Source organism: Hirschia maritima DSM 19733 (assembly GCF_000378345.1).
Taxonomy (GTDB): Bacteria; Pseudomonadota; Alphaproteobacteria; order Caulobacterales; family Hyphomonadaceae; genus Hirschia; species Hirschia maritima.
In genome coordinates this window covers 1-57,005 of sequence record NZ_KB899547.1, presented here as the reverse complement: position 1 = coordinate 57,005, position 57,005 = coordinate 1, and the positions used below count along the sequence as shown (strand labels likewise).

At 44.9% G+C, this 57,005-nt stretch carries 61 protein-coding genes and 1 tRNA gene; 27 read left to right on the top strand and 35 right to left on the bottom strand.

What is annotated here, in order from left to right:
• Positions 1-114: 114 nt before the first annotated feature.
• Both F551_RS0111625 and bfr read left to right on the top strand, forming a co-directional pair.
• Positions 115-309: a (2Fe-2S)-binding protein gene (locus F551_RS0111625; RefSeq protein WP_033405064.1), complete on the top strand. Its 195-nt coding sequence runs from the start codon at positions 115-117 to the stop codon at positions 307-309.
• A 155-nt stretch (positions 310-464) separates the two neighbouring features.
• A complete protein-coding gene (bfr, locus tag F551_RS0111620; protein ID WP_018997680.1) occupies positions 465-944 on the top strand; it encodes a bacterioferritin in 480 nt (159 codons plus the stop codon).
• Positions 945-960: 16 nt separating this feature from the next.
• Here bfr and F551_RS0111615 read toward each other — a convergent pair whose 3' ends face one another.
• Entirely contained in the window at positions 961-1,878 is a 918-nt protein-coding gene (locus F551_RS0111615; protein ID WP_018997679.1) for a lipoprotein N-acyltransferase Lnb domain-containing protein, read from the bottom strand.
• Between the two features lie 17 nt (positions 1,879-1,895).
• Positions 1,896-3,476 (bottom strand): FMN-binding glutamate synthase family protein, encoded by a 1,581-nt coding sequence (locus F551_RS0111610; protein WP_018997678.1) that lies wholly within the window; start codon positions 3,474-3,476, stop codon positions 1,896-1,898.
• 221 nt (positions 3,477-3,697) lie between these two features.
• On the opposite strand from F551_RS0111610, the gene F551_RS16670 reads away from it, so the two are divergent.
• Positions 3,698-4,207 carry a SixA phosphatase family protein gene (locus F551_RS16670; protein ID WP_018997677.1) on the top strand — a complete coding sequence of 170 codons (510 nt, stop codon included), beginning with the start codon at positions 3,698-3,700 and terminating at the stop codon, positions 4,205-4,207.
• Positions 4,208-4,209: 2 nt separating this feature from the next.
• Here the strand turns inward: F551_RS16670 and F551_RS0111600 are convergent, their stop codons facing one another.
• The 5 genes from F551_RS0111600 to F551_RS0111580 form a co-directional block, all read right to left on the bottom strand.
• A complete protein-coding gene (locus F551_RS0111600; protein WP_018997676.1) occupies positions 4,210-4,587 on the bottom strand; it encodes a dihydroneopterin aldolase in 378 nt (125 codons plus the stop codon).
• Between the two features lie 2 nt (positions 4,588-4,589).
• Positions 4,590-5,351 carry an SDR family oxidoreductase gene (locus F551_RS0111595; protein WP_018997675.1) on the bottom strand — a complete coding sequence of 254 codons (762 nt, stop codon included), beginning with the start codon at positions 5,349-5,351 and terminating at the stop codon, positions 4,590-4,592.
• The gene (locus tag F551_RS0111590; RefSeq protein WP_018997674.1) at positions 5,348-6,373 is read right to left on the bottom strand and encodes a calcium/sodium antiporter; all 1,026 of its coding nucleotides are present in this window, start codon (positions 6,371-6,373) and stop codon (positions 5,348-5,350) included. Before F551_RS0111590 ends, F551_RS0111595 begins: the two co-directional genes overlap by 4 nt.
• 274 nt (positions 6,374-6,647) lie before the next feature.
• A complete protein-coding gene (locus F551_RS0111585; RefSeq protein WP_155825969.1) occupies positions 6,648-7,088 on the bottom strand; it encodes a hypothetical protein in 441 nt (146 codons plus the stop codon).
• A 67-nt stretch (positions 7,089-7,155) separates the two neighbouring features.
• Positions 7,156-8,034, bottom strand: a complete 879-nt coding sequence (locus F551_RS0111580; protein WP_018997672.1) for a branched-chain amino acid aminotransferase — start codon at positions 8,032-8,034, stop codon at positions 7,156-7,158.
• Between the two features lie 101 nt (positions 8,035-8,135).
• Here F551_RS0111580 and F551_RS0111575 point away from each other — a divergent pair, with 101 nt between their 5' ends.
• From F551_RS0111575 to F551_RS0111565, 3 genes are read left to right on the top strand one after another with little or no spacing between them, the layout of a single operon-like run.
• On the top strand, positions 8,136-8,636 hold the full coding sequence (locus F551_RS0111575) for a MarR family winged helix-turn-helix transcriptional regulator (protein ID WP_233355249.1): 501 nt from the start codon (positions 8,136-8,138) through the stop codon (positions 8,634-8,636).
• Entirely contained in the window at positions 8,633-9,307 is a 675-nt protein-coding gene (locus F551_RS0111570) for a response regulator (protein WP_018997670.1), read from the top strand. Before F551_RS0111575 ends, F551_RS0111570 begins: the two co-directional genes overlap by 4 nt.
• A gap of 20 nt (positions 9,308-9,327) precedes the next feature.
• Positions 9,328-10,656 carry an ATP-binding protein gene (locus F551_RS0111565; protein ID WP_051089168.1) on the top strand — a complete coding sequence of 443 codons (1,329 nt, stop codon included), beginning with the start codon at positions 9,328-9,330 and terminating at the stop codon, positions 10,654-10,656.
• 1 nt (position 10,657) lies between these two features.
• Here the strand turns inward: F551_RS0111565 and proC are convergent, their stop codons facing one another.
• From proC to F551_RS0111550, 3 genes are all read right to left on the bottom strand, one after another.
• On the bottom strand, positions 10,658-11,488 hold the full coding sequence (proC, locus tag F551_RS0111560) for a pyrroline-5-carboxylate reductase (protein ID WP_018997668.1): 831 nt from the start codon (positions 11,486-11,488) through the stop codon (positions 10,658-10,660).
• A 34-nt stretch (positions 11,489-11,522) separates the two neighbouring features.
• Positions 11,523-12,026 carry a type III secretion system chaperone family protein gene (locus F551_RS0111555; protein WP_018997667.1) on the bottom strand — a complete coding sequence of 168 codons (504 nt, stop codon included), beginning with the start codon at positions 12,024-12,026 and terminating at the stop codon, positions 11,523-11,525.
• 118 nt (positions 12,027-12,144) lie between these two features.
• A complete protein-coding gene (locus F551_RS0111550) occupies positions 12,145-12,396 on the bottom strand; it encodes an accessory factor UbiK family protein (protein WP_018997666.1) in 252 nt (83 codons plus the stop codon).
• A 127-nt stretch (positions 12,397-12,523) separates the two neighbouring features.
• Here F551_RS0111550 and lgt point away from each other — a divergent pair, with 127 nt between their 5' ends.
• Both lgt and F551_RS0111540 read left to right on the top strand, forming a co-directional pair.
• The gene (gene lgt, locus F551_RS0111545) at positions 12,524-13,474 is read left to right on the top strand and encodes a prolipoprotein diacylglyceryl transferase (RefSeq protein WP_026296804.1); all 951 of its coding nucleotides are present in this window, start codon (positions 12,524-12,526) and stop codon (positions 13,472-13,474) included.
• Between the two features lie 2 nt (positions 13,475-13,476).
• Positions 13,477-14,562 (top strand): class I SAM-dependent methyltransferase, encoded by a 1,086-nt coding sequence (locus F551_RS0111540; RefSeq protein WP_018997664.1) that lies wholly within the window; start codon positions 13,477-13,479, stop codon positions 14,560-14,562.
• A 54-nt stretch (positions 14,563-14,616) separates the two neighbouring features.
• Here the strand turns inward: F551_RS0111540 and F551_RS0111535 are convergent, their stop codons facing one another.
• The 6 genes from F551_RS0111535 to sdhC form a co-directional block, all read right to left on the bottom strand.
• Positions 14,617-15,294 carry a DUF937 domain-containing protein gene (locus tag F551_RS0111535; RefSeq protein ID WP_018997663.1) on the bottom strand — a complete coding sequence of 226 codons (678 nt, stop codon included), beginning with the start codon at positions 15,292-15,294 and terminating at the stop codon, positions 14,617-14,619.
• 155 nt (positions 15,295-15,449) lie between these two features.
• Positions 15,450-16,235 (bottom strand): succinate dehydrogenase iron-sulfur subunit, encoded by a 786-nt coding sequence (locus F551_RS0111530; RefSeq protein WP_018997662.1) that lies wholly within the window; start codon positions 16,233-16,235, stop codon positions 15,450-15,452.
• A 165-nt stretch (positions 16,236-16,400) separates the two neighbouring features.
• Positions 16,401-17,174 carry a suppressor of fused domain protein gene (locus F551_RS0111525; protein ID WP_018997661.1) on the bottom strand — a complete coding sequence of 258 codons (774 nt, stop codon included), beginning with the start codon at positions 17,172-17,174 and terminating at the stop codon, positions 16,401-16,403.
• A 163-nt stretch (positions 17,175-17,337) separates the two neighbouring features.
• A complete protein-coding gene (sdhA, locus tag F551_RS0111520; protein ID WP_018997660.1) occupies positions 17,338-19,131 on the bottom strand; it encodes a succinate dehydrogenase flavoprotein subunit in 1,794 nt (597 codons plus the stop codon).
• Between the two features lie 55 nt (positions 19,132-19,186).
• On the bottom strand, positions 19,187-19,585 hold the full coding sequence (gene sdhD / locus F551_RS0111515; RefSeq protein WP_018997659.1) for a succinate dehydrogenase, hydrophobic membrane anchor protein: 399 nt from the start codon (positions 19,583-19,585) through the stop codon (positions 19,187-19,189).
• Positions 19,586-19,597: 12 nt separating this feature from the next.
• Positions 19,598-20,008, bottom strand: a complete 411-nt coding sequence (gene sdhC / locus F551_RS0111510; RefSeq protein WP_018997658.1) for a succinate dehydrogenase, cytochrome b556 subunit — start codon at positions 20,006-20,008, stop codon at positions 19,598-19,600.
• Between the two features lie 245 nt (positions 20,009-20,253).
• Here sdhC and F551_RS0111505 point away from each other — a divergent pair, with 245 nt between their 5' ends.
• The gene (locus F551_RS0111505; protein ID WP_018997657.1) at positions 20,254-20,994 is read left to right on the top strand and encodes a glutamine amidotransferase-related protein; all 741 of its coding nucleotides are present in this window, start codon (positions 20,254-20,256) and stop codon (positions 20,992-20,994) included.
• Between the two features lie 280 nt (positions 20,995-21,274).
• Here the strand turns inward: F551_RS0111505 and F551_RS0111495 are convergent, their stop codons facing one another.
• Together F551_RS0111495 and F551_RS0111490 are read right to left on the bottom strand one after the other, a co-directional pair.
• Positions 21,275-22,180, bottom strand: coding sequence for a haloalkane dehalogenase (locus tag F551_RS0111495; protein ID WP_018997656.1), 906 nt, complete (start codon positions 22,178-22,180; stop codon positions 21,275-21,277).
• Between the two features lie 111 nt (positions 22,181-22,291).
• A tRNA-Leu gene (locus F551_RS0111490) sits at positions 22,292-22,376 on the bottom strand.
• A 195-nt stretch (positions 22,377-22,571) separates the two neighbouring features.
• Between F551_RS0111490 and F551_RS0111485 the strand changes: the two genes are divergently transcribed.
• The 3 genes from F551_RS0111485 to F551_RS0111475 are packed head-to-tail and all read left to right on the top strand — an operon-like array spanning position 22,572 to position 24,395.
• Positions 22,572-23,258 (top strand): exopolysaccharide biosynthesis protein, encoded by a 687-nt coding sequence (locus F551_RS0111485; protein ID WP_018997655.1) that lies wholly within the window; start codon positions 22,572-22,574, stop codon positions 23,256-23,258.
• Between the two features lie 57 nt (positions 23,259-23,315).
• Positions 23,316-23,807: a disulfide bond formation protein B gene (locus F551_RS0111480; protein WP_018997654.1), complete on the top strand. Its 492-nt coding sequence runs from the start codon at positions 23,316-23,318 to the stop codon at positions 23,805-23,807.
• Between the two features lie 45 nt (positions 23,808-23,852).
• Entirely contained in the window at positions 23,853-24,395 is a 543-nt protein-coding gene (locus F551_RS0111475; protein ID WP_018997653.1) for a demethoxyubiquinone hydroxylase family protein, read from the top strand.
• A gap of 58 nt (positions 24,396-24,453) precedes the next feature.
• Here the strand turns inward: F551_RS0111475 and katG are convergent, their stop codons facing one another.
• Entirely contained in the window at positions 24,454-26,622 is a 2,169-nt protein-coding gene (katG, locus tag F551_RS0111470; RefSeq protein WP_026296803.1) for a catalase/peroxidase HPI, read from the bottom strand.
• Between the two features lie 253 nt (positions 26,623-26,875).
• Here katG and F551_RS0111465 point away from each other — a divergent pair, with 253 nt between their 5' ends.
• From F551_RS0111465 to F551_RS0111455, 3 genes are all read left to right on the top strand, one after another.
• Positions 26,876-27,355 (top strand): cupin domain-containing protein, encoded by a 480-nt coding sequence (locus F551_RS0111465; protein WP_018997651.1) that lies wholly within the window; start codon positions 26,876-26,878, stop codon positions 27,353-27,355.
• A 206-nt stretch (positions 27,356-27,561) separates the two neighbouring features.
• On the top strand, positions 27,562-28,047 hold the full coding sequence (locus tag F551_RS0111460) for a MarR family winged helix-turn-helix transcriptional regulator (RefSeq protein WP_018997650.1): 486 nt from the start codon (positions 27,562-27,564) through the stop codon (positions 28,045-28,047).
• 4 nt (positions 28,048-28,051) lie between these two features.
• A complete protein-coding gene (locus tag F551_RS0111455) occupies positions 28,052-29,137 on the top strand; it encodes a S41 family peptidase (RefSeq protein WP_018997649.1) in 1,086 nt (361 codons plus the stop codon).
• A 114-nt stretch (positions 29,138-29,251) separates the two neighbouring features.
• Here the strand turns inward: F551_RS0111455 and F551_RS16665 are convergent, their stop codons facing one another.
• Together F551_RS16665 and F551_RS0111445 are read right to left on the bottom strand one after the other, a co-directional pair.
• Positions 29,252-30,646: a methyl-accepting chemotaxis protein gene (locus tag F551_RS16665; protein ID WP_018997648.1), complete on the bottom strand. Its 1,395-nt coding sequence runs from the start codon at positions 30,644-30,646 to the stop codon at positions 29,252-29,254.
• 119 nt (positions 30,647-30,765) lie between these two features.
• Entirely contained in the window at positions 30,766-31,365 is a 600-nt protein-coding gene (locus F551_RS0111445; protein ID WP_018997647.1) for an HNH endonuclease, read from the bottom strand.
• A gap of 324 nt (positions 31,366-31,689) precedes the next feature.
• Here F551_RS0111445 and F551_RS0111435 point away from each other — a divergent pair, with 324 nt between their 5' ends.
• Positions 31,690-32,586, top strand: a complete 897-nt coding sequence (locus tag F551_RS0111435) for a DMT family transporter (RefSeq protein WP_018997645.1) — start codon at positions 31,690-31,692, stop codon at positions 32,584-32,586.
• Positions 32,587-32,591: 5 nt separating this feature from the next.
• On the opposite strand, the gene F551_RS0111430 is transcribed toward F551_RS0111435, so the two are convergent.
• Complete coding sequence (locus F551_RS0111430) at positions 32,592-34,577, bottom strand: protein meaA (protein WP_018997644.1); 1,986 nt, start codon at positions 34,575-34,577, stop codon at positions 32,592-32,594.
• A 219-nt stretch (positions 34,578-34,796) separates the two neighbouring features.
• Between F551_RS0111430 and F551_RS0111425 the strand changes: the two genes are divergently transcribed.
• Positions 34,797-35,072, top strand: coding sequence for a SemiSWEET transporter (locus tag F551_RS0111425; RefSeq protein ID WP_018997643.1), 276 nt, complete (start codon positions 34,797-34,799; stop codon positions 35,070-35,072).
• 28 nt (positions 35,073-35,100) lie between these two features.
• On the opposite strand, the gene F551_RS0111420 is transcribed toward F551_RS0111425, so the two are convergent.
• Positions 35,101-35,706, bottom strand: a complete 606-nt coding sequence (locus tag F551_RS0111420) for a hypothetical protein (protein ID WP_018997642.1) — start codon at positions 35,704-35,706, stop codon at positions 35,101-35,103.
• 222 nt (positions 35,707-35,928) lie between these two features.
• Between F551_RS0111420 and ccrA the strand changes: the two genes are divergently transcribed.
• From ccrA to F551_RS0111405, 3 genes are all read left to right on the top strand, one after another.
• Positions 35,929-37,170 carry a crotonyl-CoA carboxylase/reductase gene (ccrA, locus tag F551_RS0111415; RefSeq protein ID WP_018997641.1) on the top strand — a complete coding sequence of 414 codons (1,242 nt, stop codon included), beginning with the start codon at positions 35,929-35,931 and terminating at the stop codon, positions 37,168-37,170.
• An 83-nt stretch (positions 37,171-37,253) separates the two neighbouring features.
• On the top strand, positions 37,254-38,072 hold the full coding sequence (locus F551_RS0111410; protein ID WP_018997640.1) for an isocitrate lyase/PEP mutase family protein: 819 nt from the start codon (positions 37,254-37,256) through the stop codon (positions 38,070-38,072).
• Between the two features lie 91 nt (positions 38,073-38,163).
• Complete coding sequence (locus tag F551_RS0111405) at positions 38,164-39,282, top strand: aromatic ring-hydroxylating oxygenase subunit alpha (protein ID WP_018997639.1); 1,119 nt, start codon at positions 38,164-38,166, stop codon at positions 39,280-39,282.
• Between the two features lie 25 nt (positions 39,283-39,307).
• Here F551_RS0111405 and F551_RS0111400 read toward each other — a convergent pair whose 3' ends face one another.
• The 7 genes from F551_RS0111400 to F551_RS0111370 all read right to left on the bottom strand — a co-directional run bounded on the left by F551_RS0111400 (position 39,308) and on the right by F551_RS0111370 (position 46,378).
• On the bottom strand, positions 39,308-40,048 hold the full coding sequence (locus F551_RS0111400; RefSeq protein ID WP_155825963.1) for a hypothetical protein: 741 nt from the start codon (positions 40,046-40,048) through the stop codon (positions 39,308-39,310).
• On the bottom strand, positions 40,045-40,764 hold the full coding sequence (locus F551_RS0111395) for a type 1 glutamine amidotransferase (RefSeq protein WP_018997637.1): 720 nt from the start codon (positions 40,762-40,764) through the stop codon (positions 40,045-40,047). The genes F551_RS0111400 and F551_RS0111395 overlap by 4 nt, the downstream gene beginning before the upstream one ends.
• Entirely contained in the window at positions 40,757-41,020 is a 264-nt protein-coding gene (locus F551_RS0111390; RefSeq protein WP_018997636.1) for a CBU_0592 family membrane protein, read from the bottom strand. Before F551_RS0111390 ends, F551_RS0111395 begins: the two co-directional genes overlap by 8 nt.
• 123 nt (positions 41,021-41,143) lie before the next feature.
• Complete coding sequence (locus F551_RS0111385) at positions 41,144-41,506, bottom strand: DUF962 domain-containing protein (protein ID WP_018997635.1); 363 nt, start codon at positions 41,504-41,506, stop codon at positions 41,144-41,146.
• Between the two features lie 91 nt (positions 41,507-41,597).
• A complete protein-coding gene (locus F551_RS0111380; RefSeq protein WP_018997634.1) occupies positions 41,598-44,510 on the bottom strand; it encodes a patatin-like phospholipase family protein in 2,913 nt (970 codons plus the stop codon).
• Entirely contained in the window at positions 44,510-45,847 is a 1,338-nt protein-coding gene (locus F551_RS0111375) for a macro domain-containing protein (protein WP_018997633.1), read from the bottom strand. The genes F551_RS0111380 and F551_RS0111375 overlap by 1 nt, the downstream gene beginning before the upstream one ends.
• Before the next feature lie 99 nt (positions 45,848-45,946).
• A complete protein-coding gene (locus F551_RS0111370; RefSeq protein WP_018997632.1) occupies positions 45,947-46,378 on the bottom strand; it encodes a VanZ family protein in 432 nt (143 codons plus the stop codon).
• Between the two features lie 183 nt (positions 46,379-46,561).
• Here F551_RS0111370 and F551_RS0111365 point away from each other — a divergent pair, with 183 nt between their 5' ends.
• Together F551_RS0111365 and F551_RS0111360 are read left to right on the top strand one after the other, a co-directional pair.
• A complete protein-coding gene (locus F551_RS0111365; RefSeq protein WP_018997631.1) occupies positions 46,562-47,476 on the top strand; it encodes a hypothetical protein in 915 nt (304 codons plus the stop codon).
• A gap of 13 nt (positions 47,477-47,489) precedes the next feature.
• A complete protein-coding gene (locus tag F551_RS0111360; protein ID WP_018997630.1) occupies positions 47,490-48,152 on the top strand; it encodes a hypothetical protein in 663 nt (220 codons plus the stop codon).
• Here F551_RS0111360 and F551_RS0111355 read toward each other — a convergent pair.
• The gene (locus F551_RS0111355; RefSeq protein ID WP_018997629.1) at positions 48,147-48,728 is read right to left on the bottom strand and encodes a thymidine kinase; all 582 of its coding nucleotides are present in this window, start codon (positions 48,726-48,728) and stop codon (positions 48,147-48,149) included. The two genes, F551_RS0111360 and F551_RS0111355, sit on opposite strands and share 6 nt — an antisense overlap.
• A 153-nt stretch (positions 48,729-48,881) precedes the next feature.
• On the opposite strand from F551_RS0111355, the gene F551_RS0111350 reads away from it, so the two are divergent.
• A complete protein-coding gene (locus F551_RS0111350) occupies positions 48,882-49,880 on the top strand; it encodes a hypothetical protein (RefSeq protein ID WP_018997628.1) in 999 nt (332 codons plus the stop codon).
• Here F551_RS0111350 and F551_RS0111345 read toward each other — a convergent pair.
• From F551_RS0111345 to F551_RS0111330, 4 genes are all read right to left on the bottom strand, one after another.
• Positions 49,877-50,296, bottom strand: coding sequence for a hypothetical protein (locus F551_RS0111345; RefSeq protein ID WP_018997627.1), 420 nt, complete (start codon positions 50,294-50,296; stop codon positions 49,877-49,879). The two genes, F551_RS0111350 and F551_RS0111345, sit on opposite strands and share 4 nt — an antisense overlap.
• 94 nt (positions 50,297-50,390) lie before the next feature.
• Positions 50,391-51,488 (bottom strand): MaoC family dehydratase, encoded by a 1,098-nt coding sequence (locus tag F551_RS0111340; protein WP_051089170.1) that lies wholly within the window; start codon positions 51,486-51,488, stop codon positions 50,391-50,393.
• A gap of 66 nt (positions 51,489-51,554) precedes the next feature.
• The gene (locus F551_RS0111335; protein ID WP_018997625.1) at positions 51,555-51,902 is read right to left on the bottom strand and encodes an ArsC/Spx/MgsR family protein; all 348 of its coding nucleotides are present in this window, start codon (positions 51,900-51,902) and stop codon (positions 51,555-51,557) included.
• A 74-nt stretch (positions 51,903-51,976) separates the two neighbouring features.
• Positions 51,977-52,870, bottom strand: coding sequence for an HpcH/HpaI aldolase/citrate lyase family protein (locus tag F551_RS0111330; RefSeq protein ID WP_018997624.1), 894 nt, complete (start codon positions 52,868-52,870; stop codon positions 51,977-51,979).
• A 160-nt stretch (positions 52,871-53,030) separates the two neighbouring features.
• On the opposite strand from F551_RS0111330, the gene F551_RS0111325 reads away from it, so the two are divergent.
• The 4 genes from F551_RS0111325 to F551_RS0111310 all read left to right on the top strand — a co-directional run.
• Positions 53,031-53,507: a GNAT family N-acetyltransferase gene (locus F551_RS0111325; protein ID WP_018997623.1), complete on the top strand. Its 477-nt coding sequence runs from the start codon at positions 53,031-53,033 to the stop codon at positions 53,505-53,507.
• Positions 53,504-54,379, top strand: a complete 876-nt coding sequence (locus tag F551_RS0111320) for a bifunctional hydroxymethylpyrimidine kinase/phosphomethylpyrimidine kinase (protein WP_018997622.1) — start codon at positions 53,504-53,506, stop codon at positions 54,377-54,379. Before F551_RS0111325 ends, F551_RS0111320 begins: the two co-directional genes overlap by 4 nt.
• 69 nt (positions 54,380-54,448) lie before the next feature.
• The gene (locus F551_RS0111315) at positions 54,449-55,624 is read left to right on the top strand and encodes a serine hydrolase domain-containing protein (protein ID WP_018997621.1); all 1,176 of its coding nucleotides are present in this window, start codon (positions 54,449-54,451) and stop codon (positions 55,622-55,624) included.
• 212 nt (positions 55,625-55,836) lie between these two features.
• A partial coding sequence (locus tag F551_RS0111310) for a nucleoside hydrolase (protein ID WP_018997620.1) occupies positions 55,837-57,005 on the top strand: 1,169 nt, incomplete at its 3' end.

Here is a 57,005-nt window from a genome sequence, read left to right as displayed (position 1 = left end):
GAAATCATTTTCGGGGACAGATGTTAAAAAAGAACAACTTTGAAGCATTCTAAAATGCTTTTTAACCATAGTTTGCTGTTGACAATCATTCGCACTTGTGTGCAAATCATTCTCATGATCGTTTGTATTTGCCGCCGCCTTAACGAAAAGAAAATCACCGAAGCCATTGAGGCCGGTGCTGATTCTGCACCTGCAGTTATGAAACACCACAAAACACGCTTTAATTGTGGTCAATGTCGCCATGACATCGCAGATATGGTCGCTGAAAGCCAAACTTCTGAAAATACGAATAATATTGCTGCTGAATGATTTTCATTCGCATTTCGTACTAAGACACATTCTCAGAACTAATTGAAAAAATTAGCTTTTTTTAGCATTTTCGTTGAAAACAACATCAAACACGCTTAGAGTTTGTCCCGATCAGAAATACCTCTATCGAGGCGATAAATTATAAGGACAGGTTCATGAAGGGCGATACAAAAGTCATCGAATTCCTCAACAAAGCATTGAAGAATGAATTGACAGCAATCAACCAATACTTCCTTCACTCTCGTATGCTCAAAGATTGGGGCATCTCTGTATTGGCTGAGAAAGAGTACAAGGAATCCATTGAAGAAATGGAGCATGCTGATTGGTTGATCGATCGCATTCTGTTTCTTGAAGGCCTACCCAACCTGCAAGACCTTGGAAAACTTCGCATCGGAGAAAATGTTGAAGAAATTCTTGAGGCGGATTTAAAACTTGAAAATCAGGCCATCCCTCTTCTACGTGATGCAATCGAATACTCGGAAAGCATTCGTGATTATGTATCACGCGATCTATTCAACAAAATCCTAGATAATGAAGAAGAACACGTTGATTGGATTGAAACTCAGCAATCCATGATCGAAAAAATGGGTATCCAGAACTATATCCAGCTACAAAGCAAATCGGCTGCAGGCTGACCTTTGATAATATATTCTAGCTCTCTTCTTTCGAAAGAGAGCTAGACCAAGTTTGACGCAAATGAGACAATAATTCTCTGTCAAATTGTTCAGCAGGCAAAGCTGGATTATTCTTTTCCAAGTTCCGCAGATATTCAGTAATTGTCGCTGTTTGACGAACTTCAGAATATGCGCGCGTATCTTTTATCAAACCTTTGGAATGCAGATGCTCGGCAGCAAAGCCGATTGTTATGAATGAATAATGCCATCCAATACCTGCATTTTTCCCAAACTCATTCGTACAGTTTGAAAACAATGTATTGTAAAGCCTAGGTTTATTTTCAATACGAACTGTACCCCGTAGCATTCGTCTTAAAAACTCTACAGCATTTTCACGCTCTATTTCTATTGGATAAATCTCAACTTGCTTTTGTAAATGAATAGCCCGCCTTTGAACCAGATCGCGGGCATTCGCCCATACATAAAGCAATTCAAATTTGCCCCAATTCCCCCAAAATGCCGAATATCCTTCATCGATTTCTCGGCGCGCTTCAATCGTCAACCCTAACAGTTTATCGTCGCCGAACTCAAACAATAAAAGCGTGTGCGCCATCGCCTCCATTCCAGGATGAGGCTCAACCAAAAACCAAATTTTCTTTAAATCACCAAATTCATAAAGTGTCGGACTTTCGGTCCAAGATTTATTGAGAGGCCCTTCTACTTCATAACTCCAATTGCGCAAAGGAGAGACCTGAAATCCTTCTTCATTCACTTCTACATGCGGTAACCGAGATAGATGTTCAACAAAGTCACGGTCATGGCTCACAGGACGAGACACGCCATACAAGGTAAAGGAAAGCAGCAACAGAAATACAAGAACAACACCACTGGAGGCTGGAAAGCGCTTCACTTTATTAGCTAACCTATCAAGCATCCCAAGCAATTTATCCCGCATATTCTCCCCCCAATTATTCACCTAAAACTATTAGGATTAGCTCTTTCCCAATCGCGATCTAGATAAGTTCCAGCCGCGTCTTCGATCAATGCATTTGTTTCCAACAAATCATAATATTGCGTTGCGGGAATGGACTTCTTATTGGCCTGCTTGATCATTAGCCGTTCTGCTTCAAGCTCATAAGGATGGCTCACACCAGCAGATGCGATCACTTCGGCTAGAGCGTGCAATGTGTTGTGATGGAAATGATAAACGCGGTCTGCTTTTTCTGGTACAACCAATCCCCGTTCACGGCTTGGGTCTTGTGTCGCAATTCCGGTTGGACAGGTATTTTTATGACAATGCAAAGACTGCACACACCCTAGCGCAAACATGAATCCGCGCGCTGAATTAATCCAGTCTGCTCCCAGAGCCATTGCCGCAGCCATTCCATACCCAGATACAATTTTTCCCGATGCCGCGAGTTTTATCTCATCCTTTAAACCGGCACCAACAAGCGCATTGCGCGCGAGAATTAACCCATCTCTCAATGGTGCCCCAATATGATCTTGGAATTCCATTGGCGCAGCGCCTGTTCCACCTTCAGCACCATCCACGACGATGAAATCTGGTTTAATGCCAGTTTCAAGCATCGCTTTTACCATAGCTAGAAATTCATGAGCAGGCCCCATACATAGTTTGAACCCTACAGGCTTCCCGCCAGATAAATCCCTCAATTGCTTGATAAACTGCATCAATTCAACTGGGTTCGAAAACGCTTTGTGATATGGAGGAGACACGACTGTTTCACCAACAGGGACACCGCGTGCTTCAGCAATTGCCTCTGTAACCTTTGAACCTGGTAATAGTCCGCCATGGCCGGGTTTTGCCCCTTGAGACAATTTAATCTCAATCATTTTTACATTGTCGAGCTTGGCTGTTTCTTCAAATTGAACCGGATCAAAATTTCCATCAGGTGCGCGGCACCCAAAATAACCAGAGCCTAATTCCCAAACGAGGTCTCCATTGCCCGCTTTGTGAAATCGCGACACGCCGCCCTCGCCTGTGTCGTGATAGAAATTTCCTTTGGCTGCACCTTTATTAAGCGCCTCAATGGCGCGCCCACTTAGCGAACCATAACTCATAGCTGAAATGTTCAAGACACTTGCAGAATATGGCTGTTTACAATCAGATCCGCCAATATCGACACGCAAGCTTTCCAAAGGGGCCGGCTCCTTGGCACCTGCAGAATGCGCGATCCATTCAAATCCAGTCGTATTGTTATCTACATGAGATCCAAAAGGCTCAACACTGCTGACATTCTTTGCACGTTTATAAACGAGAGAACGTTGCTCATGATTGAAGGGACGCCCTTCTGTTTCGCTTTCAACTATATACTGGCGTAAAAACGGACGTAACCAATAAAAGAACCACCGAAACCTACCAGTGACTGGGTAATTGCGGCGCACAGCGTGTTCGGTTTGAAAGAAATCTAGAAACCCAAATCCAGTGAGTAATGCCATAGGCACAATCGCAATCCACGCCCATTCCGTGTAAAGGCTTGCGCCTACAGAAATGAGTAAAGCCAAACAACTCAATACAAACGGAAAAAATCTCATTTCAGGCCCTATGAAGTCAGCTTATCATCCCAAGAAGGCATACTGCATATCATAATAATTTCACCCTCTTCACATGCAATTTTATTTATTCTCATACCCTCAATTGAAATTTCTCAAGCTTTTGGAGCAAGATAGTCTCCTATTTGAAGAATAGGCTAGCCAGCATCCATAAACACGGATTATACCTAACCTAAATTTCATCTGGTTTAGCAGGACTACTCATGCTCGAGTTTATATTGTTTCGTCACGCCAAGACACATCCTGCTAAAGATGGCCAATTCGATCATGATAGACGTCTAACTGAACGCGGTCATGAAGATGCGAAACTCGTCGCTAAAAAACTTTACACGCTCGGTGCCCGACCAGATCTGCTCCTGCATTCCGATGCTCAACGTTGTTTTGAAACTGTGGAATGCGTCCAATCTATATTCAACAATCCACCTACCAGCGCCGCACCTGAACTGTATTTAGCAGAACCGCATGTCATCATGAATCAAGTGAAACTACACGCAACTGCATCTGATTGTCAGAGCGTTATATTGATCGGACATAATCCTGGGCTTCACTTACTCGCAATGGATTTGGCTTCAGGTGAAAGCGAAAATGAGGCACACGTTAGAATGGGCTTCCCAACCAGCGCAGCAGCTTTCTTTCGTAAGGAAACACCAGCAGCAGAATGGTCGCTGAATTCCTTCATCACCCCTAAAGAATTAAAATCTAAAGCAGAGTAAATCTAGTCTTTGCGTCGATACACAACGGCCCCTGCGCACTCAGCGCCTTCAATAGCTTCCGGCTTTTCTGCTGTGAATTCACCCGCAACAATTTGATCATCTTCCATAATACGATCCGCCATCGTATTCAAAAATGTTTCAACTAAATCAAAATGTTGGTTCTCAGCCAGGTCCCGTGCTGTGTCTGAAAAAAGATTATAATCCACCGTTTCCACAATATCATCTTTTACAGGCTTTACCTTCGCCCAAGCTCGCATTGTCAAAATGAGAGGTTGCGTCCGGCCTTTCTCGTGCGTGAACACGCCAAGCTGGGCACGAATTGTCAGGCGTTTAATGAAAATCTCTGTATACTCTGGATTACGCTCGTAAGAATTAATCATCTCTACTCCACAACGCCATCAACATCAGGTGTTTGCCATACGAGATGCTGTCCACCATCGACAGCCAACATCTGCCCTGTCACAGCTTCTGCATCCACAAAATACAACAAAGCCTTAGAAATCTCTTCGGGAGAAGATCCCTCGCCTGTGAGTGTGGCATCCACTTGTTTTTGAAAATCTTCAGCTGCTTGCCGTGCATTCTGCATAGTCGGTCCCGGACCAATCGCATTTACCCGAATATTAGGCGCCAAGGCTTGCGCCATCGTCTTGGTCGCCGACCATAAAGCTGATTTAGACAATGTATAACTGAAAAATGTTGGATTAAGCTTCCATACGCGCTGATCAATCAAATTGACAATCAAGCCTTTAGCATCTTCCGGAAGTGCTTTTGCGAACTCCTGAGACAATACAATAGGTGCGCGTAGATTAACGCCCATATGCATATTCCAACTATGTGACGAATGGGTCTGAAGGTCATCATCTTCAAATGAAGAAGCATTGTTCACAAGCAGGCCCAACGCCCCTCCAAGAGCTTGGGATGATTGCTCGACAAGCCGGGCCACATCAATTTCGTTTTGCAAATCCGCTTGGATAAGCGCGCCTTCTCCGCCAGCTTTACGGACAATTTCAAGCGTTTCTTCTGCGCCAGATTTTGAAGATCTGTAATGAACTGCAACCTTGAACCCACGCGCGCCAAGGCCGGCCGCCATGGCTTGTCCAAGCCTTCGCCCCGCTCCTGTTATCAGCGCACGTTTTTCAATCACTGTGTTATAATTTCACTTTGTTCTGGCTCAACAATAAGATTGGGCATTTCCATGAAAGAGAAATCATTCACTAGCCCAAAGATGTAGGCACCATAAATCAACAGTAAGACAAGTCCAACTAGACGCCCAATCTTCAGTTTGAAAGCAACAAAAATAGCAATTGCAATAGTGGCAGCAGCCATAACCCAATGGCTATAAACATGAAAGCTAGGGCCAAGCGTCTGAGTTTTTACTAATGAAATTGCACCACCAGCTGCAAACAAATTGAATAAGTTAGAACCGAGCACATTCCCAAAAACTACATCTGTATGCTTACGCATTGCCGCAGCAACACTTGCCCCAATTTCCGGTAAGGAGGTTCCAACAGCCAGAAGTGTAAGCCCGATTATGGCTTCAGATACGCCCAATTCCTTAGCAATAAACACACCTGCATTAATTGTTAAGCGAGCGCCGAGCGCCAGTCCCAACAATCCAATGAGAAGAAATACACAAACCTTCCAAATCGGCAGGTCTTTATCTTCTTCATCAACTTCCTCTGGAATTTCATCATGATGCACACCTGAAATGCCTACCTGCTTACGGCTGGAAATCACTAGATACGCAATATAAACGATCAACGCTGTCAGGAACGCGGCACCAATCATGGGATTTAAACCCATATAATAGGTGACACCAATCCAAATGAACGTCGCTGCGAAGGTTACGAACATGGATCGTCCCGTACCTACCGCATTCGTGGCCACCGGCGCAAATATCGCGGTAAATCCAAGCACCAGCATAATATTGGCAATGTTTGACCCGACAATATTTCCATGGGCGAGGTCTTCTGCATCACTAAATGCCGCATCAAGCGATACTAGCACTTCAGGAAGCGACGTTCCAAAGCCAATGACAACAATACCAGCAATTAACGGTGACAATCCCATCTTAAGGGCAGCAGCAACAGCGCCGCGCACAAGCGCATCACCGGCGTACAAAAGCAATCCTAGACCGCAAAGCAGCCAGACAATTTGCATAATCATATCAGTAGAGAATACCTAAGGTGTTAGACAGCAAGATTAGTCTAAACGCTTGTACTCAAGAAGGTTCAAGATTGCGAACACAACGAATGTACCTAAAAGTGCGTATACTGATGCCATAGTGATTTCTCCTACAAAATTATCTCACAAGCAATTTCACAAGATAATTAAAATATTTCCCAATGACATAATGTGTTCAACACAATAGAGCAATGAAATTTCACCGTTGTCGCTGAATTGTTTGTCTAGTCCTCGGAATTCTCATCCCAATTGGCCGTTATTCACACTGCCGAGCAATTACATTGCAATTGTCATCACGATAATAAGTGCAATTTCCCTTCGTCATGACAGCAGAGCAAGAACCACCGCTTGGATACCCACCTCCACTGCCCATGGCACCATTCACTACAGTTAGCAGCGCTAAAACGCCCCATCCAGCAGCAAAACGATAAAACACTTTTTTGGAAATTTCAGATGACTTCCAAAGCAAATACAATGCAATGGGATACAGCATAAAGACGTGGATGCCATTCACCATGCGCCCACCGACGATAATGAAAGCTATGATGATGGCTACTGTGATGCCAATCTTATAATTTTTAGGAAAAACATTGCCTTTCCAAAGACCATAAAGGCCTACAGGCACAAAAACCAGCAGCCAGCTGATAACTAGCGTTTTGTTGTCCACCCAACTCTTTGAATCGGATACATCACTCATGTCAGCTCCCATTTGCTTGAGTTTTTATATTTAAACCAAGCAAATGGAGATGACACAAGCGATCAAATTATAAAGTCAATTTACCGCGAACCAGCGCATCATAATCATTGACCAGCGCTTCAGTCATTTCACCCGGCTTATAAACATGTCCTGCCATCTCAGCCACGGGCGTAACTTCGGCTGCAGTCCCAGTGATGAAACATTCTGAAAATTCGCTTAATTCTTCAGGTAGAATGCGGCGCTCAACCACTTCAAAGCCACGCGCTTTAGCAAGGTCAATAACTGTGCGGCGCGTGATACCATCAAGGAAACAGTCAGCGATCGGCGTGTGGATCACACCATCCTTGATCAAAAATACATTCGCACCTGTTAGCTCAGACACATAACCGCGATAATCCAACATCAATGCATCTGCATAGCCTTCTTTTTCAGCTGCGTGCTTAGACATGGTACAAATCATGTAAAGACCAGCGGCCTTGGCGGCAGATGGAATAGTTTCAGGTGAAGGACGTTTCCATTTTGACATGGTCACGCGAATACCCTTCATTTTATCAGCAAAGTAATTACCCCATTCCCACATCGCTATCGCTAAGTGGATAGTGTTTTGCTGAGCAGAGACACCCATCATCTCAGAACCACGCCATGCAAATGCACGAATATAACAATCCTTGAAGCCCATTTTGGCCATCAAGTCTTCTTTGGCGGCATTGATTTCATCTTCCGAATAAGGGATTTTATAATCTAGCAATTCAGCAGATTTGTGGAGGCGTTTGGTGTGCTCTTCTGATTTAAAAATCTTACCTTCATATGCACGTTCTCCTTCAAACACTGCAGACCCATAATGCAGTGAGTGAGTTAGAATGTGGACCTTAGCCTCACGCCACGGCACATAGACACCGTCCTGCCAGATCCATCCATCACGATCATCATAGGGCAGTATAGACATGAGAAATTCCTCGATTTATTGCAAAAACTATCACTGACCGACTTGAGTTCCGGTCAATGTCAATCCATTCTCTTAGTGTGATTAGACCTGTCAATCAATCCATGAGTCGCCCAGTTTCTCGAGGCGTAGGCAATTCGGCTGAAGAGTCGCGTTTGTATTTGCGCGAGTCCGATCTGGATATGGGTGCTTCACTGATTCGACAATCTGCGCGAAAACTCAGACATCATCTGAATACAGTGGCTCAGGAAGCAAACCTTTTAGACGCCGAATTGGAAACCCTGATCGAACTTTCCACAATTGAGGGTTGCGACATATCGGAGCTAAGAAACCACCTAAATGCTCCCAAACAATCTTTGGCAAGAAATTTAAAAACCCTAGAAAAAACGGGCTATATCAAGCGTATCCCCTGCGTAAAGGATGGCAGGAGACGTTTGTTGCACCTCAGTGATTCGGGAAAAACTTTAGTCGCGCATGCTGCCAAAGGGTGGAGAAATGTGTTATTAAAGGCATATAGAGCATCTGGACCTGAAGTTGTTTCAAACGCCAAGAAACTACTTCAGCAAATAGCTGATTCCTCGCCAGAGAAAGATCAAGAAGAATGACAGAAACCGCTCATATTCTCGCCGTTGACGATGATGACCGCATACGCGATTTGCTAAAGCGCTTTCTTGTATCGGAAGGATATGGCGTTACCACGGCCTCAGATGCTGAAGGTGCACGCAAACTAATGAAGTCGATGGCTTTTGATCTCATCATTCTAGACGTGATGATGCCTGGAGAAGACGGTTTCAGCCTACTCAGCTCGATTAGGCAAAATGACGAAACACCAGTTATACTTCTCACCGCCAAAGATATTACAATTGACAGAATTGAAGGCTTAAAGCGTGGTGCGGACGATTATGTGACCAAGCCATTCGAACCGGAAGAACTTCTTCTACGTGTCGCCGCAATCCTTAGAAGGTCGGTTCCACCTGAACCAGTGGAAGAAATTAATCTCTCAGGTCAAATATTTCACGTTAAAAAAGGCGAACTCCGCAGAGATGGACGCATTATGCGTCTCACAGAAAATGAAGTTCAATTGTTGCGAATCCTCGCGCAACGTTACGGTGAACCAGTTTCTCGCCAAGAATTAGCTACCCTAACTTCTGCTGGTGTTGAAAGATCTGTGGATGTACAAGTCACCCGCTTGCGCAGAAAAATCGAGCAGGATCCACGTGAACCCATTCACTTACAAACAGTACGAGGTATTGGCTATCGCTTGATCGGCGATTAAGCACCAATTACTCTGCTAAGATGAAGTTGTCACGTTTCTTCCCCCGAGGATATCTCGTTCGATCATATCTGATCGTTATCTTGCCGATTGGTCTGCTTATCGCGGCCATGACTACAATGTTCTTCGGATCACACGTCAAAGAGGTCAACAGACGCCTTGCTCTGTCCGTTGGCTCGGAAATAGAAGTTCTCGTTTCAGCCGCCAATTCCGATAGAGCTCTATTTGAAAAAATCCGATCCAACTTCACTTCCGCGGAACTTATGAATGCTCGGATTAGCTCAATTCAAAATCCAGCGCTATTCGGCACGCCTTGTTGTGATGTTCTCCACGATATCCTCAAACGCACTCTTCCCAATCAGCTCAATATTGAACGGGTGAAGCAAGATGGTTTGATACGTATCCACTATCAATTAAATGCCACAAGCGACATCAACATAGATACGCTCGTTATAGAGTTTCCTCGAAAACGAGCTGTGATGATCACCGCGCATATTTTCATTTTCTGGTCCATTCTACTTAGCGCTCTTTTATTATTGATCGCCCACGGCTTTCTTCGCAATCATGTCCGCTCCATTCTCAACCTTGCCGACGCTGCCGATGCATTTGGACGAGGAGAAGAAGCTCCACATTTCAAACCATCAGGTGCACGAGAAGTGCGCCAAGCTGCTCGTTCGGTTATTCGAATGCGTAATCGCATTGGACGCTATGTGGATCAACGCACCCAAATGCTCGCAGGTGTTTCGCATGACCTACGCACACCGCTGACACGATTGAAATTAGAATTAGCTCTGATGAAGGGGCTAAAAAATGTCGACCTGACAGCAGCTAAAGCTGACATACAAGAAATGGAACAAATGCTGGATGGGTATTTAGCATTTGCTCGTGGCGAAAAAGATGAACCAACGCAAGAGTTTGATGCTGTAGAACTTATAAACCAAGCCAGTGCTGCTGCTGCAGGTCGAGTAAAACTTACGATCAATGCCCCTGAACACCTATTGATGCGCGGTCGTCCGCTCGCGATGAAAAGAGCAATTGCAAACCTAACCAACAACGCTGCCGATCATGCGGATATTGTCTACGTTCACCTCACTCAAGCTCCTGGATTGATCAGAATATGCGTCGAAGACAATGGGCCAGGCATAGCCGCAGACAAAATCACTGAAGCTTTAAAGCCATTTGGTCGCCTTGACGAATCTCGGAATCAAAACAAATCCGGCGTTGGCCTTGGTTTGAGTATCACTAAAGATATCGCTCAAGCGCATGGTGGCTTTTTAAAGTTGGAAAAATCTGAACTTGGCGGCCTTAGCGCAACTCTAAATATGCCAACATCAACACGCCGCGAAACTTAGCTTAGCTGCCTTTTGACAATTCAATGGATCGATCACGAGCTGTTTCCAAAGCCTTTTTGGTCACATCCGGGATACCGCCTTCAGCCATCATGACCTCAAGCGCTGCTAAAGTAACTCCATTTGGAGATGTTACAGCTTTTCGAAGGTCTTCAGCAGATGTTGGATCCTGATCCATCAACACACTCGATCCAATGACTGTTTGGCGAGCTAATCTCTGCGCCATGCCTTCTTCAAGCCCCAACGCAACACCGCCAGCTGCCATCGCTTCAACGAGCAAGAAAGTATAAGCAGGACCACACCCCGAAACGACAGTAACGGCATCCATCAAGCTTTCATCCAATGGCCCTTCAACAGTACCCAATGACGCCAACAAGGCATGTACCTTGGCATTGTCGGCCTCATCACAGTGTTCTGACACTGAATAAGCAGTAACACCTGCCCCCACTGCTCCAGGCGTATTGGGCATAGTACGAACAACTTTGCGCGCGCCTGTTTCATTGGCTAAACGCTCTAAAGTGATCCCAGCCATCACAGAAATAACCAAAGTTTCTGGACCAACCCATTTCACGACATCCGCCGCAACTTTAGAGAAAACTTGCGGTTTGATTGCCAATATCACAACATCAGCTGCTGACGAATTTTCCGGATTCAATTCCGCAGCTTCCGTTAAACATAGCTGAGATAAATCTTCGCTTGGCGTGGGGTCCACAATATTGACCCTGCTCAATCCCGCAGCTTCAAGGTTGGACAACCATCCCTTAGCCATGGCGATACCCATTCGCCCCCCTCCGATGAGTGTTGCAACGGATTTAGACTCGTTTGGATTTGCCATGATATCTAGCCAGTCAAATTGGTTTTAATTAGATCTACGCTTCACCTAGCGTATCAAACAAAGCCGCTTCAAGAGCTTGTTTAGGTGTCTTTCCTGCCCATACAACAAAGTTGAAGGCTGGAAGAAATTTCTCGATAGCTTCTGCTGCAGCTTGCATCACAGCTTCCACTTCACCTTTTTCAGGCGCTTCTCGATCTAGCAATGGCAATGTATGACGATACATTATCACACCGTCATCATTCCAATATTCAAAATGTCCCATCCAAAGGCGTTCATTCACCATGGAAAGCAATTCCAAAACTTGGACGCGACGCGTGTTGGATGCGCGCATATCTACAGACATAGAAAAATGCACAGCGCGCGGTTCATCGCGTAAAATGAAAATACCACCGCATTCACCCCAACGCGTGGGCGCGGCAAAATTCATGCTTCTTTCGTCAGAACGTTCAGCTCCCCATTCGGCAGACGCCAAGCATTGCTCGATGATATCCATTGTATCATCGTTTGCTTCGTATTGTTGGGACGGAAGAGCCGACATGAGAACACCCTTTGCCAAGTAAGCGAGCTAAAAGCAGCAAATCGCTTTAAACGGCGTTAGCCGCTATTACAAGCGGGGTAAAGTTAACCTGTGTTATTTTTTTAAGGAACCGACGTTTTTAGTCTTTATTCAAGTGCTTTGTAAGCAATTCGAGTTTTGTTTCCAATGCTTCAATACGGGCCTGTGAAGCCTGAAACATTTCTTTCAACACTTCATATTCTTCACGGCTTACTAAATCCATATCAGCAATGACACGATCCGTTTGCGATCTCAAAAGGCCCTTAGCTTCATCTCCAGCAGCTTGCGCAGCTCCCATAGCGCCAGTCACAAATTTGGCGGCTTCATCAAAAATTGGGTTCTTTGTTTGCATTTGTTAATGTCTCGCCTCTGGACCCGGCACTCTTACCGTGGCACTGCATAGTTAGAAACATAGTGGACTATGAGCCACCTTGCAAAGGGTGATTGTTCATAGATTTTGGTCAAAAGGACGCGGCAGCATGTTTGTGGCAATTCCATTCCCGGAAATTGATCCGGCAGTTTTCACCATTCCGGTATTATCTCTTGGTGATTTTTCCATAGGACCATTCCCGCTGCGTTGGTATGCTCTTTCCTATATTATTGGCCTCCTTTTAGCGTGGAAATATGCGGATCACCTGATCAAGAAGAACAATCTTTGGTCAGCTGATAATGTCAAAAGCCCAGTATCTAAAGATGATTTAGATGACTTCATTTTCTGGGCCATGATGGGTGTACTCATCGGGGGCCGGCTTGGTTACATTTTCTTTTACCAGCTTCCATTTGAACCTGAACGCCTACTCAATGATCCATTGATGATCTTCAAAATGTGGGAAGGCGGCATGTCTTTCCATGGGGGCTTGATTGGGGTCGCCTTCGCTATGGCTTATACCGCCCATCAACGAGGGCTTTCAATTCTAAGCCTATCCGACCTTGGAGCCGCAACAGCCCCTATTGCACTCTTCTTGGGACGCATCGCTAACTTCATCAATGGTGAGCTCTATGGCCGCAAAACAGATGTTTCATGGGGGATGAATTTTCCTGTCTTCGATGAAAGAAGTAGAACATGGATGTATGAAGACGCCCTAGGTCGCGAATTAGGATCACAGGGCAATGTTCACCCAAGCCAATTATATGAAGCAGCGTTAGAGGGCTTACTTCTTTTTTCCATTGTTTCTTTTGCCGTTTGGAAATTCAAAATCTATCGCAAACCAGGCATGGCAACGGGTATTTTCCTATTGGGGTATGCAGCTGCAAGAACGTTTGTTGAAAATTTCCGCGAACCAGATTCTCATATTGGTTTTTTACCGGGCAACCTCACAATGGGAATGCTCCTTTCAGTTCCAATGATTTTAGGAGGTATCTACCTCATAAATCGCGCGAACAAACCCAATAGTGGGAAACGTCTTCCTAACTCGGAAACCCCAAGTTAAACGTGACTGAATCAAGAGAACCAAGTTTAGAAACGCGTATCAAATCGCTTATCCAAACGAATGGGCCAATTTCGATTTCAGTATTTATGCAATTAGCTTTGTTTGACCGCAAACAAGGCTATTATGCCACTCGCCCCGGTATCGGAAGAGATTTCATTACGGCACCTGAGATTAGCCAAGTGTTTGGCGAATTGTTAGGTGTTTGGGCAGCCTATGAATGGCAACAACTAGGATGCCCTTCAACTTTCCATCTTATTGAATTGGGGCCCGGACGCGGCACAATGATACGAGACATCTGGCGCGCGACATCTAAAATTCAAGGCTTTAACGACGCCGCTCAAGTTCACCTCATAGAGCCCTCTTTAGCACTAAGAAAAAAGCAGGCTGACACACTTGGTCTTGAGTTAACCCCAGAATGGGTCGACGATCTAGCAGACATCCCCGATGGTCCAACTCTAATTATTGCCAATGAGGTATTGGACTGCTTGCCCATTCGGCAATTTGTTCAAAAACACGATAAATGGCATGAACGTCAAATAGGGCTGGACGATAAAAACTGTTTCACCTTTGGTTTATCTGGACCTATCAACTCTGCCAAAGATCAAGCTCTGCTAGAAGAGCTTCCCAGAAACCAATCCATCATCGAAATTTCAACAGCGTTGGATGCTTATATCCAGCAGATAAGCGAGCGCTTAGCGCAAGGAAATTCCCGCGTTTTATTTATTGATTATGGTCCAGCTAGCTCACGTCCGGCAGATACTTTCAGAGCCTATGCAAATGGCAAACAAATTGATCCACTCACCCAAGTCGGGAAAACAGATCTAACAGCTGATGTTGATTTCACAGAAGTTTCCAAATCTGCACAAAATCACAATTTGGATGTTTCTGGGCCTATTTCACAAGGATGGTTTTTGGGTTCTATGGGCGGTGTGGAACGTATCAACCAACTCATGGACCAAAACCCCAGCCTTGCTGATAATATTGCTGAGGGTGGCACAAAGCTTATGTCTCCTGAACATATGGGGGAACGTTTTCAAGCCATATGCTTGTCGTCAAATGACCTCCCCAAACCTGCTGGTTTTCAATAAAAAAGCCACCCATTTCGGAGTGGCTTTTAATATTTTCAATTTTGACCGCAACGTTTAACGGCGCTTCATCACCATTTCAAAGATGTCGTCAACCGCATTTCCATCGCCGTCAGCATCCAGCAGGTTCCCGATCATGCCCATTGCACCACCGCCGGATGAAGCTTGCTGCTTATTGCCGCCCATCAATCCACCAAGGAGACCGCCGAGCAGACCACCACCAGATTGCTTATTGCCTGATGATGCAGCACCTAGAGCCGCAGATGCAATGCTACCTAAATCGCCCATTAAATTTGCGGGAACGGCTGGATCTTTAGACTGTTTAGCCAATGAACCCATCGCCATGGAAGCAACCATTGGCAATAACTGTTTCATGAGATCAGAAGATACACCCGCGCGCTCACCTGCCTTTGTCGCAACTTCACGGCTAACCTCTTTAGAACCTAGAAGGTGTCCAAGAATTGCATTTCCATCATTCACTGTATCTTGTGATGCCAATGTTTCAGGTTGCTCAAGATATTTAGCGTGATCACCGTTTTGTAATGCGCCCATAAGCGCTTCAAGACCACCTTCTTGGCCGACATTGCGCTTCAATCCACCTGAAATAGCTGGTAGCAACGCTTTAACCGCAGATTGAGTTGTGTTGGCATCTAACCCAAACTGCTGACTTAGTTGTTGTAATGCCCCCTGACCCGCACCAGACGACAACATATCCATTAAATTCAATCCAGCCATAATAATCCTCACAGATAATTCTTACATTAACCAAGCGTTAACATACCTAACCTGAGTACACTATGAACAATCGCATACAAATTGAATCTCCATAAAAAAAAGGACCCGAATTCACTTCGGGCCCTCTTAAAATTATAAATAGTTGGTTCGCTGTCTTATACGCGACGCTCAACCATCATTGTTTTAATTGAAGCAATTGCTTCTGCAGGGTTTAGACCTTTTGGACAAACCTGCGCACAGTTCATGATTGTGTGACAGCGATACAATTTGAATGGGTCTTCCAAATCGTCCAAACGGTCACCTGTTGCTTCATCGCGGCTATCAATCAACCAACGATATGCTTGCAGCAAAGCTGCAGGACCAAGATATTTGTCACCATTCCACCAGTAAGACGGACAAGATGTTGAACAAGATGCGCACATGATACATTCATACAAACCATCTAGTTTTTCGCGATCTTGAGGTGTCTGCTTCCACTCTTTTTGCGGCTCTGGTGTCGTTGTCTGCAAGTAAGGCGCGACATAGGCATGTTGAGCGTAAAATTGTGAAAGATCAGGAACCAAATCTTTGATGACAGGCTGATGCGGCAAAGGCGAAATCGTAATCGCGCCTTTAAACTCATCTACACCCTTCGTACATGCAATTGTGTTGCGGCCACCAATATTCATGGCACAAGATCCACACACACCTTCACGACAGGAGCGACGGAAAGCCAAAGTCGGGTCAACTTCATTCTTGATGTAAATCAGAGCATCAAGGATCATTGGACCGAATTTTGAAGTATCGACGTTATATGTATCCCATCTCGGATTCTCACCATTGTCAGGATCAAAACGATAAACACGGAAAGTTCTTAATGGCCCTGATGAAGACCCTTCTGGGGCAGACCAGGTTTTACCCGTCTTAATCTTGGAATTCTTCGGTAGCGTTAGCTGAACCATGATGTCCACAACCTTTTTTTCTTTATTTGCCTGCAATCTAACGAGCAAATCGTAAATGCATAGTGTTATTGAACTTTGGTAGCGCTAAAAAAAGAAAAAATGTTCGCAACTAAAAATCATTCTCAACAATTTCTGCGATTTTGACATTAAATCAGCAGGATAAGCTTATTCTATCCCAATCCAAGACAACATTTTATCCCAAATTGTCTTGCTCTTAGGAGGTGTTTCAACTTCTTCTTTAAGAGGTTCACGCGGCACAATGCATTTGCGTTGCATGTCGATCATTTCGGAAACGCCAGCCTTTAACAGCCCCTGGCAAAGCACCTCTGGTCCTTGATTTGAAGATATTTCCATTTCTTCTTTGTACAATGGGACAGGTGAGATGAAATGCACAAAACTATTCTCATCCCCTTCTTCCACTTTCATACAATCAAACCCCACACCTGGAAGAAGCGGCTTAACAAAACCGAAGCCACAAAATTCGGCTCCCTCAAATACTGGACGGGGCTTTTCAGAGAACATTACTGTTTCGCCCTCTTCCACAGCAACGGCATTGATATGAACTAGTTTTGCGAACTGACGTACCGTGTTGGCGGCAAGGTTGAGCGCTTTTAAATCTTCCTCTTCATCACCTTTTTGTTGAGCTGCCAGAACAAACTCAACGCGGCGTACCTGATTGTTTTCACGGTATTGTGGTGATGGGAGCGGCGCGAATGAACAACCGAAACTACAAACATAAGCGAACTTACGTTCCCCTTCAGGTGGCACAACTAAAACATCAATTGGTGGTCCGTCTTCAGACGAGTTCCCAGCCCAACCATCATCATCTGTAAACACCGTTTGGAACTCACCGATATTGCGCGCAAGATGCAGATCAAGCGCGTCGCGCATGTCATCAGACGACATGCCAAAATCAGTTTCTGGTCCCCAGATATCCATGCTGAGATTTGTAACGTCCCTTATTCACCGGTCAATCAAATACTATTCAACCAGCTGTAGTTTTATTTTGATTAGTTCAGCAGTATTCAACCAATATTTGCATAGTAAAATAAAAAAGCCCACATCTAAATGATGTGGGCTTAAATCAAGATACTGATATTTCTTAGTATACTCGAGCCTTAGGCTTAATATATTCAATATCGTCTGACATGGTGTATTCATGGACAGGACGGTAATCAATTTTCACATTACCTTTGTCATCACACCATGCGAGTGTGTGCTTCATCCATTCCTTGTCATCACGCTCTGAGAAGTCTTCACGTGCATGCGCACCACGACTTTCTTTACGGTTGGCCGCGCCATTTACTGTCACTGCTGCCTGCCCGATGAGGTTATCCAGCTCTAATGTTTCCACAAGATCTGTGTTCCAGATGAGGCTTTGATCTTTAACATCCAAATCAGGCATACCTGTGTAACATTCAGTAATTTTCGCCACACCTTCTTCAAGAACTTCACCAGTTCTGAAAACTGCACAATTGGCTTGCATCGCTTTTTGCATTTGCAAACGAAGTTGCGAAGTTGGCGTACCACCTTTTTTGTTACGGTAGTGATCAAGACGATCAAGAGAATTTGTTCCAGCGTAAGCTGGCAACTCTGCCTGACGTGCGTTTGCTTCTAAGACATCACCACAACGAAGACCTGCAGCACGACCAAACACAACCAAGTCGATCAATGAGTTTGATCCAAGACGGTTAGCACCGTGCACTGACACACAAGCAGCTTCACCAACAGCCATAAGACCAGGTACAACTGCATCAGGGTCATCGCCCTTCTTAGTCAGCACTTCACCATGATAATTGGTCGGAATACCACCCATATTATAGTGAACTGTCGGAATGACCGGAATTGGCTCCTTAGTCACATCAACACCAGCGAAGACGCGCGCACTTTCAGAAATACCTGGCAAGCGAGCTTGTAAAACCTTAGGGTCAAGGTGATCTAGATGAAGGAAGATGTGGTCATTTTCATCACCGACACCACGACCTTCTCGAACTTCCATTGTCATACAACGAGAAACAACATCACGAGACGCTAGATCTTTGTAAGTTGGTGCATAACGCTCCATAAAGCGCTCACCTTGTGAGTTCGTCAGGTAACCACCTTCACCACGTGCACCTTCAGTGATCAAACAACCCGATCCATAGATACCTGTTGGGTGGAACTGAACAAACTCCATATCTTGTAATGGCAAACCGGCACGAAGCACCATGGCATTACCATCACCAGTACATGTGTGTGCAGATGTACAAGAGAAGTAAGCACGACCATACCCACCAGTTGCCAAGATAACACGCTGAGCCCGGAAACGGTGCATTTCACCATTATCTAGCTGCCATGTCGTAACACCACGACAAGAACCATCATCATCCATGATGAGATCCATTGCGAAATGCTCGATGAAAAACTCAACATCGTGACGCAATGACTGACCATAAAGAGTGTGAAGCATTGCGTGACCAGTCCGGTCAGCAGCTGCACATGTACGCTGAACTGGCGGACCTTCACCAAATTCAGTTGTGTGACCACCAAAAGGACGTTGGTAGATTTTACCTTCGTCGGTACGCGAGAAAGGCATACCCCAGTGCTCTAATTCATAAACAGCATCTGGCGCATGTCGCACAAGATATTCGATTGAATCTTGATCACCCAACCAGTCTGACCCTTTAACGGTATCAAACATGTGCCAGCGCCAGTCATCACCATTTTCCATATTTCCCAAAGATGCAGCAATACCACCCTGGGCTGCTACTGTGTGGGAACGCGTTGGGAAAACTTTTGATATACAAGCAGTTTTCAATCCAGCTTGAGCAGCACCAAGAGCCGCACGCAAACCAGAACCACCTGCACCAACAACGACGACATCAAACGTGTGATCAATCCACTTATAGTCGCTCATCTCAATTGCCTTTCTTATTCGCCCGCGCCATCACTGTGGGGGCGATCAAATTTTTTTATGCTACTGCAACTTTTAATACGGAGAACACGGCTGCTGCGATAAGGCCGTAGCTTGCGAAGGTGTTTAAGATCAACAATGCAATGCGCATTGTGTGACCAGTAATATAATCTTCAATCACAACCTGAAGCCCCAAACGCATGTGATAGATTGTGCCGCAAACAGCAAGCAATACTAAAATCGCGTTGAATGGGTGGCTCAACCAAGCTTCCGCATTTGCAAAACGAGCTGCAGTATCGTCACCGCGCGTCGCACATAGAAGAGACACTAGAAACCAAGGGACCAGAAAAACCAGCGCTACAGCAGAAACGCGCTGAGCTATAAAATGGCCCGCACCATCACGTGCAGATCCAAGACCACGAACTTTACCTAAAGGTGTACGCATTGAGTTTGACATTGATACTCTCCCTTACACCGCTACGCCCGGGATGAGACCCGCAAAGAACCAAACACCAACCGCACCGAGCACACCGAATGCAATCGTGAAATAAGACCAGAAATTTGCGACTGCTGGTGTAAATCCCTTTCCCATATCCCAGAAAAGAAAACGAACACCTTGCGCCAAGTGGTACATCACTGAAACTGTAAAGCCGAAAAGAATTATCTTTCCAAAAATTGATGTAAAGAACACATCATAACATCTGTAGATGTCACCGCCGGATGCGATAGCAAACAGCCAACCAACAACAATTGCGACACCCAACGCATTACCAACGCCTGTGATACGTTGCATAATCGACGTTAACATCGTTGGGTGGAATTTCCATACTTGTAGATGCGGCGACAATGGACGCTTGTCTGCCTCGACCTGATTGGCCATGAATGCCCCTTTTCCGCGCTAAAACTGCGAATGCTGTTTCATCATTTTTTGCATACTGTAATTAGCCGCTCTTAATGAGGTGTCAACGTATTGCAATCTCTTAGGGACCATATGTCTGCACTATATTTTATGTTATAGCGCTAACATTTTGCACTTGCATTTCATTCTTAAAAACTCAGGCTTTTCAAGAGGTAACTCCGCACCTACTTACTCATTATGATGTTAATGCCGCGGACTAAAGCAAAATGAAAATAGCAATAATCGAAACAGGCCTTCCACCTGAGACTATTCGTTCAGATTTCCCAACCTACCCAGTGATGTTTGAACAGCTCTTCAATTCCGTGACCGATCAATTTCAATTTGAAACTTTTCGTATTTGTGAACACCCTTTTTCAAAAGACCAACTTCCGTCCATAGATTTATTTGATGGTTTTCTCATCACTGGTTCAGCGGCGGGAGTTTACGAAGACCATGCATGGATATCTCCCCTGCTTCAATTCATTCGAGATATTGCCACCGCAAACAAACCTCAAATTGGCATATGCTTTGGGCATCAAGCGATTGCACAAGCTTTCAATGGAAATGTTGTCAAATCAGAAAAAGGTTGGGGAGCTGGCCGGCACACTTACAATGTCAATTCACGGCCCGATTGGTTTTCCCAAAATGTGGAAGAGTTCTACTTATCCGTAAGCCATCAAGATCAAGTTGAAATTCAACCGCCCAACAGTGAACTTCTTGCCTCTTCTGAATTTTGTGAATTTGCTGCGCTCTATTACCCGCAAGCACCAGCTTTATCTTTTCAAGGGCATCCAGAGTTCAGCATAGAATACTCAACGGCACTGTATAGTGTCCGAAGAGGTACAATTTTGGCACCCGAATTCGTCGACCAAGCCGTAGCGTCTTTGCACAATACCAAAGATGATAATCAACTCGTCGCCAAATGGATGTGCGATTTTATTACAGCTCACCAACCAAGCGATTTGTAACTTCAATCATTACATCAGGGTTCAAATAAACGAGCGTCCCAACAAAACAAACTGTTGAGATTGCAATAATTTTAGAGATAACACCGCCTCGTGATTTCTCAGGATACCTTGGCGACCTATCTTCACTAAAACGTAAGTTCAACATAGTGACCTCTAGATTCAGATATAAACAAGCTGAATCTAGCAAGAAACATTCCACACTATTTGGCATAGCCGCGTGGATTTATGTTCAGAAATGACATTACTCCAGTCGATGTCGCTTTGAAACGGGTTGATTTAGCTAAACCTGACCAGCAAACTTAATGATGATATCAGACAATTCATCGCTCACATCTTCCTGTAGGAAGTGCCCTCCACCGGTAAGAATTGTATGATCTTGCCCTTCACATCCGGGCACCAGCTTTTGAAAGATTTTTTCACCACCTGCCGTCACAGGGTCTTGGTCCGAAAAGCAAGTTAAAAATGGCTTGTTAAATTGGCTCAATACCTTCCAAGCTTCTTTGTTATCTTTTGCGCCATCAGCATCTGGTGATGTTGGAACCAATTTGGGGAAGATTCTAGCCCCAGCTTTATAGGTCTCATCTGGATATGGAGCATCATACGCTGCAATTTCAGTATCACTTAGCTTTCTAACCGTGCCTCGGCTAATGACACCTCCAGCTGGAAACACTGGCACTGATTGGGAATACTCTTGCCATTGCAAAAACGCTTCACTGGCAGAATGCTCTCCAGTAGGCAATCCAGTGTTGGCAGCTATAACGCCGCTAAACTGATCGGAGTATTTTGCAACCAGCCTCAATCCAATTAACCCACCCCAGTCCTGACAAAACAAAACTGCATTTTGAATTTTCAAGGCCTCAAACCAATCGCTCATCCAATCAACGTGTCGGCTATAGGTATAATCGGAAGTCTCACTGGGCTTATCTGATCTTCCAAATCCGATAAGATCTGGCGCGATCACCCTAAAACCCGCCTCCGACACTTTTTTGATCATAAATCGATACAAATAAGACCAACTAGGTTCACCATGCATCATTAAGATGACTCGCCCATCTTTAGGCCCCTCATCGATGTAATGCAGACGCAGAGTCCCGGTTTCATGCCCTACGACATCATAATAATGGGGTGCGAATTCATAGTCAGGCAAATTTTGGAATCTTGAATCTGGTGTTCTTAGAATATCCATGTCGTCACTCATTCCCAATTTTAGATCTCGAACAGTTCTAATTGAGAGTATGAGGGAGCCAAAACTTAATTCAACTCGTCACCTAACGTCATATTTTGGGAAAATATCGCTTGGTACCTCTGGTCCGACTCGAACGGACACTTCCGAAGAAATTGGATTTTGAATCCAACGCGTCTACCAATTCCGCCACAGAGGCAACCTAAGCGAGGCGGGAAAATGACAGAGACACAGCCAAAGGTCAAATGGTTTTAAACACTTTTTTGAAATAATCTTCATACCCAATTTTGTGCAGACAATATTGAGATTTATCTTTATCCGAACACATTCAGGTATTAATCCTGCATCACAGTTTTTCAGCGCACAAATTTAACGCGAATATGAGTACCGGGCTATGAATCAAATAGTTAGTGAATCACCTTCCAAACAGGCAGTCGACATGAAGCATTCAAAGCCCAGCCTAATTGAATCCATAGAGGACTTAGCTGAAAACGCTCCTGAGGAAGGTATCACTCTCAAAGAGCTTACACACGCACTGGAGGGACAAGCTTTTGGTGCCGCGCTCTTTATCCTAGCTCTGCCTTGCTGTGTCCCATTTTTATACCTCGTCCCACAGATTGTAGCTCTTCCAATGGCAGCTATTGCATTTCAAATGGTAATGGGCCGCAAAGAGCCATGGTTGCCAACGAAATTCGCAGAGCGCAAAATATCTAAAGAAGGCCTTCAAAACACTGCCAAAGGTGGCCGTAAGTATTTTGGTTGGGTCGAAAAAATATCTCGTCCACGTTTGACCTTTTTCGCAAGTTCCAAATTGGATCGTGTAATTGGTTTGATCCTTGTCATATTCTGTCTTTCCATCCTTACACCATTACCTGCAACCAATACCATTCCGGGGTTTGCAGTTGCGATGGTTTCTTTTGGTCGCATGGAACGCGACGGCATCCTAACCGTCGGAGGTTTATTGCTGGGAATAATATGGGTAAGTGCTTTGATTACGGTCGCGACTTTGATTGCCACAGGCCTTGTGACAGGTAATTTACTTGATCCTGGTGAAACATTAAAAGTTCTATTGGGACGTTAAGTCACAATCACATCATAACGCATTGCTTTCTTCCTCGATATGAAGAAAACATACGACATGATAGAAAAGCTATTCACGTCCCGCATATGGCCATACGCAGCCATACTTGTGAGCATATTTATGCTCGCAAGCGCCCACGCATTTGAGAATTTTGGCAAAATGTTTCCATGCGAACTTTGCCTAAAGCAAAGAGAACCCTATTGGGCAGCAATTTTCTTAGCGATATCGGGACTCGTACTTTTTCGTGCCAAATCAAACTGGCCAATTCTAAAAGTCACCAACCTACTACTGGGTTTGGTTTTTCTTTATGGAACTGGATACGCACTTTATCATTCAGGCGTGGAATGGGGGCTCTTCGAAGCTGGTTGTCAAAGCGTGGATTTAGATCCCACTCAAAGCTTATCACTAGATGCACCAATCGTTGTGGGAAAGTGCGACGAGCCGCCACTCGTGATTTTTGGCGTCACAATGGCCAATATGAATGCATTCGCTGCAATGCTTCTTGCAATGGCCTCCTTTATGAGCGCCTTTCGCAAAAATCAAAATTGAATTAGAGTCACCTCTAGTTTCTGAGCCTTTTAAAGGAGTCTCAAAATGCCACGTCCACGCCCCCTATCCCGCCGTGTTGAGGAAATGATCCGAGTAGATCATGCTGGTGAGTACGCAGCGGTTGGCATTTATAAAGGACAACGCGCAGTCTTCGAACGTCTTCAAGGTAAATCCAAAATCGTGGACGACCTCACTCATATGGAAGAAGAAGAGCAAGATCACCTCGATGCTTTTGATGAACTCATTCAAACAAAAGGAGTTCGTCCAACAGCAATGACGCCAATCTGGGGCGTCGCATCATATGGATTAGGCGTTGCAACAGCACTTCTTGGTGAAAAAGCGGCCCATGCCTGCACAGAAGCAGTAGAGACAGTGATCGAACAACACTATGATGATCAGGTAAAAGAATTAGAAAAACGCGGCGAGACGGAATATGCGCCAATGTTTGCCAAATTCCGAGATGATGAAGCAGCTCACAAACATTATGCAATTGAAGAAGGCGCACACGAGGCTCCTGCATATCCGCTTTTATCTGGTTTCATAAAAGCTGGCTGTCGCTTTGCCATTAAAGTTTCAGAAAAGATCTAAAATAGCTTTTGCGCACTCAGGATTTTCTCCCAAGTGCGCAAAGCTTTTCAAGACTGCATTAATCCAGAAGGTCGAAACGATCTGCATCCATTACTTTTGACCAAGCGCTTACAAAGTCTTTGATGAATTTGATCTTGTTATCATCCTGCGCATACACTTCTGCATAAGCACGTAGGATAGAGTTTGAACCAAATACCAAATCCGCGCTTGTTGCAGTGAATTTGATCTGACCTGTCGTGCGATCTCTAACTTCGTATGCGCCTGCACCATCTGGGTGCCAGCTATATGCCATGTCAGTTAGGTTGACGAAGAAGTCAGTCGTCAATGCACCAACATTGTCAGTGAAGACACCATGCTTGCTGCCGCCATAATTGGCACCAATGACACGCAATCCACCAAGAAGCACAGTCATGTCTTGAGCCGTTAAGCCCATCAATTGAGCGCGGTCTAAAAGCATTTCTTCTGGGCTAACAGCATAGTCTTTTTGCTGATAATTACGGAAGCCATCTGCAACAGGCTCAAGCGGCGCAAAGGATTCAGCATCTGTCATTTCTTCAGTTGCATCACCACGACCAGGGCTGAATGGAAGCTCTACTTTATAGCCAGCGGCAGCGATTGCTTTTTCAACACCAACATTACCAGCAAGCACAATCACATCAGCAATTGAAACACCTGTTTGATCTGCGATTGGCTCAAGTTCGGATAGCACTTTTACAAGGCGGGCAGGCTCATTACCTTCCCAATTTTTTTGCGGGGCCAAACGAATACGCGCACCATTAGCACCGCCTCGTTTATCAGATCCGCGATAAGTTCTTGCGCTATTCCAAGCTGTCGCAACCATGTCAGCAACGCTTAAGTCCGTGCTTCCAATTAGAGCTTTAACCGCGGCAACATCATAGTCAGATTTCCCAGCTTCAATTGGATCTTGCCAGATCAAGTTTTCTTCCGGCACTTCCGGCCCGATATAGCAAGCTTTTGGCCCCATATCGCGGTGAGTTAGTTTAAACCAAGCGCGGGCGAATGTGTCTCTGAAATACGCTTCATCTGCGATGAATTTCTCACTGATCGCCCGGTAAGCTGGATCAATTTTCAACGCCATGTCAGCATCAGTCATCACAGGCATGCGGCGCACAGAAGGGTCTGTTGCATCCACCGGCATGTCTTCTTCTTTGATGTCGATTGGCTTCCATTGTGTGGCACCAGCAGGAGATTTTGTTAGCTCCCACTCATATCCAAACAATAGCTTGAAAAAGCCCATGTCAAATTTCGTTGGCTCAGTTGTCCAAGCCCCTTCAATTCCTGATGATACAGTATCAGATGCACGCCCAGTTGCGTTTGGGTTATCCCAACCAAAACCTTGCGCTTCAACACCAGCAGCTTCTGGCTCAACGCCAAGTGCGCCAGCATCGCCATTCCCGTGCGCCTTACCAACAGAGTGACCACCAGCTGTAAGCGCTACAGTCTCTTCATCATTCATCGCCATACGCGCAAATGTTTCGCGCATGTGCAATGCAGTTGTGGCCGGGTCGGAGTTTCCGTTCACACCTTCCGGGTTCACATAGATAAGACCCATTTGAACAGCGGCGAGAGGATTTTCAATACTTTGGGCATCTTCCACACTCTCATAGCGCTCGTCGCTTGGGGCCAGCCATTCTTTTTCAGCTCCCCAATATGTGTCTGTTTCTGGTGCCCAAATGTCTTCGCGCCCATAGCCAAAACCAAATGTTTTAAGACCCATGGATTCATACGCAACATTACCAGCCAAGATCATCAAATCTGCCCAGCTTAATGCGTTCCCATATTTCTTTTTAATCGGCCATAAAAGGCGGCGAGCTTTATCAAGACTGACATTATCAGGCCAAGAATTTAAAGGCGCGAAGCGTTGATTACCTGTAGAGGCACCACCACGTCCATCGGCATTTCTATATGTCCCAGCTGAGTGCCAAGCCATGCGGATCATCAAGCCACCATAATGGCCCCAGTCAGCAGGCCACCATGGCTGGCTGTCTGTCATCAAAGCCGTTAGATCTTTTTTGACCGCGTCAAAATCCAACCCCTTTACCGCTTCACGGTAGTCAAAGTTCTGATCCATTGGGTTTGTACGCACACCATGTTGGTGAAGAATGTCGAGGTTTAGTGCATTGGGCCACCATTGGGTGACTGGTTTTTCCATTTTGGTGTTACCACCATGCATTACCGGACATTTTCCTACTGTAAATTTAGTCATGATTGCCTCGTTATTAATTGCAGTGTTTTTGCTGGAGCCTTGAGCAATTTCTAAACGCTATGCATCATATTGAACATAACCTGCTTTCGAACTTACTCTTCAGCCAGCGATGAGCTCAGTTTAGAATGATTCCAAAATAAATAATAGTGATATTTAAGCATATCAAACATCACAAATATTTATATTTACACGACTCGTAAATGTTGATGCTTTAATCTCTTAACAAGCAAAAATAGAATGGGAGGTTTTATTGATGAGCAAATACATCCTGACAAAATCTGAAATTGATGCATTCGAAGGTTCTGAAAAAACTCATTTTCTCAATGACAATGCGAAGCGATTAAATAAATCTCTTGGCGATCTTACTAGCCTTCAAGGGTTTGGATTTCATCTTATAGAAGTTGCTCCAGGGGACGAAACAACAGAACAACACATGCATCACCATGAAGATGAATGTGTTTATATATTGGAAGGAACAGCTACCGCTATCATCGACGATGAATCGCACACTGTTTCAGCTGGTGATTTTATCGGATATCGCGCCGGTGGTGCATCCCATACGATAATTAATACTGGGGAAACCATCCTCAAAGCAATAGTTGTCGGCCAACGCCTAGACCATGATGTTGTTGATTACCCCAAACAGAATAAACGATTATTCCGCCAAAAAGGACTGGAATGGGATCTGGTTGATGTCGACCATTTAGATCATCCAAACGCCGGCAAGAAATAACATTCAAGATTTTTATAAGGTCGATTTTCTAACCGCAACAGTGCGAACTGCGTACTTCGCCTCATACACCCGAACGTCCAAGATAAATATTTTACATAATAAAATCAATGCATTTTATCATATTGAAAATATTTTCTCCAAATATACTTTACCGCTTATGTATTTTTTGTTACCTCAACACATCGAAATACATAAGGGCTTATGCAATGAAATCCAAACTCGGTACTCAACTCCGGCATATCATAGAGCTGTTGGACGGAGCTGTAGCAGATTCATATGAAAAGAGCGGCCTAGACTACCGCCCCAGATATACGCCCGTCATGAAAGCTCTCATTCAATTGAAAACATGCACAATTAGCGAAATCGCTACCCATGCGAAAATAACGCAACCCGCAGCTACACAAACTGTCAAATTAATGGCTAAAGCAAATCTCATTTCGATCACAAAAAGCGAAAAAGACGGACGTGAGCGCCTGATCGGCATGACCGATTACGCCAAAAGCATCACCCCTCAACTTCAAAACCATTGGACCTTTACTCAGCAAGCGGCAGCAAGCTTGGACAATGACTTAGGGTATTCGTTTTCAGAAATTCTCAATCAGGTCACTCAAGCACTCGCTCAAAAGGATTTTGCTGCACGCATTCAAGAAGCCCAACAAAATTCAAAACTCGAAGATCAAACGGAGCAATAGCCCAATGCAGAAAACACCGACTTTATTTCTAAGCGCAATTTCAGCTTTTTATCTTTGCGGGTGTTCATTTTCCACCGCATCAGCCCAGCTTCCTCCAAAACAACTCCATGAACATATGCCGCTCACAGTAGTTGATGGCTTAAAAGAAGCTATTTCAACTTCATACGTAGATGTAGAAAAAGCGACAATGATGCTCGATCATCTGGATAAAATCGACAACAATCAACAGATTCAAATGAAAGAAGATCCAGAAACGTTTGCTGAATTTTTGACAAAAGAGCTCCAACAGGTATCCGGCGACCAACACATCAGAATTCAATACTCTCCTATCGCTTTAGATATTCCAGATAGTGAACAGGTCTCCAGAGATTTTGAAGACTCGATGGAAATGAAGTTTTGGAAATCGAGAAATCTAGGGTTTGAAAAAGTTGAACGGCTACCTTTCAATGTAGGCTATTTAAAGCTATCCGCGTTTGCGCCTGTCGAGCAGGCAAAAGCGAAACTCGCCGCTTCCTTTGAGTTCCTTAAAGATACAGACAGCTTTATTCTCGATCTTCGCGGCAATTTTGGTGGGTATGAATATACTGATCAACTAATCGCTAGCTATTTTCTGAAGGAAAAGACACATTTACTGGACATGCATTCCCGCAAAACTGGCGAAATAGAAGAGCGCTGGAGTGATAGCCAACTCAATGGCCCTAGATATGGTACTGACCGACCAGTCTATATTCTGATCGATGAGAACACATTCTCCGCAGGAGAATCTTTATCGTACATGATGAAACATATAGACCGTGCGACCATTGTTGGCACGAAAAGCATTGGAGCTGCCAATGCGGGCAGCGATATACAAATAACCCAACATTTTAGCGCCTTTATACCAACCCGACGCCCGGTCTATACCTCTACAAACAGCAATTTTGAAGGCAAAGGAGTGGTGCCCCACATAGAGGCACCATCATCTTCCGCTCTAAATATTGCTCAGACCCACTATTTAGACATCCTCAAGACAACAACTAATGATGCAAGGAAGCTAAAGAGAATTGAAGCACGTATATCCAAGTTGGTTGAAGATAATAAAATAGAATAAAAATCCATCCCCCCTACTCCAAGAGCTTCGTTTCGCGCTGGGATGAAGCTCTTCATGTAGCGTTCAAAACCTTATTCTATCGCAGCCTGCAACATGGATAAAACAGTAAACCTTCTATTTGGGACGGCTAATCATAACATCCAACAAACGCACAACTTCGATAGAAGCTTTCTCCATGTCTTCAACAGCATTAACCGCCCCATCGCGATCACCTCGCGCGAATAGTGAGGCAGCCTTTTTTCCATAATTATGAACATCGGAATGCGGCTTTTGAATTTCAATGAAGGATGGATGTTGAGAAATTGAAACATCAGAAACTTTATCATACCACTTCCCTAGTCGGCAGGAATGATGATCTGACAATTCAGCCGCAGTAAGATTGTTCAATCCAACCAACATTTCAGATAGGTTCTTTTTCCACAAGAAGTGGTCAGATTTTGCACGGTGCAGGACATAATTTGGTATTTCAAGTTTATCCAACTGAGCAAACTGCCTATTGATGTTTTTCTCAGATTTCACAACTGAATCAATGACATTATCTCCAAAGGAAGTTGCTTTTTCACAGACATGAGCAATATGTGATACGCCTTGGGATATTTCAGATGTTGCCTTGGATTGCTCTTTCAATACATGTTCAATTTCCGACATATTGTTAGACGTTCCGCTCGCCAATTCACTTGCCTGCGAAGAGAGTTCTTCTGTCGCAACAGTTAACTCTTTCGCTGCAGAGACAGAAGCCAATGCTTCTTCAACGCACTGAGTCAAATTTCCAGACACCGAGCGCAATTCATCAATTAACGCTCCTATTTGTTCAGTTGCCTTTTGAGTTTCACCAGATAGCGTCTTAACTTCCTCAGCCACAACTGCGAAGCCTTTACCAGCTTCACCAGCTCTTGCAGCTTCAATTGTGGCATTCAATGCTAGCAAGTTTGTTTGCTGAGCAATCCCGTCTATTGTGCCAATAAATGCAGTTATCTTTTCAACTGCGCTGGTCACTGATGATGTTTCGCTTTCCGTGCTCGTCATGGAATGACCAATACGTTCCATGGCATCTGACGTCATTTGAACTTTTTGACGGCACTCATTCATCAATTCTGAAGACGAATTTACATCATTTGCAGCTTTAGTAGCTGTTTCAGAAATCTGGCCCGTCGATACATCTAACTCCTCAACGGCAGCCGCGATAATTTGCGTTTGCTCTCTTGCAGCTCTCACCTCACCGATGCTTCGCGCAACGGCAGCCATGGATTCGCTCGCCTGAACCGAATAATCCACAGTACATTCTAGGTCTTCAACATTTCGTTGCTGAATAGAATCAAACAATTTCTGAAGAGGCTGGGAAATATTATGTGGAAGAATGGCAAAATCCGGCTGCTTGCCCAATTGGATCTCACGACACACCTTCTCTAAAATCGGCACCAAACTCTCAATTTCTCTGTCATTTGCGTGAGCTTCTCCTCGAAAAGCAGCAATGTTCTCAGCGTTGCGAGTTCTACGCAATTTTAACATTTGAATTCCCCTCAAAAAATGTAGGGGCATTCAAATGCCTTTTAGTTAAGAAAGAACTATTGAACTTTGGTTTCTTTCAGCTCTGCTGCAGGAAGCCAATCTGAATCAATGGACCTAGCTTAAATCTCTGGCTTTTCATTGGCCATATTGTTGGGATCTTTTTGCAATTCGATGTCCCAATATAGATAATCCAACCACGTTGAATGCAAGTGATTAGGGGGGAATTTGCGACCCATATTCTGTAAATGATATGTATCAGGACATGAAGGCGCTGGCTCTACAACCATTCCAGCATCCACTGGCATGCGCCCTCCCTTTTTCAAATTACAAGGGCTACAAGCCGTCACAATATTTTCCCAATTTGTTTTCCCTCCCCTGTGCCGCGGGATGACATGATCGAAAGTCAAATCATCAGGGGATCCACAATACACGCATTTAAACCCGTCTCGGAGGAATAAATTGAAACGCGTGAATGCGGGCGCACGATTCTGTTTAACGAATTCTCGTAACGCAATAACAGAAGGCAGACGCATTTCAAAAGATGGTGAATGCACTACAAAATCATATTCCGCGATCACATCAACTTTTCCGAGAAAGACGGATTTCACAGCTTCTTGCCAAGGCCATAGGGAAAGCGGAAAATAAGACAATGGCCTAAAATCCGCGTTCAAGACGAGCGCCGGCGAAGACGCAATCTGCTTGGATAACAATTCAGCCACGACGATCCTCCCTTCGCAGAGGCCGCTATGCCGCGTTTGCGGCTAGCAGCCGGAAACCTGTCACAGAATACCGATTGAATACTCTGTCATTTAAGTTGTAATCGATACTTCACGACACTCCAGTGACAATCAAGATAAAACATCAAAATAAACTGAAATAAAATTTGCACCTTACACAACAAAAAACGAAATAAATCACTGTTTAAAAACATATTACTCTGAAATTTACTTGCAGCCTTGAATACAAATATTGCCAGATGATGGAAAGTATGAATTAGACTTACAAGAAAGCATTTCTCTTCTGCATTCGTGAGTCTGCATTTCATGACCAATAACAATAATCAAATTGCCCCCCTCCAACTGGGAGCAATAGTTCCTGCAAATTTGAAAGGTCCGCTAATACTGGTTCTAGCAGCCGTATGTATTGGACTTGCTCCTATTGGTTTGCGTTTCTCAACAATGGAACCAACGATAACTGCTGTATGGAGATTTGTATTTGCAGTTCCTGTATTAGTGGTTGCTGCGTTCATCTTCAAACAACCCATTGGTCGCCCCAATAAAGCCCTCATCGCTGCTGGTGTGTTTTTCAGTCTGGACATGTGTTTTTGGCATTTAGCACTCGTTAGAACTTCAGTCGCCAATGCTACTTTTTTCGTTAACCTCGGGTCTGTCGCAGTAGGTTTAGCGGCGTGGCTAGTCCTAAAGCAGCGCCCTTCAATCAGCTGGCCAGTGGCCGCTTTATTAGCAACAGCTGGCGCTGCGGCCATGGCATTTGGCGCATCCGAAGACAGCGCATCCGATCTAACTGGCGATAGTTTAGCCTTGATCGCAGCGGCTTGCATCACTGGCTACTTGCTTTTTGCAACGATAGCTCGCTCAAGTGTTTCAGGATTCCAAGCGATATTTTGGATAACAATTTCAGCAATACCAGTGGGGCTTATATTTGCTTTGATATTAGGTGAAGAAATCTTTCCTCACCACTATTCAGACTTCGCTGCCCCTCTGTTTTTAGCATTTTTTGCACAAGCCCTGGGACAAGGTTTATTGGTTTATGGAGTGGGTTTAACAACACCGTCTATTGGAGGCGTGATATTACTCATTCAACCTGTCATAGCTGGATTGATTGCTTGGCCGTTATTTGGCGAAGAATTAGCGCTGATCCAAATGGCTGGAGCCGCACTAATTCTATTCGGCGTATGGTTAGCTGGGAAAGGAAAATAGCATTTCTATTTTTTCAAATGTGCATCTGAAACTAGTTCCACTATATCACCCATCAGATCGGTAATTTGAAAATCCTTAGGTGTATAGACACGTTTGATACCCATTTGCTTGAGCGCCATCGCATCTTCATTTGGAATAATACCGCCAACCACAAGAGGAATGTTATCCAATCCTTTTTCACGCATAACACGAGCTGTCTCACGCGCTAAATCCAAATGAGACCCAGACAATACTGACAAGCCAACGATGTGAGCGTCATTATCAATTGCCTGCTGGACTATTTCTTCCGGTGTGAAACGAATTCCTTCATAAATCACTTTCATTCCGCATGCGCGGCCACGCGTTGCAATTTGTTCGGCACCATTGGAGTGACCATCCAGTCCCGGCTTACCAAGTACATATGTTAAAGTTCGTCCAAGCAGTTCTGACACCTTCTCAACATCTGCTTTTACTTTTTCAATATCTTCATCACCATCGGTGGCTATCACAACCGAAACTCCAGTCGGTCCACGATATTCTCCAAACACCTCACGTAGCGTCTCACCCCATTCACCAATGGTGACGCCAGCTTTAACCGCCTCAATCGTTTTGGGCATAATGTTTTGCCCTTCGGAGGCTGCTTCTTTCAAAGCTGCAATCGCGCGACCACATGCAAGACTATCACGATCTTTTCGCCACTGCCTGAGACGCTCAATCTGGGCATACTCTTCTGCTGGGTCCACAGTCATAATGGCGTCATCGCCAGTCGCTAAAGGGCTTGGCTCTGTAGCAGTAAAAGCATTCACACCGATAACCTTTTGATCACCGCCTTCAATGCCCATAACACGCTCTTTTTGCGATGCAACAAGCTGCTCCTTCATGAATTCAACAGAATTTACAGCACCGCCCATTTCATCAATTTCGTCTAATTGAGCGCGCGCGCCCTCTTTGAGTTCATCTGTCTTGGCTTCAACCACATGTGAGCCATCAAACAGGTCTTCATATTCTAGAAGGTCTGTTTCAAACGCCATGATTTGTTGCATGCGCAATGACCATTGCTGATCCCAAGGGCGCGGTAGTCCCAACGCCTCATTCCATGCCGGTAATTGAAGAGCTCGACAACGTGCACGCTTGGAAAGCGTCACAGCCATTGCTTCCAACAAAATACGATACACATTATTCTCGGGTTGCTGTTCAGTTAATCCCAGGGAATTAACCTGCACCCCATACCTGAAGCGCAATGCCTTTTCAGATTTTACGCCGTAACGTTCGCGACCAATCTCTTCCCACAGATCAACGAATGCGCGCATTTTACATAGTTCCGTCACGAAACGAACGCCTGCATTTACGAAAAATGAAATACGTGCAAAGACAGTTTCAAAATCTTCCTCCGGAACCTGCCCTCCAGCCTTCACTGCATCCAGAACGGCACAAGCTGTTGCCAATGCATAAGCAAGCTCTTGCTCTGGTGTCGCACCGGCCTCTTGCAAATGATAGGAACATACATTCAACGGATTCCATTTGGGTGTTTCAGTATAACACCAAGACACCATATCAGAGATCAGACGCATTGAGGGCCCGGGCGGGAATACATATGTCCCACGCGATAAGTACTCTTTAATGATGTCGTTTTGGGTAGTACCCATCAACACATTACGATCTGCGCCCTGCTCATCTGCAAGTGCCACATATAGTGCCAACATATAGCTTGCCGGTGCATTTATCGTCATAGAAGTGTTCATTTGAGCAACTTCAATGCCGTCAAACAATGTCCGCATATCACCGAGGTGACCGACTGGAACTCCAACCTTCCCTACCTCACCTTTTGCGAGGATGTGGTCAGAATCATAAGCCGTCTGTGTTGGCAAATCAAAAGCAATAGAAAGCCCCGTTTGTCCCTTTGCCAGATTGCTCCGATACAGGGCATTAGATTTTTCTGCCGTTGAGTGTCCCGAATAAGTGCGGAAGATCCACGGTCTGTCTGCTGCGTGCTGATAGGCTTTGTTACCCATTCTAAATTTCTCCCATGTTGCGGCGCAGCATGCCAGAATTTAGCCATCGCAACAAGTCCCCAAAATCAATACTTTTGAAGAGCTATGCCATTGAAGAATTTTTCAATCATCTGAAATACAGAACTTTCAGCATGAAACTTCAATAGAAGGATTACACTCACAACAATTTATGATAACGGTATCATCGATCAATTCATACAAACATTTGGATTTCAGTTTATGCAAAGCATCGAATATCTGGGATTTTTAGCAGCGATACTGACAACAGGTTCTTTTTTGCCGCAAGCCCTCATGACGTTAAGAACAAAGAATACCGACGGTATTTCACTCACCATGTATTCGCTATTTACGATAGGCGTAGCATTCTGGTTTATCTATGGAATTCTTTTATCGAGCTGGTCACTAATAATCGCCAACTCGATCACTTTTTTACTCGCTGCCAGTATTTTGGCTGTAAAACTAACCAATTTGAAGAACGAACAACCTACAGATTAAGAAAACCAACCTAGGCTTCCTCTATTCCTTACTTCAATCGTTGTACTCTAAAAGCACGCTTATTTCCAATTCTTAAGGTATATCCACCCAACAATTTCTTCTTAATGACTGCTTCTTTTCCTAGAGAAGACTTAACCCTTACTATATAATCATCAGCTTCTAGCTGCTTCCACACTTGCCCATTTTCCAAATACACAATCGCCTTTTTGAGTGGTGTCAATTCGATTCTAACAATCTGCGAAGCAATTTGTTTCAGCTCTTTCTTTCTCTCAATGTTCGAAACTGCTTGCCCCTTTGAAGCACTTTTTGTTTGAACTCTAGCCTGTTGATCAATCGATTGCCCAAAAACCTTTTCCGCAGCTTTCTGCGTTTGCTCATTCTGACGAACAGTTATTTCCAATTGCTCTTGAGCACTAAGTTTCTCAACTGGGAACGCCGCTTCCAAAGCCGGCATGGCTTGGTCCAAACACGCTAACCGCTCTGAATTACTGGCCAGAGCCCTACAAGCCAAAACATCCTGAACACTCGCATCTTTTGCCGGATCAGACATTTCCTGAGCATCCGCCATTCCACTAATCCCCGCAGCACACAGAACCATAGCAGCAAGTTTATTGAAGCGTTTGAGCATGACCATGAAACATTCCTTCCAGTTACACTATTCTATATTGCCTACTTCCTCTCTGACTTCAAATAAAACCCGAATAATATTCGTAACAACAGACTACCTTATTGCGACGCACAAAAATCACTTGTCAAATTTGCTGCAATGCAGTATTTTGAGATCAGAACAGAAAACCAGATCAGTTGCTCCAATAAACTAACCAATAATTGCAGCTGAAGCCCGAGGACACAGCTCATGTTAGATACACCAAAGAAAGATCTTTATGATTTAGGTGAATTGCCGCAAAACTATCACGTGCCAAAGCAAATGCATGCTTGGGCCATTCGCCGGGAACGCCACGGTCGGCCAAATGAATCCATGCAGCTGGAAGTCGTTGACACGCCTGAATTAGGTGAAAACGATGTGCTTGTTTATGTAATGGCTGCCGGTGTGAACTATAATGGTGTTTGGGCAGGATTGGGTGAACCGATTTCACCGTTTGATGTACACAAAGAACCCTACCACATCGCCGGTTCCGATGCGTCTGGTATCGTTTGGGCTGTTGGTAAAAGCGTAAAACGCTGGAAACCAGGTGATGAAGTTGTAATCCACTGTAACCAAGACGACGGAGATGATGAAGAATGTAATGGTGGTGATCCTATGTATTCATCATCCCAGCGTATTTGGGGATATGAGACACCAGATGGGTCATTTGCTCAATTCTGCCGCGTACAAGATAGACAGCTTATGGTTCGCCCTAAACACCTTTCGTGGGAAGAGTCTGCTTGTTACACGCTGACATTGGCGACCGCCTACCGCATGTTATTTGGGCACGCACCACATGAAATAAAACCTGGTCAAAACATCCTAGTTTGGGGTGCATCTGGTGGTCTTGGATCATATGCCATCCAACTTGCTAAAATTGCAGGTGCGAACGCAATTGGGGTGGTGTCTTCAGAAGACAAAAAGCAATTTGTCCTTGATCAAGGCGCGATGGCAGTTTTGAACCGCAAAGACTTTAACTGTTGGGGACAATTGCCTACTGTTAATGGTCCTGAGTTTGATGCTTACATGAAGGAATGCCGCAAATTTGGTAAAGCCATTCGTGAAATCACCGGCGGAAAAGACCTTGATATGGTTTTTGAGCACCCTGGTGAAGCAACAATGCCCGTTTCCGTATTCCTAGTGAAGCGCGGTGGAATGGTCGTTATTTGTGCGGGTACTTCGGGCTTCAACCTGACAATGGATGCACGTTTCTTATGGATGCGCCAAAAGCGTGTTCAAGGTTCTCACTTTGCCAACCTAAAACAAGCAGCCGCCGCCAATGAGTTGGTGTGCCAGGAACGCATTGACCCCTGCATGTCTGAAGTCTTCCCTTGGGATGAAATTCCAGCAGCACACGAAAAAATGCTAGATAATCAACACTTACCCGGCAATATGGCTGTTCTGGTAAACGCCCCTAAAACAGGCATGAAAACACTAGACGGCCTGAAGTAAAGCCGAATGTAAATAGCCGATTATCGCCAGATCAAACGGCAATGAATTGCTATCCCCTCCCTGAGAAATTACGGAGGGGATTTATGATCTCACAACACGAAAAAGCAAAAAAATTTCAATCTCTTCACGAGAACGGAAATTTCTTTATATTACCAAATCCTTGGGATGTTGGTTCAGCTAAACTTATGTCGAGCAAGGGCTTCAATGCGCTAGCCACCACAAGTGCCGGCTTTGCTATGACGCTGGGTAAAAAAGACTATCAATTATCTCGCGACGAACTGCTTGTTCATATCCAATCGATTACTCAGAATTCTGACTTACCTCTTACGGCAGACCTTGAAAACGGTTTCGGAGACTCTCCTGAAGTTTGTGCTCAAACAATCAAGCTTGGCGCTCAGGCTGGCCTAGTTGGCGGCTCCATAGAAGACTTCACCCGCAATTCCGATGCTCCCCAATATGATATCACATTTGCAAAAGAGCGCGTTGCCGCCGCTGTTGAGGCTGCCAACTCTCTTGATTTTCCATTTATGCTTACAGCACGAGCAGAAAATTTCTTTACAGGGATTCCAGATCTGAAAGATACGATTTTAAGGCTACAAGCCTATCAAGAAGCTGGTGCACATGTACTCTACGCACCAGCTCTGAGAACTCTGGATGATATCAAAACAGTTTTGTCTGAAGTAGATAGGCCCCTCAATGTATTGCTCGGGCCGGTGACAGATTTCGTAAATATGCAAACTCTAAAAGACATCGGCGTCACCCGAGTAAGTATGGGACCAGTCTTAATGAATAACGCCTATAGCGGACTACTACATTCACTGGAGCAGTTATCCACTAAAGGTGAACTCACTCCTATTATGCAGGGCATAGAGAATGAAGGCCTAATAGCAGCGACGAATTAGCCTCTTTTGCAAGTGCATGCTTGCCTTGTACGCCACAAAAGCGCATTGATGGGCCACAATTTCATCTAGCGTATAAAGTATGAGCGCAAGCATGCCCGCAGACAGTTCCAACATCACCCAAACTCCACCTAAGAAAAAACTCGGTATTACCGAAGAGGGCTGGCTTACGGATTGTTGGTATTTTGCTGCAACCTCAAAAGAACTCGTCGCAGGAAAACATATCCACCGCGAGATATTGGGTCAGCCAATACTATTGGGTCGCTCAGGTGATGGGAAGCCATTCGCTCTTAGAGACATCTGTCCACATAGACTTGTACCTCTATCCTCCGGCCGGCAATTAGAAACAGATGGCTCGCCCACAATTGAATGCCCATATCATGGCTGGCGCTTTGGAACTGCTGATGGGGTGTGCAAACACATGCCCTCTCTCACCCCTGAGGATACAACTGATCCATCTCGGGTAAAAGTACGCAAATATCCACTGCATGAAGCCAATGGCGTCGTATATGTTTATGTTTCTCACAATCCGCGTTTTGACGGTGAGCCAGTTGTCGAGCCGCCAGATTTTGGCAAACTGCCAGCACAGCCAACATTCGTGATCTCAGAAGATTTTAATGCCCATATGGATGATGCCGTTGTGGGATTGATGGATCCTGCCCACGTGCCATTTGTACATAATCAATGGTGGTGGAGACCTCCATCTGCGGGTTTTAAAATCAAGAAAAAACCTTTTGAACCTCGTACACGCGGTTGGGCAATCGCACGCCACACACCATCGGGAAATTCTAAACTTTACAATATGGTCTTCGGTGATGCAGTTACCACCGAAATAGTGTTTCAATTACCGGGCATGCGTTGGGAAGTTGTTGAAAACGAAAAATCACGCTTTTTCACACTCACCTGCCTTTTGCCTCAACAAGAAAAGCTAACAAAAGTCGTTCAAATCACTTGGATCGAAAACGCACCACTCCTAAAGCTAGCAACACCTCTTTTAAAGCGCATGGGAACTACATTCCTGCTCCAAGACAAAGAAATGGTGGATCTACAAAATCGCGGCATGAAATATCAAAAGAACATGTTATGGATTGATGATATTGATGTGCAGGCCAAATGGTATCAGCAACTCAAACGTGAATGGGTTGCTACGCGCACAGAAAACCGCGAATTTGAAAACCCAATCCAACCGCGCACGCTAAGCTGGCGAAGTTAATCCGCCAGTTAGCAATGCTTCAACTCTATTGAAAATCAGACGTTTCTAAATAGGCTGTTTGTGCTTTTTCAACTGGGATCACAACATTCTCGGCTGAGATAAATTCTCCTGCCTCCTCGTTGAATTTAAATCGGGCACCGGCCTCGACATTGGCATCTTCCAAAATTTGAACAATGTAGTCTTTACCCGGACGAGGCCCAATATCACGAACCAAATAAGCATCGCTAAGATGCTTCACTAAAGTATAGCTGATTTCTGGTGACGCATTTTCCGAAACAGGAAGATGAAGGACAGGCGTAGACAATTTAAACTCAATATTCTCAAACACCCTTTCACCACCACGCTCAAAGTGCCCTTTATAGATATCAGCTTTAAACTCCGTAATGGGATTTTTAGCTGCAAGTTCGAGGCGATCTAAATCAAAATTTTCCGGCAAGATGGTTACCATGCCATCATAACTCTGACGCCATTCTTGAAATCGCGCTTTGTCATCGTGATTGGCAAATACTGCAGGTGTCAAAATCTGACGATCATGTGGCTGTCCATATAACGCCATATGATAGACCAACAAGTTTTCCAGACCAATCACAGCCATGCCATGGCTGCCCATGCGGCTATGCTGAGTGTGGTCTACATGTTGTTGAACCGCTGCAGTTTGAGATTGCGAAGACTCAACAGCGCTGACGGCCCCATCATTCTCGCCACAGGCACTAAGCAATACGCTCGTTGATAGCAGAACCGCTACAGAATAACTCGCTACCTTCATGATTTCATTTCCATTTTTAATGAATACAAATGATCCAATAAAGACCATAAAAAAGCGTCCGATTTTTCAAAATCACCACTCAGAATAAATTCGATCGATTGAATGGTTTCATCGCTCGCATCCAAACCTTCTTTTTTGTGGACCTGCTCCACAATTTCTCTTGTCCATTCGGGATGAAACTGAAGTCCCACAAATCGCTTTTCAGCTATGAATGCCTGATTCTGACACATCGTTGTGGAGGCCAATCTTAACGCTTCGCTCGGAATTTCGAAATTGTAGCTATGCCATTCCATAACCGTCTCAGGCAGTGGCATATTTTCAGGCAATTCAGCTTCAATCATTCTTTGAAGATCAAACTGAATACCGTGCCAACCAATTTCTTCTTTTGACAGCTTAAAAACTTTGGCACCAAGGGCATGGGCCAGCAATTGACTACCAAGGCAGATGCCAAGCACGGGTATCTGAGCTGCACAACATTTTTGGATGAAAGCTATTTCTCGCAAAAGCCAAGGATGAAGTTCTCGCTCGTGTACATTGACCGCCCCACCCAAAATAATAAGCAATTCAAATTCCGGAACATTATCTCCGTTTTTAAAAGTATCCGGCGTTATGACAACATGTGAAAGTTCTCGTTCTTCCAACCAAATGAGAATTTTGCCTGCGTTCTCATGTACTTCATTTTGAACAATACATATGTTGTACTTGGCATCAGTCACTGTCCGAATGCCTCTGCTGAATACCAGCCCGCAATAGCGCTAGCAAAGATACCAAGCACCAAGTCCCCTCAAGAACAACAAATGGAATGTAGTTGATCATCCATGATGCCAAGGCAGCTAACCCGGCACCAATAAAGTTCATTCCAGAATACACAATTCCTTTTTGATCCAGCTTTCCAGCCAGATTTAGCGCAAATGCCAGCAGCAGAAGTGCGACGCCTGTCGAACCAATTATGTCAGAAGGATTGAAATGCATTACCTACCCTTAAATCGCATCAATTGCAGCAAATACATATCACTACAAACTTACGAATAGTAGAAAATTGCATATATTTTAAAATGCGAGCAATCAACCAACAACAAAATCTGATTTTGCAGTTTACTCTACCGCTGGGGACTTCACTGAGTTTGAGGCCACGCCTGCCGCTTCCAATTGAGCCGGCAATTGCCCCGACAACCAGCTAAAGAACATTTTATAGTCTCCCATTAGAGACCACAATGGATATGTAAAAGTAGCAGGCTTATTCTTCTCAATAGTAAAATGAGAAAACCACGCAAAACTGTATCCAGCAAAAGGAGCTGCTATGATCCAAGCTGGGTGTACGGCAATCGCTAGGCCCAAAACAATGAGCGACAGCACAGTCCCAACATAGTGGAATGCTCTGCATTTAGGATCGGAATGTTCACCCAAATAAAATGGGTAGAATTCTTCAAATGACTTAAATTGTTTTTCTGTGCTCATTTTCCTGCCCTCTTATGTTTTGGGCAGTATACTGCAGGCCAAAAAGTAAAACCGTCAACTAGTTTACAATTCCGTCTGATCACCCGGCCTTCTACTGCAACACCATGTTTTGGCAGGTTAATAAAGTGTCAGGTGAATAATCATCACGTACATAGCAATCCAAACTAGAACGCATCCGTTCAACATGTGCATCTACGCGTTTGAGGATGGTCGGCCCTGTTTCACCCAACAACCACCCCAATGGCAAACGCACTCCAATGTCATCCACATCAGCAGCAAACTGCAAAGGAGAACGCAGCCAAATCAAACGAGGCGTGCCCGAATTTTGATCAATATCCACCCAGTTCTCAAGCGCAATTTTGGGATCATAGATCAGAGTTTTTTCATATTCTTCTTCACTGACATCCAGCTCAGCGTCAGCCAACCACCCATTGAGGTGACGACACCCCTCAGGTGCATTTACTCGTCCCGCACCACCTTCACACAACCGTTGAATAGGTACATCTCCGTGAACACCACGGGCAGCCATTACTGCTTCTGCAGGCGTCGCGAACTCATAAAACGGGCTTAGTCGTGTATCCCTAGCTTCTCCCGCATGCCCGCGATGCACAACATGAAGAATTATGACAGGGCGCATACAATTACGCACCTCCGATGTAAAACCGTCTCTCAATGCTTGAATATAAGCGCGGCATTCAATTTGATCTTGCTCTCTCAAAATCTTCAACGCCGCCAATGAAGATGCGGCACCAGAGTTATCAAAATAGCCACCGTCTACATAAAGCCCAATTCCCGCTTCCTCATTCGAGGTTTCTTCAAGTTTGCGAGCACGCTCTTCACATCCATCAAGTTCAATTCGCCCAGGGGGGCTTACAAGTGGAAACCTCGCAGATAAATGCGCTGCGCTCGCCAGCGAAATACTTTCTCCATCACACATTTTCTCTAGGAGGTTTGTCATTCCGTAGACACTGCCACTCGTGCCAGATTCTCCAGTCCTCGATGCCTGTTTTAAAGAAACATTGGAAACAACTGCTGGTCGCCCCGATTTAGCATCAAATGAATTGAGCAATACAATCGGACCACCATCATATACTTTTGCATTGAAATTAGCCGCTTCAACGACATTTAAAAACGGCGCTGCAAACCAATCCCCATCAAAGCCCGGGGCTAATGCTTTCTCTGTTTGCACACGGCCACGCCTATCCCCCATCATCCGATATGTGGAGACAAAAGCGTCCTCAAACAATTTTGCTCGGTCAGCAATTCCACAATCAAACATCACACAAAATATGGATATATCTTGCGGAAAGTCTCTAAACACTAATCCAGCCAATGCTGGTGAGAAAAAGTCCGCCTGCAAGAATTCAGACAAATTCCGCGCCGACATATGTTCGGTTGCTGCAAATTCCCCACGGCGTTTTTCTAGGTCAAAGTCACAGCGTTTTTCATACCATTCTTCTTGCGACACATATTGTGCCTCCTGTGCCATTCCATCTGCACGCGCTGCTAGATAGCTGCTCACACCAACTGCACCACCAGATACACCGGACATAGAGAATAGATTATCGTAAAGCTCTCCTCCCAATGTCTCGTCTAAACACGATAAAAGACTTGCAGTGTGCAATGCTGCACGAATACCGCCGCCTTCTGCAAGCACAACAACAGCAGGAGCATTGCTGGGACGGTTTTCACGCCAAAGCCTAACTGCGTTTTCCATGTTTGGTAGATCAGTATGGGTTGGCTTGGCCTCACCTGTTTGACTAACGAGTAACGCACTTGGCTCGGTTAAAGCGACATTGTGGAACTTCACTGGTCCCAGAATCGGACCAAGTCCCATTAAGAAAACCACTGCAACAATCGTTGGGAAACCGTGATAATGCGACGCTAAAACCGCCAAAAATGTGAATATACCTGCTAAAAGTCCAACACTCGCAAGCAATGTAAACACAGGCCCAAACATTGCGGCCATCGTGCCTGGCCAGACTAAGAACAATACTGCCATCAACACAGACGCTGACAACAAACCGAACATCAACCAATTATGCCATTGGCGAAACACAACAAATTGATGGAAATTCGTATAATACCTACGCACACTAACTTTGTGCACGCTCTTGATAACAATACCCGCAACGATCAAAGATAAGCCGGTTAGAATTGTGCCGGTTCGCGCGGCCTGACGCCCCGCTGCTTCTTCGATCATTCCTCCAGCTTGTACGATCGCTACTAGCAACCAAACGATTGGCGCAAGAACATAATTCCATAAAAGCATGCCCAAAAACACGCACAACAAGACAGGAAACAGGTTGAGTGCAAATCGTTCTATCGGTCTAGAAAAATGTATAATCTTGTGACGAAAAAAGTGCCCGAAACCGTCATAGGTCGCTGACACTGCAATAGCGATAACCAAAGTGATCAGCACAATATTGAGGTGTTTTCCTGCAAACAAAAAACCGTCAAATGGTATCCCCTGCATTATCAACGGGTCACGCCCTGCCACATCAACCAATGTGTTCACGTAAAATATGAAAAACACCAATGGTGTGATCAACGCGGCAATAGTGGAAATAGAAAACCGCAGCTTCAATAAAGGGTTCGCTCTGGAAGAAAAAGGGTAGTCCCTAGTAATTGCTCGCAAGCAAACTTCATGGATGGATATGGCAAACCAAGTCAGTGCGAGAGCCGTAGAAATTGGACGCAAAAACGCAAACTGCCCTGAATACGTCATAGCAAATTTCGCGGCTTCACGCCCCTGATCAGTTCCGAACGCCACTGCACAGACGAATAAATTTGCAACAAACAAAGGCCATATGGGCCTGATGACATTCCAGATTGTTAGCCAGCGGCTCCAATATGTCGAACGTTCTTGGTCAAACCCAAGATCCTTTTCAGCGATCGCTGCTGCTCGTCGTGCCCGCGCTACTTTCTTTCGCTGCTTTGGGCTGACGGAAGTAATCGCGTCTACTTTTGAAGTTTCCAATTTCTTTTCAAACTCTACACTCATCAGTTTTCTCCCGATGAATTTGTATCCGTTTGATTTGTCATATTGGGTACAGCATCTATTTTATTGCTGAGCTGCGGAATGCGTTTTAGCGCCTTGTTGATTAGGCGACGATCCTCCATCGAATACGCCAACACGACAAAGCGATCTATCATTGAGTCTGGGTTAGTATCAAAGAATTGCGCCGCATGCGTTAGCAAAGAGAATACATTCTCATAAGCTAGTTCTGGATTAGAACCCACACCTAATAAGGGAGTCACAACACTCGCTAACCTATTATGACCACTTCCCATCCAGCTGAGATTATAATCTTGAACCTTTTCCAAAGCATTTTTGATACAGATACCCACATCATTGACCGCCATATAACCGCAGCCAGGCTCATCACCATTTGCTGAAACAGCTGCGACATGAACGACTTTCTTCACAAAATGCTCGGCTTTTAATTGCCCTTTACAAGCCGTCATTAAAGCTCCACCTGGCGCTATTTCTTCTCCCTTTAGCGCCTCTGCGAGTTTACGGCGGATAAAATCGTCTGAACGTTTACCGCCATGCGACCAGCCCGAAGACATATGCCGGATAATGCCAGAAATGGATGTATCGAACACTCGCGCCATCTCCATGTGAGTGTTTTCTGGATTGATCCAGACATCCACATGTTTCACTTCGCGCATATCGCCAACAGCGACTTCAAAACGCGGCAACTGAATGTCTTTTCGGTTATGACGCGGTTGATAGTTAATCGCCTCGTAAACAGGCTTTCTACCTTTGCTATTAGGCGAACCTCGTAAATCCGTTCTGAGCGCAGTTAAACTGGAAAACACATGGCTGATATATTTGCGCGTTGGCTTACCCTCAAACGCTGCCAATATTTCTGAGTAAAATAATGCTTGCGCGCTATCTCTTCCATGCTCCGACGCAACATTGAGAACCATTCCTCCCACATTGAAAGGATAGTCGATAGGCGTTTCGTCGCGTGTGAATGGTAGAGCCGGTTTAGACGTTAAAGACTGACGGATGGAAAACGCTGAAAGTACTTGCGCGTCTAAAGCACCATTCACAGCACTCAAGTCAGCTAATACAATATCTGCCAAATGCAGTAGGCGATATATGTAATCGTGCTCAAAGACGCTGTCTTCTAATAAATCATTGAGAACAACAGCGTGCACCTGTCTTTTAGTACGCTCTTCCACTCTTATGACTGCGGGCCCAATCACTTCATCTAGGAATTTATCGAACTCTCGACGCCCTGCCTCTTCAAAGGGCGCAATCAGCACAACATCTACGTTTTCAGGATCAAGGCTTACTAAGCCAGCATGCGTCTGCTTGTCGTCAGTCATGGTCCCACCAACCTAACGGTTTCTACGATACTCAGACCATATTAACCATGATAGCAGGACAAACAAGAATATAAAATTATTACTGTTGTGTAGGAATAGCTATTCAGCAGCAGATGAAACTGTTTCTAATTGTCCATCTCGCCGCCTGCCATAAGCTCGACGCGCAAACAAAACGAACAAACATGCCATTGCTGCACCTGCTGCGCTTGCGATAAAGTCTTTTATCGAAGCCTCGCGGCCAGCTCCGCCAGCACCTTGAGCAAATTCCATCCCCGCCGCGAGCGCGACTAGGCTCATACATATGAAACCAAGGTATCGACGTGGCAACACAACGCCTGCAGGGATTGCCATCATACCAAACGCGACAAAGTGCAATATCTTGTCCTCATAGGGCAAATCAAACGGCAAGAATCGCGCAGACGGATCCCCCGGAGTTAGCATTCCCCAAGTGAAAAAAGCGACCAGGCCACCAAAAACTGTTCCAGCGGCAAATAGCAAAAACTGCGGTAATGTTTGTGTAGAAAAAGACATGCCGCCTTATGACATGTGAAATTTGATTTTTTTGTGAACGTCGCCAATAAAATTGTAAATGAATAGCAGCTATGAACACAATTTCGCCCGTTTGGATTATCATATGCTGACAATGCACCTGAAATCGTCGCATTTGATCGATATCATGGTAATCGAAATCGCTAAGAAGATTGGAGAGTTTGAATGGCTGCAATATTAAAACGCTGCTCGTTTGCGATAGCTTTTTTTGCAACCATAACAAGTGCAAGCCTTGCGCTGGCTCAATCAAAGTCAAATAAAACCGATATTGGCGTGCCACAATCTTGCTTAGAAGCTTTCGAGAATTCCATGAAATGGATAGCCTGCGCTTCAGAAGCTGATCCAGGAAGCGAAGCATCAATGCTTGCATACTCAAATCTGGGAAGCCAAGCCTACTATAATGGTGATTTTCAATCAGCTGCACGTTTTTTTGATCTCAGTACACCTGCAGATGGGGGAGCCAAACAGCTAGATGCGTTCGCCCATGCCCTACGCGCCAGCACATATTGGCGCATCGGCGCTGATACCAAAGCGAAAAACCATGCCAAATTTTCATATGATTGGGTGAAGTCGGGTAAGCTAGGTGGCGTCACTCAAATCGAATTAGATAATGAATTGCTTGAACCTCTTTTAGAGGTGTTAGTTCCAGTAACGGCTTATTTAAACACACCAGAAGCAAATGATGTTTTAAAACGCTATCAATCAATTCCTCTAAGTTCTCTAATGGATGCCGCGAGACGAGCAGGCGTTTTGGCTAACATAGAAGAATTTGATGCTGCATTGATTTATTCAGCCAAAGTCGTCGCTGCCCAACCCGATAACCCCCTATTCTTGAGCAGTCATTGTTTGCTTCTCTCTCGAATGGGACGCGCTGAAAAAGGTCTCCCTTTTTGCAAATCAGCTCTTGAGAAAGACGCCAACAACCCGAATTTCCAATTCAACACCGCTTTGGTCTCCGCCACATTGGGAAAATGTGAGGACTCTCTAAAGTCCCAAACGAAAGCGCAACAATTGGCACCTCGAAACCCTTTGTATAATGAAGTTATCGAGTGTAATGCTGACGCAAAAACTAAGAAATAAAACACAGGCCTGAATGTCGATCTTTCGTGTCATTGGAATAGCTGCTGCAGCTTTATCGGGTGGAGCTGCCCTTGCCCGTAATCAATTGGACAAAACAATTGAAAAGAAGATCGATGCTAAAATTATCGAAGCGCAAGATATAGCGATCCGCGATCTGGATCATCAGGTCAAAACTATTGTCAGTGAACAATTGATCGCGTTCACACGCAATCTCGTGTTTAAAGCCACCTTCATTGCTATTTTAGTTGTTCTATATTTTTTAGGCATATTCGAACGCGACGCACTCAGATACATCATTTCATTTGCATTAATTCTATTCCTCATCAGAGATGCTTGGGCGATTTATCCAACTGCCAAGCAATTGTGGATGCTAAGCCGTCAACATGAATGGAATTTGTTTCAAGCCCTCCGCGAAATGGTGGCTGCAAATGTATTTGATCAAGCTTATGAACAGGTGATGGATGAAACTAAAGATCCAAAAGTGAAATACTGGATCGCCCTTTCACGTTATTCTCAAGAAGATATTTCTGAGCAAATTGCTGACGCGATTTCGAAAGTTGCCGCCACCGCCAGTGTACCGATCGTTCGCACTCATGCCGGATTGGCCATTGGTCGCGCTATTTTTCTGCTGGTTGCATATTCCGCTACTCTGACTTGGGCGGTCTGGTTTCTATAGCACGCGGCTCATCTCTTCATCCCAGTGCTTTCGGCAAAGAGATACGTAAACAGATTTTTCGATATCCACCTGCTCACCTTCAGCCAAAGTGCTACCTTCTGCACTTTTACGAACAACCATTGTTGCCTTGGCTCCACACCAACAGATTGTACGGATTTCTCTTAAATGATCTGCGATGGCCAACAGTTGAGCTGAACCTTCAAAAAGTTCACCCTTAAAGTCAGTACGTAGGCCATAACACATAACCGGTATGCCGAGATGGTCCGCAATCCTTGCACATTGCCAAACCTGATCTTTGGTTAGGAATTGCGCCTCATCAATAAAGATACAATCTAATTTAGCCTCTAATAGTTCATTTTTCACAATGTTCATTACATCGCTATTGCGATCTAAAAGAGTTGCATCAGCCCCTACACCTAAGCGAGAGGATATCGCGCCGTTTTCATCATCAGCATACAATGATGATGTCATCAACAAAGTGCGCATTCCCTGCTCTTCATAGTTGTGAGCAGCTTGCAATAAAAGCGTGGATTTACCTGCATTCATCGCAGCATAATGAAAATAAAGCTTGGCCATAACTCATCGTTTCAAATTGAAGAATCAGGCGAGTGTAACGACGCTCTGCATACAATGCCAATGGAAACAAAGTTGTCGACAGTCAAATCCCCACATAAGCTTGCACAATGTTAGATCAGCTGGCTAAATTATGAGAGATTGAGGAGAAGTGTCATGACAAAAATAACGCTGGATCTTGAACAACTCCTCAGTGATGGAAAAATCACACAAGAAGAGGCAGATCACTTTTTAAGTTTAAGTGACTCAAAAAAACGCGCTGGATTATTTGCCAACCTCTTTATGATTTTGGGCGCTATTGCAGTTTCCACTGGCGTCATTAGTCTTCAACCCTCCCCAGCTGTAGGGCTGATACTTGCTGCAACTGCTCTTGGGGCGGGTTTTTATCTCTTTCAAATAAAAACAGAAGAGTGGCGCATACTTTCTCATGGCCTCATTGTGATGGGCTGTTTGGGACTTGCAGGATGGACCGCTTGGCAGGTTCAGGAAACATGGCCAAATACAATGAATTGGCTGCCACAAATCGTAGCACTCATTCTATTTTCGTGGGGTGCCGCCTATTTCAAGCAATCATTTCTGGCAGCTTTGGTTCCTCTTTCAATAGGGTCTCTCATTGGCTCAGGAACCGCATATTGGCACGCGAGCTATGGAATATTTGTTCGCGAAACAACGGTCACTGTTCTTCTATTCTCAGCCATTGCTGCAGGACTTTATTTCTATCGAGAAAAACTAACCGCCGCATGGCATGGCGTTGTTACAATCGCTGCGCGGGTATCCTTTTTCATGGTCAATTTTGGATTTTGGGTTGGATCACTCTGGGGAGATTATGTTGGCGAATTATGGGTTTCAGAAGATGGCTGGGAAGCAACCAGAGCTTGGCGAGATCAAGCTATTTTCATTCATGAAGCGATATTTTCAATTGGCTGGGCGATCTTCCTGGGTGTTTGTATTTGGCTAGGCACGAAAGATCATAGACGTTTTCTTGCGAACACCGCTGTCACTTTCCTCGCAATCCATTTCTACACTCAATTATTTGAAACATTGGGTGCAGAACCTTTGGTCTTGGTTGTTGCGGGCGCAACCATGCTGGGAGCAGCATTTGGAATTACGCGATTTGATCGCTGGCAAAAAGAGCACGCCCAGAAAGCGGACTAACCCTTTTCTTTCATTAAAAGTGAGGTAGCGCCCCAACCTGCCAATTGATAAATCAACGCAAAGAACACAAACATGTTCAATAGATCACCAATACTACCATAGGGTCGCCAGACCAACGCCACCAGCCCAACGGCAATGGAGATGCCATCGAGCTGCAGGTTACCCATAAGGTGACCGGTCAAGCGTCGTTCCTGTTCCACCAGGCTACGTGGAACATGGAATATGCCCTCCACCGTCGGCGGCCCAAATACATCTTGAAGCGCTGAACGCTGCACAATGCCCGTTAGATCGCGCAAATGATCTGCCCCTGCATAGTTTTCATCTACAGCTTTCCAAGCTGCATCAGTGCGGATTATCCGAACAATTGCAGATAATATAATCGCAATGGCGATAGCAGCGATCGTAAATGAATCCATGTAGACCTCGGGCTTAAAAAGCAAAAAGCGATTGACCACACTAACCTTGGGATCAATCGCTTAGCAATCAAGAGAATAGAGAATTTATCTAAGATTAGCCTCGTTTTGGAATGGCCGCCCAATAGTCAAAATCAAGAATGACATTTTCCAGATATTTGCCATCTTCCCCTTTATACGGGAAGTCTGCACAAGGTAGGTCTTTGGTCGCGACTAGACGTAAACGCAGCGCACCAAAACCTTGAGAAATATCTGCCTTCTCAATGACCTCAGACCAAGCATAAACCGTGTCACCTGCAAAAAGAGGATTCACGTGCGCACCAGAATTAATACCCAAAATCTGAGCCGCATTGGCGAGACCGTTAAACGCAATTGAACGCGCCATTGATATGGCTACACCACCATAAATCAAACGCTTGCCAAAGCGCCCTTGAGCTTGCTCATGCTGATTGAAATGAACTTTAGCTGTGTTCTGATAAAGACGTGTTGCAATCTGATGTTCGGCTTCTTCCACAGTGAATGCATCACAGTGGTCTATCTTTTCACCAACCTCATAATCTTCATAAGAATGCGGGCTACCTGCTAGATCATATTGCCAATCTTCTGCATCCATCATTGGCGCGTATAAATCTTCCCCTTTTACAGCTTCGGGGAGGTCGGGAATCACTGTGTCTGGTGCCGGTGAATTCACGTCACGTTTCTTGACCATCACCCATCTTACATAAGATAATACAACTTCATCATTTTGATTGAATCCAGTTGTACGCACGTAGACAACGCCCGTTTTTCCATTGGAATTTTCTTTAATACCAATGACTTCGGAGAGAGAACAAAGTGTATCACCTGGAAATACCGGAACGCCAAATCGACCATCCGCATAGCCAAGATTGGCCACTGCATTCAATGAAATATCTGGAACTGTCTTCCCGAAAACAACGTGAAAAGCCAAAAGTGGGTCAACCGGAGCAGCTTCCAACCCGATATCCTGTGCAAAACGATCAGAAGAGAAAAGCGCATAACGGCTACCTGTAAGCCCTGTATAAAGAGCAACATCACCTTCAGTCACTGTCTTGGGCGTGGCATGAACAATATTCATACCCACATAAAAATCTTCAAAGAAGTTTCCAGCATTTGCCTTCACTTTGGACTTTGCATCTGCCTTATCGACAAGCTCCTGCCCGAATGCTCCAGCCATTGCATCTTTGAGAGATTGGTTCATGTGTTTTCTCCTAACGTCAGATAAATCACTGACGATGTTGAATTAAAGTAGTTCCAGCATTTTCTCGATTGGACGACCTAGGCGAGCTTCATCACCTTTGATCAAAATCGGACGCTGAATAAATTTCGGATTGTTTGCCATTGCTGCAAAAAGCTCATCATCGCTCATCTCTGGATCGAGGCCTTCAGCAGAAATGTTTTTGGGACGTGAGAAATCATGCGGACGCACATTGCCAAGCTTTTTAGCAATGTCGCGCAGCTCTTCTTCAGACAATTGTTCAGTTGCATTCATATATTTGCGTAATGTTGGCTCTATGCCCTTCTCTTGAAGAAGCGCTAGGCCATTGCGGCAAGTGGAGCATGCTGGGTTTGTCAAAAGAATATAGGTCATAAGCAATCTCATACAGTTAAGCGGCATTGTGCCGGCAAATCAGACCGGCAAATTAACGCAGCTTTTATAACATGCTAGCCCTCGATTAGCGATTGAATGGCTTTTTCCATCTCAATAAGTCTTTTTGCTTCTTCAAGGTGTAAGATTTCAGTCATTTTCCCGTTGACTTTAAGCACACCTTTACCAGCATTTTCAGGGTCAGCGAATGCTGCGATGACGTCCTGCGCTTGAGCAACATCTGCTTCAGAGGGCGAGAAGACAGTATTACATGTCTCTACTTGCGCTGGGTGGATCAGTGTTTTTCCATCAAACCCCATGACGCGGCCCTGCTGACATTCAGCTTCAAAGCCCTCACTATTCTTAATGTCGTTAAAGACCCCATCAATCGCTGTTATGCCATATGCACGTGCTGCTGTTACTGCCATTGTAAGCTGCGTCTGAAACGCTATGCGATCAGGTGTCATCATAGCCCGCATATCTTTAGCCAAATCATTTGTCCCCATAACAAATGTCGTCAAACGAGTTGTAGATGCACACGCAGAAATCTCGTGAAGGTTAAGAATAGAAAGCGGAGTCTCAATCATTATCCAAAGCGAAAAGTCTGCACTTGCTCCAGCTTTTGTGAGAGCTTCATCAAGGGCGTGTACTTCGGCAGCTGAAGAGACTTTGGGTGCCAATATCCCATTTGGTCCCGCTGCTACCGCCGCTTCTAAGTCTTCCGCACCCCATTGTGTATCCAAACCATTCATGCGGATGATGATTTCACGCTTACCATATCCACCTGCTTTAACCGCTTCACACACACGGTCGCGCGCTTCAACTTTTGCATCAGGTGCGACCGCATCTTCCAGATCTAGAAGAAGAGTATCAGCAGCAATCGATTTTGCTTTCTCAAGAGCGCGCTCATTGGCACCCGGCATATAAAGACAGGAACGACGTGGGCGTGATTTCATCGATTGTGCTGACATTTTTGTATCCCGTAACTTGGCATATTATTATTTTTACAGGCTAACAGAAAATTGTGCAGTGCAGCAAGTGATATTTTTTACGTTAACCATGCACCCCTATTCCTCTAGGTAATTTTACATTAGTATCGCCCGATAAAAATAATAAAATACGGGGCAAATAATGACATTCGACATCAGTATCATGCCGGCCGAAGAAGTAGACTTGGACGCCGCTGGACAGCTAATCTATGACAGCATTCACGGCCTGGCTCATACGCACTATTCAGACGAACAAATAAAAGCATGGGCACCAGAACCCTATGCTGGTGATCGCGCAAAACAACGCTTTGCAGACCAACTCTTTTTCATTGCATCTGATCCTGAGGGCATGGCGGCTCTCATGACGCTGACACAAGAACACTATCTTGATTTTGCCTATGCTCACCCTCGCACAAAAGGTAGAGGTGCGGCCTCGCAGACTTACGCAACGCTAGAGACATTTGCTGAAGCTCAGGGTGTAAAATCGATAACTTCAGATGTGAGTTTTGTCGCACGCCCCTTTTTCGAAAAAAGAGGGTATAAAGTATTGAAAAGACAATTCCCCATCGCGAATGGTGTGGAACTGACAAACTTCAATGTGCGCAAGGATCTTATATGACGCAAATTCTGGTTATCTCGTCATTCGTGGCGACATCAAGTGTAGGCGGATCAATCGCGCCCGCTACACTGGCCCACCTAGGAATTGATTGCGCATTGGCACCCACAACACTACTTGGCAGACATCCGGGACTAGGTTCACCCGGAGGAAGCGCCGTGCCCGCTGACAGGCTTGCTTCGATGCTGGAAGGCATTGAAGCGCACGGCGATTATGATAAGTGCAATGGTTTGATAACAGGTTATTTTGCTTCACCCGAACAAGTTCATGTTGCAGCAGAAACAATAGACAAAGTCCGCGCATCCAAGCGCCCAGAAACCAAGCCTTGGCTACCGCCGACAAAAGCTAAAATTATTGTCGACCCAATTATGGGAGATAGAGATACAGGGTTGTATATTCGAGAAGACACAGCCAATGCTATCCGTCAGGATTTGATAAAACGAGCAGATGTCATCACGCCCAATCTATGGGAATTTGCCTACCTCACGCGTACAGATATTCACTCATTGCAAACTGCCGAACATGTCTGGAAGGCAGCTCAATCTCTGCCATGTGACGCTATGATAACATCCGTACCATCCGAAATTGGCTTGGGCTCACTCTACATCGAAAAAGAACATAACTCAGCGTGGTTTTGCGAAACACCAAGACTAAATGGCTACATCCCGCATGGAACTGGCGATTTGGCGACCTTATTGCTCTCTGCCTACCTTAGTGAAAATTATGAATGCAAAGAAGCAATGATGAAGGCCGTCGGTGGTACATCGGCCATAATTGAAGCAGCAGTGACGCAAAACCTAAAAGACTTACCTATAGCTTCTAGTGCTCAATTAATTCGTACGCCGCCGCGCATTCAAACAACACATCTGCACTAATTTTCATTGAAATACGTCTTCAATTTGAAAAACACTTGACGCAGGCGCATTTGAGATTACCGAAGCTTTATGACTGACAATATTTCTGGATATGTTGCGCCAGGCTTTGAAGCCGTTCAGGACGCATTCGAACAAAATTTTGCCGAAAAATTGGGTGAAGCTTCCCCTTCCGATCTTCAAGAACTGGGAGCTGGGTTTGCCGCCTATATTGATGATGAACTGGTCGTTAATCTGACCGGTGGTTGGAAAGATCGGCGTAAAACAGATCCTTGGACAGAGGACACACTCGTTCCAGTCTATTCTACGACTAAGCCAATCGCTGCCATGACCGTCTGCATGGAAATCTTCAATCATTTGGAAAATCCATATGATGTGCCTGTAGCTCAAGTTTGGCCAGAATTTGCAGCTCACGGAAAAGAAGCAGTCACAATTGGTGAAATGCTATCTCACCAAGCTGGCCTTCCCGGTTTCGTCGAACCAATCGAACCTGAATTGTGGTTTGATAGTCATGGGCTTGCTGATAAACTTGCTAACACCGCGCCAATGTGGCCCGCAGGTGAAGGCTCAGGCTATCACCCACTCACTTGGGGTTACTTAGTTGCAGAACTTATCTGGCGCGTCTCAGGGGCCTCGCTTGGCACACAGCTCAAAAACAAAATCACCAATGCAGATGGCGCTGATCCCGAACGCGAAATCATAGATTTCTGGATTGGAACACCTGTAGGTGAACATGATCGTATTGCTGATATCGTGCGCCCGACCAAACCGCCAGAACTTGGCGATATGAATGAATTTCGTAAAACGGCATTCCTAACTAAATGGGCAGCGCCTAATCGCGGTGGACCAGAATGGCGCACAATGGAAATTCCTTCCGCCAATGGTCATGGAACAGCCAAAGCTGTTGCACGCCTCTATTCTGCTTTTGCTAATGGCGGCAAAATTGGCGAGAACAACATCATCAGTGCAGATGGGCAGTTCTCTGAGTTTTCAAAGCGCCGCTGCAAAGGCCAAGACCGCGTTTTGCCGTATGAAATTGAATTTGCAGCAGGTGTCATGCGCAACAATAATCGCATCTACGGGCCAAACACCAATACGCTAGGCCATGCTGGCTGGGGCGGTTCAATGGGCTTTGGTGATCCAGACCGCAATCTATCTGCTGCTTATGTGATGAACCGTCAGTCCAACCAATTGCAAACCGACGAACGCGCCCAACGCCTCATCGCCGCACTGTATGGGTGTTTGTAGGGGCTAGTTAATGTGCCCACAGTTAATTTCATTTAAACCCTCCTCATGGAACCAGTGAAATGATTTGATAGCACAATGCCAAAAACTATTGTGGGTTTAAGATAATCATCTGTTGTCAATTAAGAAAACAGTATACTAAGATAATACCTGCCCGGGGGGGGTAGTAACTTTTCAAAGATTGATCATTCCTCCCATTACAGCAAGAGGACAACATGAAAAATCTTTTAAATTCAATATCCAAGATACCTGTAATAGCGTTAAGTGCGATCACTCTAAGCACCGGAGCATTCGCTGATCCAATAAAAGTAATTTTTGAGACCGACATGGAAGGGGACTGTGATGACGCTGGTGCGCTAGCAATGCTCCACTATTACGCTGATCAGGGCGATATTGAGTTGTTGGCTGTGATCACTAATAGTAGTGCAGACGCATCTGTAGGGGTTGTTGATGCAATAAATACGTATTTTGATAGACCTGATACATCTGATGTCAAGTTAGGAGCATACAAAGGATCTTCCGTAGGGCGCACAGATGCCATGATGTATGAGGCACTTGATGATAATACATCGACATACCCGCACAATGTTAGATCTAGAAACCACGCTGATGTGCAGGATCCAGTCTCTTTATATAAAGAACTTTTGACAGCTCACGACGATGTGGTGATTATTTCGGTTGGGCATCTTCAAAATGTATCAGCGTTAATTGATGACCCTGAGGGATATCAGCTTGTTGAAGATAAGGTTAAACGATTGGTTGTAGGTGGAGGAAGTATTAACTACTTGCAAAGACCATATAACCTTACCAGATGGGGGAGTTCTGAAACTTCTTTAAATGTTTTAAATGATTTTCCTGCTCCGATGCTTTTTTCAACGTTCTATGTCGGGGGCCCGATTAATACAGGACAAGTTTTAGCAAACAATACGTCTCTAAATCCGGTTAGAGAAGCATATCGAACCTTTCCTACTTCAGCAAACCGCCAATATTTCCCCAATGGTAGTAGCACCAACGGAAGTGCAGGACCAGTGTTAGAGGTGGGGCGGCCTAGTTGGGATTTACTTTGTGTGATGATTGGAACAGAAAAATATCCTGAATATTTTAACGTTAATTCATATGGGTATATGAGTTTGGATAACTCTAGTACTGATGAAAATCAGCATTCCACACAATGGCTGTCTAACACCCTTAATTCGAACCATGAAAATCACTCTTATGTGACTTTGACGCGTCCTCTGGAAGAGTATGAGGCTATTATTTCTCAAGCAATGGATTATGAGTTAATTGTAGGTGAGAACTTATTGCAGAATGGTTCTTTTGAAGCTGATGATATTGGGTATGGAGAATGGGACCCAGTAACTTCATTGACTGGGTGGGCAGCAAT

What these genes read in the sequence shown, in the direction of transcription:
- F551_RS0111625 (WP_033405064.1), top strand. Translation starts at nt 115, where the DNA reads ATGATCGTTTGTATTTGCCGCCGCCTTAACGAAAAGAAAATCACCGAA.
- bfr (WP_018997680.1), top strand. Translation starts at nt 465, where the DNA reads ATGAAGGGCGATACAAAAGTCATCGAATTCCTCAACAAAGCATTGAAG.
- F551_RS0111615 (WP_018997679.1), bottom strand. Translation starts at nt 1,878, where the DNA reads ATGCGGGATAAATTGCTTGGGATGCTTGATAGGTTAGCTAATAAAGTG.
- F551_RS0111610 (WP_018997678.1), bottom strand. Translation starts at nt 3,476, where the DNA reads ATGAGATTTTTTCCGTTTGTATTGAGTTGTTTGGCTTTACTCATTTCT.
- F551_RS16670 (WP_018997677.1), top strand. Translation starts at nt 3,698, where the DNA reads ATGCTCGAGTTTATATTGTTTCGTCACGCCAAGACACATCCTGCTAAA.
- F551_RS0111600 (WP_018997676.1), bottom strand. Translation starts at nt 4,587, where the DNA reads ATGATTAATTCTTACGAGCGTAATCCAGAGTATACAGAGATTTTCATT.
- F551_RS0111590 (WP_018997674.1), bottom strand. Translation starts at nt 6,373, where the DNA reads ATGATTATGCAAATTGTCTGGCTGCTTTGCGGTCTAGGATTGCTTTTG.
- F551_RS0111585 (WP_155825969.1), bottom strand. Translation starts at nt 7,088, where the DNA reads ATGAGTGATGTATCCGATTCAAAGAGTTGGGTGGACAACAAAACGCTA.
- F551_RS0111580 (WP_018997672.1), bottom strand. Translation starts at nt 8,034, where the DNA reads ATGTCTATACTGCCCTATGATGATCGTGATGGATGGATCTGGCAGGAC.
- F551_RS0111575 (WP_233355249.1), top strand. Translation starts at nt 8,136, where the DNA reads ATGAGTCGCCCAGTTTCTCGAGGCGTAGGCAATTCGGCTGAAGAGTCG.
- F551_RS0111570 (WP_018997670.1), top strand. Translation starts at nt 8,633, where the DNA reads ATGACAGAAACCGCTCATATTCTCGCCGTTGACGATGATGACCGCATA.
- F551_RS0111565 (WP_051089168.1), top strand. Translation starts at nt 9,328, where the DNA reads ATGAAGTTGTCACGTTTCTTCCCCCGAGGATATCTCGTTCGATCATAT.
- proC (WP_018997668.1), bottom strand. Translation starts at nt 11,488, where the DNA reads ATGGCAAATCCAAACGAGTCTAAATCCGTTGCAACACTCATCGGAGGG.
- F551_RS0111555 (WP_018997667.1), bottom strand. Translation starts at nt 12,026, where the DNA reads ATGTCGGCTCTTCCGTCCCAACAATACGAAGCAAACGATGATACAATG.
- F551_RS0111550 (WP_018997666.1), bottom strand. Translation starts at nt 12,396, where the DNA reads ATGCAAACAAAGAACCCAATTTTTGATGAAGCCGCCAAATTTGTGACT.
- lgt (WP_026296804.1), top strand. Translation starts at nt 12,524, where the DNA reads ATGTTTGTGGCAATTCCATTCCCGGAAATTGATCCGGCAGTTTTCACC.
- F551_RS0111535 (WP_018997663.1), bottom strand. Translation starts at nt 15,294, where the DNA reads ATGGCTGGATTGAATTTAATGGATATGTTGTCGTCTGGTGCGGGTCAG.
- F551_RS0111530 (WP_018997662.1), bottom strand. Translation starts at nt 16,235, where the DNA reads ATGGTTCAGCTAACGCTACCGAAGAATTCCAAGATTAAGACGGGTAAA.
- F551_RS0111525 (WP_018997661.1), bottom strand. Translation starts at nt 17,174, where the DNA reads ATGGATATCTGGGGACCAGAAACTGATTTTGGCATGTCGTCTGATGAC.
- sdhA (WP_018997660.1), bottom strand. Translation starts at nt 19,131, where the DNA reads ATGAGCGACTATAAGTGGATTGATCACACGTTTGATGTCGTCGTTGTT.
- sdhD (WP_018997659.1), bottom strand. Translation starts at nt 19,585, where the DNA reads ATGTCAAACTCAATGCGTACACCTTTAGGTAAAGTTCGTGGTCTTGGA.
- sdhC (WP_018997658.1), bottom strand. Translation starts at nt 20,008, where the DNA reads ATGGCCAATCAGGTCGAGGCAGACAAGCGTCCATTGTCGCCGCATCTA.
- F551_RS0111505 (WP_018997657.1), top strand. Translation starts at nt 20,254, where the DNA reads ATGAAAATAGCAATAATCGAAACAGGCCTTCCACCTGAGACTATTCGT.
- F551_RS0111495 (WP_018997656.1), bottom strand. Translation starts at nt 22,180, where the DNA reads ATGGATATTCTAAGAACACCAGATTCAAGATTCCAAAATTTGCCTGAC.
- F551_RS0111485 (WP_018997655.1), top strand. Translation starts at nt 22,572, where the DNA reads ATGAATCAAATAGTTAGTGAATCACCTTCCAAACAGGCAGTCGACATG.
- F551_RS0111480 (WP_018997654.1), top strand. Translation starts at nt 23,316, where the DNA reads ATGATAGAAAAGCTATTCACGTCCCGCATATGGCCATACGCAGCCATA.
- F551_RS0111475 (WP_018997653.1), top strand. Translation starts at nt 23,853, where the DNA reads ATGCCACGTCCACGCCCCCTATCCCGCCGTGTTGAGGAAATGATCCGA.
- katG (WP_026296803.1), bottom strand. Translation starts at nt 26,622, where the DNA reads ATGACTAAATTTACAGTAGGAAAATGTCCGGTAATGCATGGTGGTAAC.
- F551_RS0111465 (WP_018997651.1), top strand. Translation starts at nt 26,876, where the DNA reads ATGAGCAAATACATCCTGACAAAATCTGAAATTGATGCATTCGAAGGT.
- F551_RS0111460 (WP_018997650.1), top strand. Translation starts at nt 27,562, where the DNA reads ATGAAATCCAAACTCGGTACTCAACTCCGGCATATCATAGAGCTGTTG.
- F551_RS0111455 (WP_018997649.1), top strand. Translation starts at nt 28,052, where the DNA reads ATGCAGAAAACACCGACTTTATTTCTAAGCGCAATTTCAGCTTTTTAT.
- F551_RS16665 (WP_018997648.1), bottom strand. Translation starts at nt 30,646, where the DNA reads ATGTTAAAATTGCGTAGAACTCGCAACGCTGAGAACATTGCTGCTTTT.
- F551_RS0111435 (WP_018997645.1), top strand. Translation starts at nt 31,690, where the DNA reads ATGACCAATAACAATAATCAAATTGCCCCCCTCCAACTGGGAGCAATA.
- F551_RS0111430 (WP_018997644.1), bottom strand. Translation starts at nt 34,577, where the DNA reads ATGGGTAACAAAGCCTATCAGCACGCAGCAGACAGACCGTGGATCTTC.
- F551_RS0111425 (WP_018997643.1), top strand. Translation starts at nt 34,797, where the DNA reads ATGCAAAGCATCGAATATCTGGGATTTTTAGCAGCGATACTGACAACA.
- F551_RS0111420 (WP_018997642.1), bottom strand. Translation starts at nt 35,706, where the DNA reads ATGGTCATGCTCAAACGCTTCAATAAACTTGCTGCTATGGTTCTGTGT.
- ccrA (WP_018997641.1), top strand. Translation starts at nt 35,929, where the DNA reads ATGTTAGATACACCAAAGAAAGATCTTTATGATTTAGGTGAATTGCCG.
- F551_RS0111410 (WP_018997640.1), top strand. Translation starts at nt 37,254, where the DNA reads ATGATCTCACAACACGAAAAAGCAAAAAAATTTCAATCTCTTCACGAG.
- F551_RS0111405 (WP_018997639.1), top strand. Translation starts at nt 38,164, where the DNA reads ATGCCCGCAGACAGTTCCAACATCACCCAAACTCCACCTAAGAAAAAA.
- F551_RS0111400 (WP_155825963.1), bottom strand. Translation starts at nt 40,048, where the DNA reads ATGAAGGTAGCGAGTTATTCTGTAGCGGTTCTGCTATCAACGAGCGTA.
- F551_RS0111390 (WP_018997636.1), bottom strand. Translation starts at nt 41,020, where the DNA reads ATGCATTTCAATCCTTCTGACATAATTGGTTCGACAGGCGTCGCACTT.
- F551_RS0111385 (WP_018997635.1), bottom strand. Translation starts at nt 41,506, where the DNA reads ATGAGCACAGAAAAACAATTTAAGTCATTTGAAGAATTCTACCCATTT.
- F551_RS0111380 (WP_018997634.1), bottom strand. Translation starts at nt 44,510, where the DNA reads ATGAGTGTAGAGTTTGAAAAGAAATTGGAAACTTCAAAAGTAGACGCG.
- F551_RS0111375 (WP_018997633.1), bottom strand. Translation starts at nt 45,847, where the DNA reads ATGACTGACGACAAGCAGACGCATGCTGGCTTAGTAAGCCTTGATCCT.
- F551_RS0111370 (WP_018997632.1), bottom strand. Translation starts at nt 46,378, where the DNA reads ATGTCTTTTTCTACACAAACATTACCGCAGTTTTTGCTATTTGCCGCT.
- F551_RS0111365 (WP_018997631.1), top strand. Translation starts at nt 46,562, where the DNA reads ATGGCTGCAATATTAAAACGCTGCTCGTTTGCGATAGCTTTTTTTGCA.
- F551_RS0111360 (WP_018997630.1), top strand. Translation starts at nt 47,490, where the DNA reads ATGTCGATCTTTCGTGTCATTGGAATAGCTGCTGCAGCTTTATCGGGT.
- F551_RS0111355 (WP_018997629.1), bottom strand. Translation starts at nt 48,728, where the DNA reads ATGGCCAAGCTTTATTTTCATTATGCTGCGATGAATGCAGGTAAATCC.
- F551_RS0111350 (WP_018997628.1), top strand. Translation starts at nt 48,882, where the DNA reads ATGACAAAAATAACGCTGGATCTTGAACAACTCCTCAGTGATGGAAAA.
- F551_RS0111345 (WP_018997627.1), bottom strand. Translation starts at nt 50,296, where the DNA reads ATGGATTCATTTACGATCGCTGCTATCGCCATTGCGATTATATTATCT.
- F551_RS0111340 (WP_051089170.1), bottom strand. Translation starts at nt 51,488, where the DNA reads ATGGCTGGAGCATTCGGGCAGGAGCTTGTCGATAAGGCAGATGCAAAG.
- F551_RS0111335 (WP_018997625.1), bottom strand. Translation starts at nt 51,902, where the DNA reads ATGACCTATATTCTTTTGACAAACCCAGCATGCTCCACTTGCCGCAAT.
- F551_RS0111330 (WP_018997624.1), bottom strand. Translation starts at nt 52,870, where the DNA reads ATGTCAGCACAATCGATGAAATCACGCCCACGTCGTTCCTGTCTTTAT.
- F551_RS0111325 (WP_018997623.1), top strand. Translation starts at nt 53,031, where the DNA reads ATGACATTCGACATCAGTATCATGCCGGCCGAAGAAGTAGACTTGGAC.
- F551_RS0111320 (WP_018997622.1), top strand. Translation starts at nt 53,504, where the DNA reads ATGACGCAAATTCTGGTTATCTCGTCATTCGTGGCGACATCAAGTGTA.
- F551_RS0111315 (WP_018997621.1), top strand. Translation starts at nt 54,449, where the DNA reads ATGACTGACAATATTTCTGGATATGTTGCGCCAGGCTTTGAAGCCGTT.